This is a genomic window from Aeromonas sp. RU39B (assembly GCF_900156095.1).
In the GTDB taxonomy this organism is placed as follows: Bacteria; Pseudomonadota; Gammaproteobacteria; order Enterobacterales; family Aeromonadaceae; genus Aeromonas.
Genome location: NZ_FTMJ01000005.1, coordinates 171,323 through 223,616, shown reverse-complemented (window position 1 = coordinate 223,616; position 52,294 = coordinate 171,323). Strand labels below are relative to the sequence as shown.

Below are 52,294 nucleotides of genomic sequence, written 5' to 3'. Positions count from 1 at the left end.
CGACGGTGGTCTTGCCCTGAATGATTTCCATGACCAAGGCGGACTTGCGCTTGGCCGTCCAACGTTTGATTTCTTCGTCCATCGTGATGCTCATGCCTGTTATCTCCATTCATTATGACCTGAGCAGGATTTCAGTGGGTCATTACATCGCGTCTATGGGGCATAAGCTAATGTGGCTGCGTGACACAGATGGCTGGCTGTTTTGAGGCAATGACATACGCCAGCGCATGAAAAAGCAAGATGTTGGAGCAAATCATCAGCTCAGTGGTGAATGGCTTTGCGTGGTAGTGCCGAGCCGTAGATCAGAGTGTGTGTAGAGAGTAATGGTGACTGTGAATCTGATGGTGTAACCGGTTAGATCTGAAGTTAGCCGTTTTGCTACCGTTGCACGATAAGCGAGCTTGGGGTCATGGGGTGGAGAGCGAGACTGACAAACCGCGGATGGTCTGCATTTCACGTGAATGCGGGTGTAGAGAGCATGAGCCTTGGCTATCAGGATATGTTATTTAACTAATATCTCTCAGATAGGTAGTACATCACGCTGTTTGGGTACAAAACGCTGTTGATGTAAGGACTGTGCCGCTTAGCCTTGAAAAAGCAGTTCATGTACTGGGTCCATTCAACTTTATTTTAACTATAAGTTAACAACTGACTACATGTACCACATTATGCAAACTTGCATCCATGTCCACGTCTAGTGGCAAAAACGGATGCTCAGTCAGGGAGGTAATAGCAATCGTACAGCAGGTTTCAGGCATGACTGCTGAGCCGGGTTCAATAAAAAGAAAGCATGTGCGGGCATTTTGCGTTATACGACAACTGTGAGGTGTATCACTAGGAATCCATACCGCATGCCCGGGAGGAACAAGCCACAATGCATTCTGTACCTCACAGCTGACTGCGCCATGTAAAGACAGTATCAGCTGACCTTTCCTGTGAGCGTGCGGGTTGATACCTGAATACTCGCCTGAAGATATCACGTGCAAGGCAACGGCTACCTGAGTGAATGTATCCGAGTCAAATTCTTCAGGTGAAGAGATCTCTTTTTTTGTAGTCTGGCATAGTTTATATAACGATGTTGCTTAGTCTGTTTTTATACATGTTGAGTATATAAAGTGTTATTTTCTTATCTCGTCACATTCGTTTTTCCGGGCTGGCATTATGAATAAGTTCGGCGATCCAATCAGCAAATGCACGCACGGCAGGAGAAAGAAAACGCTGATGAGGATAAAGCAATGTAACAGGTACCGATGGCGGCTGCCAATCGGCTAGTACCTCGATCAGTCTCCCTGATTGTAGATGCTCCAGTACAACGTTCTCAGCAAGTTGGATCAGGCCGAAGCCATTGAGGCACATCTTGATATAAAGTCCAGTATCATTAACGGCTGCAGCGCCGCTTACAATAACCGATAGAGTCTCAGTGCCGCGGACAAAGCGCATTTCGTTTGCATGCTTGGCGAGGCCCGAAAAGTAGTGGACCGCCTGGTGCAAAGACAGTTCTTCAGGGGACTGAGGAATACCGTTTTCCCGAAGGTATTCAGGAGAGGCGCAGGTTACCCAGCGAAACCTGCCAAGGGGACGGGCAACAAGGGTGGAGTTATTTAGCTCTCCTGTTCTGATCACGCAGTCCACACCTTCCTGAACAAGGTCAACCTGCCGATCGCTCACACCTATCATCGGGTAGATATCTGGATAACGTTGGTGAAAGTCTTTGAGATTCGGCATGACGATGGAATGTGCTATCCCGCTCGGCATATCAACCCGCAAACGCCCCTGTGGCCGCTTGATAGCCTCCGTCAGGCTGGACTCGGCATGCTCGATCAATGAGAGAATTTCCCTGCATTGAGCAAGATACTGTAGGCCTTCAGGGGTGAGGTTCACCCGCCTCGTTGTTCTGTTCAGCAGGCGCACCTGCAGGTATTTCTCGAGGTTTTTAATCGTACTGCTGACTGTCGAGGAAGGCAGTGAGAGGGTCTCTGCTGCCCGCACGAAGCTTCCGGTCTCAGCAACCCGCATAAAGATCTGCATAGCCTGAATACGATCCACAGCCCTTCTCCCTTGAGATGATACCTCTACCGATAGTTCCCATGATTATTCGAAGATCATGAATTATGAAAACAGTCTAGTCATCTTTTTCAGGGTAATAGAGTGCCGTATCTTTTTGCCATTGGCTAGAAAAGAGGCTCTTGAAATGACCGGATACCTTAGAAATATTGTTAATAATCAAGATGTAAGACCAGATTCAATCTTGATCAAAGGAGCCACGATCCTCAGCATGGATGAGAACGTGGGTAACATTGAACGTGGAGACATCCTGATCAGTGGATCAACCATTACGGCCATAGGCGAGAATCTGGAGGCGAATGGTGCCCGTGTCATCGATGCTACGAACATGATCGCCATGCCGGGGATGGTGGATTCTCATCGCCACTCCTGGGAGGGACAACTGCGCCGCATCAATCCGAATGCCACTTGTCTGGAAGACTACAGCAACGCCACGCACTTCTCTTTCGCCAAGTACTATCGCCCTGCCGATATGTATATCGGCAACCTGCTGACGGCACTGGGCTGCATTGATGCAGGCATCACCACCGTCATTGATAATTCCCATAACAGCCGCACCGCAGCCCATTCGGACGCCGCCGTCGAGGCCCTGCTGGATGCAGGGATCCGTGCCATACACGCCTCCGGCGCACCGGTATCGGGGGAATGGGACAAGGCTCATTGGCCGGGTAACTGGCAACGCCTGCAAGAGAAATATTTCAAGGACAACCCAGAGAGCCTGGTTTCCCTTGCTGTCATGGCCCAGCTGGAGCCTGTATTGTGGGCCGAGGCTCGTAGACTGGGACTGCCGATCGTCACTGAATTCTTTGGTTCTTTTATGGCATCTGAGCTGGAGTCACTGCATCGGCGCGGTCTGCTCGGCCCGGACAATATTTTCAATCACTGCACGTCACTGCCAGATGAGGGATGGAAGATCCTGCGAGAAGCCGGTGTCCGGGTGAATGTCTGCCCGCGCTCCGATGCGCACTATGGCATCGAGGACGGTATGTTTGCCATCCAGGCGGCACAGCGTCATGGCATCAACCCTGGCCTCAGCGTCGACAATGAAACCTCTTACAGCACTGATATGTTTATGGAAATGCGCGTGGCATTTTACCTGCAACGGGTGATGGGCATGCATCAGCAGCATTGCTGCGGCACCGACCACTCGCTGACCACGCTGCCGGCTGCCCAACTCCTCAAATCGGCGACTGTCGATGGTGCTGCCTGTGCAGGGCTGCTGGACAAGGTAGGGAGCCTGACGCCAGGAAAACAGGCGGATCTCATTCTGATCAATGCTGGTGACATCAACCTCTACCCGTCCGGCAATGCCTTTGGCACCGTGGTGCATGCGACAGAGCGCAGCAACATTGATACCGTCATGATCGGTGGACGCATCGTCAAGCAGCATGGCAAGGTGCTGGGCGTAGACAGCACGCGCCTTCGCGCCGCCATTGATGAGTCCCGTGAGCATCTGTTTGCCGCCGCCGGGTATGAGCATGACATTTTTGCTGACGCCTTCCTGCCGCTGGCACAGGCACACTGACAGGTATGCAACCTATGAGCACGCTGTATTACGTCATCGCTTTTGCCGCAGGTCTCGGGATCACGCTGCAGACGACTCTGAATAGTCAGCTGGCACGAGGACTCGGGGGCGATTCGGTCACCGCCGCATTGTTCTCCTTCGCGGCCGGTGCATTCAGCCTTGGGATCTTCTCGCTGCTGCGTGGCGGATTATTCACCTCGCTTGCGGCCATTCCATCACAGCCTCTGTGGAGTCTGGCTGGCGGCCTGATCGGTGCTTGCGCGCTGTTCAGCTATGTCGTGCTCGCACCGAAAATCGGGTTTTCAGCCCTGCTTGGGTTAGCCATCGTCGGACAGTTGCTCTCATCCCAGGTCATCGACCATTTTGGTCTGCTGGGCACCATCCAGCGTCCCGTATCTTTGATAAAGCTGAGTGGAATGCTGGTCATGCTGACCGGGCTCGTCATCATGCTGTTCGGTGATCGGTTAGCTGAGCGCCTTATGCACTAACGAAGCGGCATTCTGATTTTTGACCTTCACGAACGTCTGCCCCTGGGGTAGATGTTCGACAATACCTTATGAAAGTGCCATGGGTTCTTTCACTCCCGGAGGATTAACATGTTTTCAATTGCAGTAGATGCCAGGAACACATTGGGAGAGTGCCCCCTTTGGTGTGATAAAACCCGCAGACTGTTCTGGACGGACATTGAAGGTAGCGAGCTGCTCGCCTTTGAAGGAGATAGTAACGCGGTAACGCGCTGGTCTTTGCCTGAACGCCTCGGCTCATTCGCACTCACCGAAAAGACAGACGTTATGCTGATGGGATTGGCATCTCGGATCGGTTTCTATGACCTGAATACTCGCAGTTTTACTGAATTGGTTTCCTCTCCGGGGGAGAGCGGAACGCGAATAGGTGATGGCCGCTGCGATCGTTCAGGCAATTATGTCTTCGGCACCATGGATGACGGAGACCCGTTACAGAGTATCGGAAAATTCCACAGACTGAATGCTGCGACGCTTTGTACAGATCAGTATGTAGACATTACAACGATAGCGTGCAAAAACGGACAAAGATGATAACTGCATCAAAGTATCTGATCTTCTTGAGTTTGTTGAACATCAGGCTATTGAAGCGTGTAGTAGTCTACTGATAGACGTCATTTAACATAATATATATTATGCGAAATGACGGATGCGGGAGGATATTAGGATGTCAAACCAGCCAAGCTACAAACTGGATGAACTGCTGGCCCAGTGCGACCCCGAGGCGCCACCTGGTGAAATCGACTGGGGTCCGGATGTTGGCCTCGAGCGTTTGGATTTACCGGAGCTGCTGGCCAACGTCGACCCCGACGAAATTGGCTGGGACTGGGATGAAAGCAAACCAGAATCAACACAAGATCGAGGCCATCAAAATGAGAACCCTTGAGCAGATGCTGGCAAACGAGAAGCCAGAGGTTGTTGTCGCCGCTCAGCTGGCCGCAGAGCTCATTCTCACGAGCATCAGGACTCAGTTGCCAGACTCGTCAATTGATGGCTCTGACGCGCCGTCATTGTCCAGAACGGGTGCACGCTCGGTGATAACCGGCGAGCGCTCGACCAGAAAATCCGGATCTACAGGCTCCGTTGCGTCGGAATAATCACCCCAGTTTCCCATCATTCCTACTAGGCTGCCGGCTGTGGCAGAGAGCGCCCGTTCGAATGCCGATAAATACGGTTATCGGCATTATGGGTTAACAATAATCTTGATAATCACTGTATGGCTACGGCTATCTGCATGCTGCATGTGTTGCTTGCTGCCAAGAATCAATAGAACGCTATATCGCGCTGTGCCACAGCGGTGTTGTGTTATTCGATTAAAAAAGCAACAGATATATTCTTAACCCTACTTCGGCATGAATGAATCGAAGCTGCCGGGACGCACTATCTCCCCTGCCCTCTATTTTATGGGTTACGCAACCAAGGCGTAATGGTCACCCCTGCCAGCAAGCCTTCGGGACTGAGCAACCGGGTAACGGTCTGCCCCCAAGGCTCTTCCCTTTTGGCAACCAGTAGCTGATAACCCTTTTGAATCAAAGTATTGGTGGCTATCTCTATGTCTTCCACTTCAAATTCTATCCACCCTTGCGGCGCTGCTATATGCTCTGGCCACTGCTCGGAGCCAAAACAGGAGAATGCCGCCTGAGACAGTGGCCACAGTGCAAAATGTTTTACGCCAGGGAGCGTATCCTGCTCGGTCAACATATAGTCGCTGTTGCCGTCCATCGCTTTTAGCGGCAGGCGCAGCGCATCGACATAGAATGCTTTACTGGTTTGTGTATCTCGCGTGATCGGGCCAAACCCTGCAACAAACAGAACCTGTATATCGGTAAGATCCGGGCGCATATATTGTTCCTGACGCGGTATGACTTTTAGGATTAACCATAACGGTTGGCCTGCCGTTCAGAACAAGCGCAGGCAGGTGTCGATTGCCAACATCCTTGTTGACGACTGCCCTACTCTACTCCTTATCTGAATAATTCCACACCCATTTACCGAAAACTCAATTCGTTATCTCTCACAAATTCAATTAGGTGATATCGCGCAGATGATTGAGCGGTTTTTGTACAGCGCTCTCATGACGCTCTACCTGACTGGTGTGCAGATATTTGGAGGTGGTGTCGATGCTGTCGTGCCCGGCATCAGCCTGCACATGCGAAAGTGGCCGATGATTGAGGTTTATGTCATGGGTAATGCCTGTGTGACGCAGAGAATGGGGCGTCATACTGCGAATTTCAGCTGCATCCAGCACGAAGTTGTCTTGCTCTGCTAATTGAGCTGCCTGGGCAAAGACCTGCATCACCAATTCACGCAATTGACGGATCCCGAGATTGGCATTGATCTCCCCCTGTTCACGGCCGTGCCCTGCGGCTTTATGTCGAATAAACAGCGGTGTTTGTTCATCCGGCTCTGGCAATGGGGTCAGACCGAGATAGCTTCGATAACGACGCAGTGCATCAAGCAAGGCCGCCGACACCGCTACGGTACGCCGTTTGCCACCTTTGCTTGCCGGTATGTGATACCCCCACACTCCGGTTTTACGGTCCCGGCGAAACTGGCTCATCACCGGACTAAATCCAGGGCGCGCCGCCACTTCAGAGATCCGCAAATAGCAGGCATACATCAGGCTGACCAAAAACAGGCTGCGTTCGTGATGGGCTGGGTCATCCTTTGCCAGTTGCACGGCGGCCTGCATCACATAGGACCACTGCAACTCGCTAAAGGCGGGCGACATCTCTTCCTGGCTGCTAGCAGTTGTGGTGCGCGAACGTTGCAATAACAAGGCCGGGTTGCGATCCATGTACTCTTCTTGCACCAGAAATTGGAAAAAAGAGGAGAGGATGGCCAGCTTGGTTTTAAGCGCCGGTTCGCTTAAACGGTACGGCAGCGCCTTGCCGAGCTCTTTTTTGCCAAGAAAGGGCCGCCATACCGGATTGGCCAAACGGCAGCCCCACTCCTTGCTTTCGATAAACTGCGCCACATTGTGATAAGCGATGAGTTCGGCTGGCGGTGCCTGACAAAAGTCCAGATAGTGCATCATGATGCGCCGGGTGAGATCTTTTGGATTGATCTGCTCGCGCTCAAAACACCAGTAAAAGAAGGTGGTCAGTTCGCTGCGATAAGCTTTGTAGTTGTTTTCACTATGACGCTGCTCGAGTAGCCAATCTACAGCCAGCTCATAGACGAATCCTGCATCTTGTACCTGATCCAGACTGATACGAGCAAGATACTGATTTACTTGGGTATTACCTTCTTCTAGATGGTGAAGACTGTCAAACAACGGCATGGCCGGTGGTGTTACGGGATGCATGATTGAGATCTGTAAAAAGAGCAGGAGGCAGGCGCGGCACCCTTGCGTTCACACAACAACAAGAGAAGACGTACCAGACCTGCCAGGGGCGTGCGGGATAGGTTATGCGACTTGTTTGAGAGGCTTGCGCGGTTTCTCTTCGCTGGGCTCGCTGACGCCAGGTTTGGCACCTTTAAGCAAGCCTTGCAGCACGTCACGTTTTTCAGCGATGAAGAAGGCCAGCGCCTCTTGCTGCTCGCCACTTAGCTCAACAGGCGCATCGGCCAGCAATGTTTGCAAGGATTCCACGGTATCGAGCAAGCGGTCATAGGCGTCCGCTTCCTTCTTGCTGGTGAAGGTCATCTTCTCCACTCCTCCCCGAACCACCACATAGTGAATTGCAACGGCCATGGTTGCCTCCTGGTCAGTGTCATTTTATAGGGTGACTGTATGTATATACAGTAAAGTAAAAAACGGCATCCGGCAACGGGTTTCCGGCGATAGAGTGATAACTCAACACAGGTCTTTGAGGGGAAAATAGCTGATAATACAGATGGTTCATTTGTGTCTTTTGCAGCGAGGCCTTCATGAAACTCTCCCTGGAATTGCGATGTTTGCTGTGCCTGGAGTGGATGATCCTGGTGGGTGTCGGCCATCAGGTGTTTGCACTGGGCTGGTTCGGTGCTGTGGTGGTCACCGCGCTGCTGATCGTTACGCTGCGCACCTTGGTGGTGCTGGCCACCTGGGGTTTTGCCGCCTGTTATGCCTCCCCCGCGCCACCGCTCGGGCTCTTGGGATGGTGTCAGATGGTAGCTCGTGAAGTGCAGGCCTATCTGTGGACCTCGATGGTGTATCTGCCTTTTGAGCCTTGGCTAATGCCGCAAGACCGTTTGCGCCCAGCAACGTGTCCCATCTTGCTGGTTCATGGCTATGGTTGCAGTCGCGGCATCTGGAAACCGCTGGTGAGCCGGCTTGAATCTGCCGGTGAGGTAGTGGCGACCGTGTCACTGCTACCGCCCTTTGGCCATATTGATGATATGGTGCCGCAATTAGCGCAGCGCATTGATGACGTGCTTTTGAAGTGCAAAACCCGTCAGGTGATGTTGGTGGCGCACAGTATGGGCGGATTGGTGTGCCGCGATTATCTGGCGATGCACGGTCATGGCAAGGTGGCGGGACTGATCACCTTGGCGACCCCGCATCAGGGAAGCGAGTTGGCAAACCTCGGCATTGGTGACAACGCCCGGGAAATGGAGCCCGGCTCGGGCTGGTTACAGCGTTTTGCCTCTGTGCCACTCGAGGTGCCGGCGGTGTCGGTGCGCACGACACACGATAATTTTGTGATGCCGCAAGATCGGCAAAAGCATGATGCCATGCAAGATCTGCCCCTGCCGGGCGTGGGCCACCTTAGCTTGCTCTATATGCCTGCCCTGCCCGCTTTGCTTAAGCAGTGCATCAATGCGTTGGCGGCGCAAAAAATCAGGGCCTGAATTCAGGCCCTGTCTTGTTTAGAAGTGCATTCCCTTTATGAAGGTGGATACCGCCGCCTGATCGGCACTGCGCTTGGATTTATCCCCCTCCTTACCCTCTGCAAAGGTTCGGAAGCTGGTGTTCATGATCACCTGAGCCACCCGCGGCGCCAACGCATGCACCACCTGACCAAACACCCCAAGCCGGGTAGCCAGACGCACATGGCGATGGATAATGGTATCGCACACCATCTCGGCGGCCTCTTCCGGCGTCATCATCGGCACCTGATCGTAGAGCTTGGTGGGTGCCACCATGGGCGTTTTCACCAGTGGCATGTTGATGATGGAAAAGCTCACCCCCTTGTCGGCAAACTCGGATGCGGCGGTACGCACCCAGGCGTCCAGTGCCGATTTCGAGGCAACATACGCCGAAAAGCGCGGTGCGTTGGTCAGCACCCCAATCGAGGAGATGTTGATGATATGCCCGCGTTTGCGCTCAACCATAGAGGGCAATAACCCCATGATCACCTTGAGCGCGCCGAAATAGTTGAGCTGCATGGTGCGCTCAATGTCGTGAAAACGCTCGAACGAATCTTCGATGGCGCGGCGAATAGAGCGACCGGCGTTGTTGATCAGTATTTCCACCTGACCATGATCAGCCAAAATTTGCGCCGTCGCAGCTTCCGCCTGCTCCAGATTGGAGAGATCCCCCTGGTAGGCGTGCAAGGTCAATCCCGCCTCGGCAAATTCACTCTGGGTCTCGGCAATTTTGACCGGATCGCGCGCGATGGTAATGACCACAGCGCCCGCTTCGGCCAGGCGCTTGGCGGTGGCTTTGCCAATGCCCGAGGTCGCGCCAGTGATCAACACCACCTTACCTTCAACCTGACCACGCAACGTGCGATCCACATGCAGATCCGGGTCAAGATTGCGCTCCCAGTAATCCCACAGCCGCCAGGCGTAGGAGTAAAGCGGCGGAACATCAATGCCACTGCCTTTGAGCACGCGCTGGGTTTCGCGACTATCAAACCGGGTTGGATAGTTGATAAGACGAAACACATCTCGCGGCAATCCAAGGTCTGCCACCAGCGCATCGCGCAGCCGACGAATGGGCGTCAGTGCCATCAGCATGGTCATCAGGTGGCGTGGCACAATGCTTAGGAGCGATGCGTTGATGCGAAACGCCGGCTCAGGCGCGTGGGCAGCGCGCGAGAAGGTCGCCAGCATATCCCCCACCCGCATCGGATGCGGATCGCACAGGTGGAAACATTTGCCGTCCTCACCCGGCTGATGGGCGATGTGCGCCATGGCATTGACCACAAAATCGACCGGCACCACGTTGATGCGCCCCCCTTCTATGCCAAGGGTCGGCATCCAGGGGGGCAGCAGGCGACGGGTTTTCTGGATCAGCTTGAAGAAGTAATACGGCCCATCGACTTTGTCCATCTCACCGGTTTGGGAATCCCCCACCACGATGGCCGGACGATAGATGCGCCACGGTATAGTGCAGTTGCTGCGAACCAGCCCCTCGGCATCATGCTTGCTCTGAAAATAGGGCAGATCAAGATGCTCGGCCTCATCGAACATGTCCTCACGAAACAGTCCGTCAAACAGACCAGCGGCAGCAATAGAGCTGCAGTGGTGGAAACAGCGCGCCTCAATGGCTTCAGCCAGCGCAATGGCCTGACGGGTGCCCTCTACGTTAGCCTGCTGCTGCAGGGCCGCTTTGGCATTCAGATCATAAATGGCCGCAAGGTGGAAGACGTGGTCGATGTGTCCCTTGAGTTGCTGGGGAATATGGGGCGCGACACCGAGCATAGGTTGGGTCAGATCGCCATAAACCGGGATCACCCGTTCGCTGTTGGTTTGCCAATACTCATACAATCCGGCCAGATTGTCCTTGTGAATATCACGCATCAATACATAAATTCTGCTGCCTTCTTGTTGCAGCAGTTTTTTGACAAGGCGACGTCCAATAAACCCACTTCCACCTGTAATGAAATATTCCATAAGGCAACTTCCGCTACTGACATGATGATTATTCGAGATACCCTATATCATGCACCCGATGACATAGAAAGGTGCATTTCAATAACGTGATCCACCGCGTGTATTTTCATACTGAGAGTTCCGTTATTAGGTAGAACCCTCTATTTTTTATCCCTAGACTGAACGGGAAAGAACGGCATAGTGGCTAAGTGGTCCGATGACCTTAATAATGAATGTCACTGTCTGTATTTGAGATGAACCCGGGAGGATAACATGGCTAAAAAATTGAAATCATTGGCAGGCTCGGTCACTGATAATCACCTTGCCAACACCATCAAAGAGTCGACCCAGCAGATTTGGCTGGCCGGTCTTGGTGCCTATGCCAAAGCCCAGGAAGAGGGCGGCAAGATTTTTGAAGCGTTGGTTGAAGAGGGTGAAGCCCTGCAAGCCAAGGCTCGTCAGAGCGCCGATGAGAAAATCGCCGCCATGACCGACAAAACCACCGGCACCTGGGGTCGTCTGGAGCAGGTGTTTGAAGACCGCGTGGCTCGCGCCGTCGCCAGTTTGGGAATCCCGACTCGCAAGGATATCGACAAGCTGAGCAAGCGCATGGCTGAGCTGACCGAGGTCGTTCAACAGCTGATTGATGCCCAGGAAGAAGGCGATGTCAGCGAGCCAGCCAAACCGGCAGCCGCTGCACGCAAACCAGCGCCGAAAAAACCGGCAGCCGTAAAGAAGGCGCCAGTGGCCAAAGCAAAGGATGAGACCAAGGATCTGGTTGTAGAAATGGAGCTGCTCAGCCCGACCGAAAAGGAGAAGGATGAAGCAGCCGTCTCCTGATAAGGCTGGCAGTGTCCGTGATGCAGCAAACCGGCCCTCGCCCATCGCCAGGGCCGGTTTTTATTGAGTGCCACGTTGTCGCACATTTTTTGGCGCAGCTGGAAACCAGGGGGAAGTATCATCATGAGCACGATTGCCCTTGCCCTCGCTGGCGGTGGCCCGCTTGGTGGAATTTATGAAATCGGCGCCTGCGCCGCGCTCTCCGATTCGCTGCGTGGCCGCGAGCTTGAGCAGGCGGACATCTTTGTCGGTGTCAGTGCCGGCGCTGTGGTGGCTTCGGCACTGGCCAACGGCATCAGCCCAGCCAAGCTTGCCCGTATCTTGCTAAGCAATGACACCGGAGAGTTTTTTGACCCGTCCACCTTGCTAAGGCCGGCCTTTGGTGAATACCTTGGCCGCATCGGTAGCATTCCGCACCTGCTGCTCGGCGCTCTGTTTGATTACCTGAAATCACCCTGGAAACGCAGCCTGTTTGAATCGCTGCAGGTGCTTTCCAAAGCTATTCCCACCGGGCTGTTTGACAGCCGTGGCGTGGACCGAATTTTGACTGAGTTTTTCTCGCGCGCCGGTCGCAGCAACGATTTTCGTGAGCTGACCAGCCGCCTGTTTGTGATTGCCACCGAGCTCGATACCGGCCGCGCCATCGCCTTTGGCAGCCGCGGGCATGACGATGTGCCGATTTCCGCGGCGGTGCAGGCCTCAGCCGCGCTGCCGGGACTATTTCCCCCCTCGCGAATCAAGGGCCATCACTACGTGGATGGCGCCCTAATTCGCACCCTGCACGCCTCGGTTGCCCTGCACCATGGAGCCGATCTGGTCATCTGTATCAATCCGCTGGTGCCTTATGATGCGGCGCAGGCCAAGCGCAATGAGTGTGGCTCAACCAATCTGGTCGATTGCGGCCTGCCGGTGGTGTTGGCACAGACGTTCCGCGCCATCATCCATTCCCGGATGCAGGTCGGGATGGATCGCTACAAGCTGCAGTATCCCCATGCCGACGTCGTGCTCTTTGAGCCTTCCCGCGCCGATGGAGAGATGTTCTTTACCAATGTGTTCAGCTATCGCGACCGCAGCCGTTTGTGTGAACACGCCTATCAGCATACCCGCGCCGATCTGCTGCGCCGTGCCGACGAGCTCGCGCCGGTGTTGGCGCGCCATGGCCTGCATCTGGATCTGACGTCGCTGCAAGATACCGAACGCTCGCTGCTCACGCCCTCCAGCTCGGCGGTCGATTCGCTCGATCGCGCCCTTGAGCGACTGCGCGATTCACTGCAGCGACGCTGCTCGCAACCTGTTAACGGTGAGCATGACCAAGACTAGCCGACAGCCCGGACGCACTACCCGGGAGCGCATACTGACCACTGCCCTCGCCCTGTTTAACCAACAGGGTGAGCCCCATGTATCCAGTACCGCCATCGCCGCCGAGCTTGAGATAAGCCCGGGCAATCTCTACTACCACTTCCCCAACAAGGAGGCGATCGTCAACGCGCTGTATGATGCGTTTGCCACCGAGATGGGGACGCTGCTTGATGCCATGGAGCAGACCCGCAGCGGTCCGGAAGAGATCTGGCTGTTCTTGCACCTGATGTTTGAAGCGATCTGGAAGTACCGCTTTCTCTATTACGACATCAGCACCCTGATGAGTGGCTATGCCCATATTGAGCGCCACTTCCCGGTGCTGCTGCGTCGCAAGCAGCACACAGCCTACGTTCTGTGTGACACCCTGACAGCAGCCGGCCTGATGCAGGCCGATGCCAACGAATTGACTGCCCTGGCCCGCAATATTGCCTTGGTCGGTACTTTCTGGATCTCGTTCCAGCGTGCCGTCCATCCGCACGATGAGGCGGATATTGCGCTGGGCGTCGCCCAGGTGATGCAACTGGTCGCGCCGCTGCTGCAGCCTGAAGCAAGGCGCTATCTGCAATCCCTGGCTACCCAATACACCTCTGTCCCCAATCACGCCGTTACGAAGGGAGAATGACACTATGCCCCATCCAACCACGTCCGCTTTTCATCCGTTTCCCTGGAAGGATGTCAGCTATGACTACCCGGCCGATGCGCTCAAGCAGCACTGGGCAAGGCTGCATCAGGGCGATTGCGAGCCCTGGCCGACCGATGACACCGTTCAGGAAGCCTGGCGCGCCTACCACGCCGGCGATTTTCAACGCGCGGTAGAGCTTGGCCTCAGTGCTGGCGACGAGGGGCTCAACGTCACGAACAAGGCGCTGCTGATCCACGCCTCGTATCTGATTGAAGAGCGCCAAGGCAAGCGCGATGCGTTCGAGCAAGCCGCCACTCAGGCCGAACGCCTGCAAAAAAGCCAGCCAAGCAATGCTAACGCCTGGTATTACCATGCGCTGGCGCTGGGACGCTACAGCCAGGTGATTTCGGTCTCCAAGGCACTTTCCCAAGGGTTGGGCGACAAGATCCGCGCCTCGCTGGAAAAGACGCTGGAGCTCTGCCCTGATCACGCCGAAGCCCATATTGCTTTTGGTGCCTGGCATGCGGAGATCCTCGACAAGCTCGGCAGCATGATTGGCGGGCTGACCTATGGCGCCAAGCGCGATGAAGCCGAGCGTCACTTTAACGCTGCGCTCGCATTGCTACCTGACTCTGCCATTGCCCGTATGGAGTACGCCAATGCCATGGTCATGATGCACGGTAAGGGTAAGATGCGCCAAGCTGAGGCGCTGTATGCCGAGGCCGTCCAGTGCAAGCCGGTGGATGCGATGGAGCGGCTCGATGTGGAGGCCGCCCGCGACGAGATTGCCGAAGATTGAGTGTGAGCATAATGACAGAGGGCCGGCAAATGCCGGCCCTTCTATGTTTATCTGCCTATCGGCGCGTTCAGATCTGCAGCTGCAGATAACGCTCCAGCTCATCAGGCGCACGCAACAGATCAACCGGCTCCATCAACACCAACAGCAGCAATTGCTCAAACTCCTGCACAAAGCGGCTGACGATGCGCTCGGGATCGGGCACCCGCTTCTTGTCGGTGATAAGGCCAATTTGCACTTTGCCGGCGTAAGAGAGGATGGAGACGCCGACGCCAATGTCGCCGGCCTGCGGCACCCAAAACAGCGGCTGACGTAGCCGCGCCCCCGCTAGATAGAGCTCTTGCTGCGGCCCAGGCACATTGGTGATCACCATACTCGCCTTGCTAGAGAGGAGATCGACCACCTGTTGCTGCACGGTTTTAGGCGCCAGGCCAATGGCTTCGAGCAAGGTGAGCACGACAGCCGGTTGACAGGAATTTTTCAGAGCCAGCATGCGCTCGCGCACCGTGTAGAGACGCTGCAGGGGATTTTCTACCTCCACCGGTAGATCCAGTGCCACCAGCCCAAAGCGGTTGCCAAGCTTGCCACTGTCATCGGGGCCGCGCATGTTGACCGGCACCAAGGATCGGATATCAATCCCATCGACCTCGTCGCCCTTCTCTTCGAGATAGCCGCGAAACGCGCCAGTAGCGGCGGCCAGCAGCAGATCATTGACCGAGCAGCCGAGCACCTGCCCCACCGCCTTCACATCCGGCAGCGGGATTTGCTCCGACCAGGCTACGCGCTTGGTACTGCCAATCTCCCCTTTAAAGCGGGTGTTACTGTCATCTGGCAGCGTGGCGATATGGCATAGCTCGCTGGCCACATCCGTGCCGGTTTTGAGGTAATCCACCGCCTTGCCCGGGTGCGAGATCACGTCGAGATAACGTGCCCAAAGATTACCAGTGAGCTTAAGACCCATCTTGAGCAACCGGCTACCCGAGTGATCATGAGCGTGTTCTTCTTCCTGCTCTGGGAGTGGGCGCATGGCCACGCCCGGTTTGTCGTCCATCATGGTCAGCATGGCGCGGATCAGGGAAAAGCCATCGCCCATGGCGTGATGAAAACGCATCACCAGTGCCTGTCCGCCCAGCGCCGTATCGACCAGGTGCATCTCCCACAGTGGACGCTGATGGTTAAGCGGTGTCGAGGCAAAATCGGCCACCAGCCGCTCCAACTCGTTCTGACCGGCCTGGCCCGGCAAAATGACGCGTTTGAGGTGTTGGTCGAGGTCAAAATCGGGGTCATCACGCCAGACATAGCCACTACCTTCGGCGCAGGCGCGCTGGCGAAAGCGGGGTTTCAGGGCGATGGTATGCAGTAAATTGCCGCGCAGATGCGCTTCATCGAGTTGCCCATCAAACATCAACACGCCGACAATCTGCATCAGATTATTCGGTCGATCCATGCGCAGCCATGCCGTATCAACACAGGAAATATATTCACACAACGGCATTTGCCTCTCTCCCGCCAGATTAAAACGCGATGGCATTAAAGCCATCTTATAAAATACATTGTCAGGCTATGTTTAAAATTTCATGGAATATAGATGCTGACATCAACGTAGGAATCTATATATCGGCATAATCCATTCCAATGAGAATGGATTGTATTTTGTGGATACTGTTGCCATACCATTAATGAATAAAACCTTAACCTGTCATAAATGACAGGCTATGCCCATGATTTAACCCGCAGCACACGGCAACCATTGGTCAATATATTCGTGGATCTCTTGCTCAAGCACTTGTCTAACCGGTAATAACATCAGACCGAGATGGACGTTGAGAAAAAGAGTCTTATCGTCCAGTTGCAAGACGCCACGAACGCCTGCGCCGCGAAAGGTAAGTTCAGTGTTGCTCTCCCATTCGTAGTCGAGTGCAAAACGCTCATCCATGTCCGCTGCAATCGCTTCGGCAGCCAGGCGCGCCGCCGCCAACCCCAGGTGGTGGCGCCGCTCAATCTCGATAGTGGCCAAGTCGGGATTCAAGGCAGAGGAGAAAAACATGATGGTGATACTCAAATGGTGTCGGCATTGGTTGATAGTATGCACAGCGCGGTAACAAGTGAATAGATGATGCAACATAAGTGAGAGTTGCCTAGCAAAGCTGCGGTGTCGGATGAGATTTTTTGTGATTTCTGCCGCGTACTGACCTTTGTCGCATTAAAATGAAAGGGGACTATCCCCCATCCTTAAGATCCGGCTCTGCTGATGCACCCGATCTGCTGTATAGGACACTCTATGACGACGATGCTGCCACCTTCCCTCCTCGCCGACAGTCCGCCTCAGGCTCGCCTGCACCACTATTTGCAGCAAGTCAGCACGCTGCGTGAGACGCTGCGAGCGCACCCGGATGATGCCAAGGCGCGTGATGCCCTGCGCACTTGGCAAGCCGAGCGGTTGGGGCGCACTCATCAGGATCTGATGCAAAGTAAACGCTATGGCCCTGCCGCCCACTTTTTTTTAACCGATCTTTATGAGCCCGGCGACAGCGGCCGACGCGATGCGGATCTGCTCAAGTTGCTCCCCACCGCCGAGCGATTGTTGCCAGAGTCAGGACTGGAGGTGCTGGCCAAGGCCATCGAGCTTGATGCACTCTCAGAAGCCCTCGATTACCAGATGCTGCAAACCCTCAAGGGGCAGACGATGAGTGCTGAGCGCTACGCCAAGGCCTACCGTGACGTTGGGCAACGCGCGCTGCGTGAGCGACAAATTGAGCTGGTGGGAGAGCTTGGTCATGTGCTGGATCGCCTGTCACGCAAACCCTTCTTGGGTACGACGCTCAAGCTTATCTCCGGACCCGCCCATCTGGCTGGCATGGGCGATCTGTTCTCGTTTGTCGAACGAGGTTATCAGGTATGCCGTCACATGGGACGCGCCGAGGAGTTCCTGTCGCTGATAGATAGCCGCGAGCGCGCCATCATGCAGGCGCTCATGATGGGGGATGCCAGCATACTGGATGGCATGTTGGAACTGCGTTTCGGATAACGGCTGTTCGCCAAGAGACAAGCGGGTCACTTTAGGGTACATTTCTCCCACTGCTTCAAGGTGTTCTGCAACCGGATGAGTGAGCCACACCGCATTATCGCCTGCCCGGCCTGTGATCTGCTGATTGAGCGCAAGACGCTGCCCCTGAGACGACACGCTCACTGTCCGCGTTGTCGCCAGCATTTGTATGGTCGCTATTCATTTCGCCCTTCCCAACTGATGGCGCTGACCATCACCGGTTTTCTGCTGTTGCCCAGTGCCCTGTTTGAACCTTTGCTCTATTTGCGCCTGGGCGGTGTCGATTCTGCGGCCAGTGTACTGTCCGGCATTGGCATCCTCTATGGTGAGCAGGAGCCCTGGGTCGCAACCCTGGTGCTGTGGTGCGCCGTGATTGCCCCTACCGGTCTGTTGCTTGGACTATTTACACTGGCATCGGGGCTGGCTAAACGCTGGCATCTGCTGCCCTGGGTGTTGCGGGCCGTCGAGGTGTGCCGTCACTGGGCCATGCTCGAGGTCTATCTGGTGAGTTTTCTGGTAGCACTGTTCAAACTGGTGGATATTGCCGAAACCCGGCTCGGTGGCGGACTGTTCAGTCTGGGCCTTTTGATGCTGCTCAATCTGATTTTACTGATCCTCTTTGATCCGGCTCCATTTTGGGAGAAGGTCAACGTTCAGGGAGCGGGTAATGCAAAGCGCCCGTGATGCCGGGCTTTGCCGCTGTCATACTTGTGGCTTGCTGGTGCGCTACGAGTCAGGGGCCTGCTGCCCGCGTTGTCACGCCACCTTGCATCCGCGCATTGCCAACTCGCTGGCCTGGACCTGGGGCCTGCTCGCCATGGCGACCTTTATGTTGCTGCCGGCCAACTTGCTGCCTATCACCCTTTTGTATAACAAGGGGAACCTGCAGGCAGACACCATCTTTAGCGGCATTCAGTCGCTTATTCGCAGCCATATGAGTGGCATTGCCTGCATCGTGTTTGTGGCCAGTATCGTGGTGCCCATTCTCAAGATCCTGGGGCTCGGCTGGATTTGCTGGCAGTTGCAACGCCCTCGCCCGCTGCGGCGCAAGCAGCAGCTGGTGATGTATCGCATCATTGATCTTATCGGCCGCTGGTCGATGCTGGATCTGTTTGTCATCTCGTTGATGGTGGCGCTGGTGGATAACGGCACACTGCTCAATGTCAGTGCCGGCCCGGGAGCGACTGCCTTTGCCGGTGTCGTGGTGTTGACCATGCTGTCGGCACGAAAACTCGATACCCGTCTGTTGTGGGATAAGGCCGCCAAACCGGTGGCATCAAGTAAGGAGTGAGTATGATTGGGGCCGAGCCCGTCGTCCGTCGTCGTCGCCTGATATCGCCCGTCTGGCTGCTGCCTGCCCTGGCTCTGCTGCTGGCGATAGGGTTTCTCTACCAGCAATATCAGCAGGCGGGCCAGCTTATCCATATCAACTTCGAGCAAGGTAACGGCATTTTGCCGGGCAAGACCCAACTGCGCTATCAAGGGGTATCGATCGGGATGGTGACCGATCTTAATCTGGCACAAGACGGCCGCCGGGTGGCGGTCACCGTCAAGGTCGAGCGTCAGGCGATGCCCTTGGTGCGCAAAGGTTCCCAATTCTGGCTGGTCAGCCCCAAGGCATCGCTCACTGAAATCTCCGGCCTCGATACCTTGGTGTCGGGGAACTACATCGCCTTGATGCCGGGGCGTGACGGGGCGCCGGCCGTCGATCGCTTTGATGCGCTCGACGGCCCGCCACCCGGCTGGCAGGCACAAGGGCGCATTGTCCACCTGCAGAGCGATACCCTGGGCAGCGTTGGAAATGGCACCAAGGTCTACTACCGCGGTCTTGAAGTGGGCAGCGTTATCAATACCCGTCTTGCCGATGACGACACCCATGTTCGCCTCGATGTGATGATCGATACCCGTTTCGCCCATCTGGTGCGTGACAGCAGCCGCTTCTGGAGTACCGGCGGGGTGCGCGGCTCTCTGGGGGCCGATGGCCTCAAAGTCGAGGTGGGCAATTTGGCCAGCGTGCTCGGCGGCGGCATCACCTTTGATGCTCCGACGGACGCCAAACCGGCAGACGTTGATACACTCTTCTCACTTTATCCGAACATGGCAGCGGCCGAGCGCGGTCATCGCATTAACCTCAATGTGGGTGAGTTGCCGGTGCGCGAAGGGATGTCGATCGTTTTTGATGGCATTGAAATCGGTCGGGTACTGCCCATCACACTGGATAAGTCGGGTCGCCATGTGGCGGCTTTGATAGCCGATGAGCAGCGTTTTCGGATCACCAGCAACAGCGTGCTGGTGATGGAGGGGGTCGATCTCTCCCTCTCCGGTATCCAGCATGCCGAGCGGCTGTTAAGCGGTCCGGTATTGCGACTGGAAAGCCGCGGCGGTGCGCCTGTTGATGAGCTCAAGGTGGTCAGCCATGCGCCGCGTGCCGGGGTGACGGTCACGCTGGCAGCGGCCGATCTCTCTGGTCTTAAGGAAGGGGCGCCGGTGTGGTTTAAAGGGCTAAGCGTCGGTCAGGTGGACGCGCTCAAGCTCTCGGCGCGCGGTGAGGCGTCGGTACAACTGCTGATGTATGAGCCCTATCGCAATCTGCTGCAGGGGGCTCGTTTCTACAAGCGCTCGCCCCTGTCGGTCAAAGCCGATCTCTCCGGTGTTCAGGTTGACACGGCGCCGGCCTCTGGCTGGATTGATGGCGGCATCAGCCTGCTGACCCAGACCGGCTCGCGCATGGATACCCTGTTCCCCAGCGAAGAGCTGGCTCGTCTGGCGCGCCCTGGCAACCAGCCACTGCGCTGGACACTCACGGCCCAACAAGCCGATGGGCTGGCAGTTGGCGCGCCGCTGCTTTATCGCGGTCTGGAGGCCGGTCGTATTACCGAGCTCTCTCCCGCCACTGACGGGGTGAGCATTGCCCTTGAGATCAACGCCCTCTATGCCCCCCTGATTGGCGAACATACCCGCTTCTGGCGCTTGCCGGCAGTGGATGCCCAGCTGGGCGCCGATGGGGTCAAGGTGCGCATGGGCAATCTTGCCAACCTGCTGCGCGGTGGGATTGAGTTTGCCAATGATCCGCAGGCGCTGCGCAGTAACCGCCAGCTGTTTGCCGATCGCAAAGAGGCTACCACCCCAAGTCGTGAATTGCTGCTGACCAGTGACAGCAACCCGGGCCTTGGCGACGGGGCGCCGCTGCGTTATCGCGGCGTCACCATTGGCAAGGTGGTGGCCGTGACGCTAAGTAAAGGGCTTGATCAGGTGCAGATCAAGGCGCAGCTCGATGAGCCTTACGCCGCTTCGTTTCTGCGCCGTGGCGCCGGGTATCAGTTGGTGCTGGCCAAGCTCGGCCTCTCTGGCGTGAATCACCTCGATACCCTGATAAAGGGCCCTTACATTGAGGCAACACCCGGCACGGGTGCCGCTATCCAGCGCTTTGCCCTGCAATCGGGCCCGGCCAATGGACTGGATCTGGTGCTGACCAGCCATGAGCTCAACGGGGTCAGTGTTGGGACTCCCATCCTGTTTCGTAAAGTGGTGGTGGGTGAAGTGGCCGCCGTAGAGCTGGCCGCTGACGGCAGCGAAGTGCAAACCCGTATCACCATCGCCCCGCGTTATGCTCATCTGGTGCGAAGCGGCAGCCGCTTTTGGAATGTTTCCGGTCTTAAAGCCGATGTGGGGCTCACCGGTGGCACCATTGAAGTGGCAACGATCCAAAGCCTGCTCGCCGGTGGTATCGCGTTTAATACCCCAGATAAAGAGCCCGGCGCGCTGGTGCGCAGCGGCCAGCGCTTTGTGCTCAATAGCGAGCCACAAAAGGAGTGGCAAGCCTGGGACCCGACGCTTAAGCCCTGAAAGGCCACGCGCGATGTTGCAGCCCGGTGTGATACCGGGCTGCGTCTTTTTGAGGGGGGGAGTCTGTGCTAAAATCTTGCGCCTTTTCCTTATCATGACAGAGCCCAAGCGTGCATCAGAACAGCTATATCCCCGACGCGTTCCTCGCTCATATTGCCGGCATCTTGCCCTCTCACCTCTCGCTTGACGAGTTTGTCGCCTGCTGCCGTCGGCCCCTGCGCCGCAGTATCCGGGTCAATACCCTCAAGATCACGGTGGCAGCGTTTATCGAGCGGATGCAGGCGCGTGGCTGGCAGCTTGATCCGGTGCCCTGGTGTGACACCGGCTTCTGGCTGACTCGACCAGCTGACGATACTGTGCCGCTTGGCAACACCGCCGAGCACCTGGCCGGGCTGTTCTACATTCAGGAAGCGAGCTCGATGATGCCGGTCACGGCGCTGTTTGCTGCCAACGGCATTGAACAGGCTGAGATGGTGCTCGATGGCGCCGCCGCGCCGGGTTCGAAAACCACTCAGATGGCTGCGTTGATGGGCAATCGCGGCATGCTGATTGCCAACGAATTTTCTGCAAGCCGCATCAAGGGGCTCTTTTCCAATATCCAGCGCTGCGGCGTGACCAACGTGGCGCTGACGCACTTCGATGCGCGCGTTTTTGGCCAGTGGTTGCCCGAGACCTTTGATGCGATCCTGCTTGACGCTCCCTGCTCGGGTGAAGGCACCATTCGTAAAGACGAGGATGCCCTGCGTAACTGGAGCATCGCGAGCATCAACGAGATCGCCGCGACCCAAAAAGCCCTGCTTGAAAGCGCATTTCACGCACTCAAACCGGGCGGCGTGATGGTCTACTCCACCTGCACCCTGAGCCATCAGGAGAATCAGGATGTCTGCGCGTTTTTGCGCGAACGTTTTGGTGATGCCCTAAGTGTTGAACCACTTGGCGATCTCTTCCCGGGCGCCAGCGAATCCTGCACCCCTGAGGGCTATCTGCATATCTGGCCGCAGATCTACGATAGCGAAGGCTTTTTCGTGGCGCGCCTTCGCAAACACACGAGCGTTCCCAACACCATGTTCAAGCCGGGCAAGCTGGGGAAATTTCCGTTTACACCGCTTGCCGCGCGCGATGCTGAGTTACTTCGGCACGATATTACCACCCAGTTTGGGGTGACCATGGCGGGCGAACTCTATGGCCGCGAGGGGGAGATCTGGCTCTTCCCTACCCCGCTTTCGCAGGTGATGGGCAAAATCCGCTTTGACCGGATTGGTATCAAGCTGGCCGAAACATTCAAGAAGGGCTATCGCCTGACCCACGAATGGGCGCTGGCCTTTGGTGACAGGGCCAATCGCCAAGTGGTCGAGCTCGATGTGGCGCTGGCCCGCGAGTTTATGATGGGCCGTGATGTTCGCCCTGACGCCGAGAGCGGCCAAGGGGAAGTGGTGGTTCGGTATCAGGGTTACACCCTGGGGATCGGCAAGTGGGTCGGTAACCGGATCAAAAACAGTCTGCCGCGCGATCTGGTGCGAGATGGGAACCTGTTCGAATCCTGAAATTAGCACTCTGTTTCAGGAAAAGTGCAAAAAGTGGCAATCACAAGCGTGCTGACTATGCTTGCACTATTGGACCAACGCTTCCCCACTCCCGGTTAGCGCACGGCTCTGCAAAGAGCCAATTCCCCTATACCAGGTACATGGACTTCGTACCTGGTTTTTTTTGCCTGCCGCTAGGTCACCTTCGCTCATCACCGCACTCCTGTGCATAAAGCAGATCGATGGCCTGCTCGATCAGCGAGGCTTGTGAATCTTCCAGCCTGGCAGTGAGCTCCGCCAGCCGATCACCATGGCGGCGGCTGATCCAGCACTGCAAACGGGTATGGGTCTCTTGTTTACGCCGCACATGATCGCGCTGTCGCTCGGCGTTATCTTTTACCTCAGCCTTCTCAGCTCCAGCCAAGAGCAGTTCAATATCTAAATACGACACGCGTTATCTCTCACACTTAACAGCGACCGACTCAATCGTTTAGTCATCCTGGCCGACGTGAGTCATTGTTCGGGTAATCTTCGTGATAGTCATACCCAAGTGGCCGTTTTATTTCAATAAGTTAAAATCGTATTTAACATAAAAAATTGCGTTACGAAAAACGGCGAACAACCTTGTAGCGGATGTTTCGCCAGCAGTATCGATCCGCTGCCCGCTCATGTCGGCCGATATTGTAAAGATGGCTTCGCCTGTGCGCCATATTGCGCCCTGCTCCTTGCACCAAAAAGATCGCTCACGATAAAATGACTACATACTCATTTATTTGCTGGGCATGGACTGATGGCAAGACCACGTAGTGAAGATAAACAGATTGCCCTGTTGGAAGCGGCCACCGAGGTGATCGCAGAGCTGGGACTTGGCGCCCCCACCGCGCTCATTGCCAAACGTGCCGGTGTGGCCGAGGGGACCCTGTTTCGCTATTTCGCGACCAAGGATGTGCTGCTCAACGAGGTGTATCTCTATCAATGTCGCAAGGCGCATTCCTGCTCGGGCCAACCCTGGGACCCCGCCCTGCCCCTTGAAACGCGAATGCGTCGATTGTGGAATGACTGGATTGACTGGGGCATTGCCAATCCGGGTGCGTTCAGTGCCATGGCGCAGTTGGAGGTTTCTGACAAACTGACCCCGGAAGCGGAAAGTGAAGCTTGGCAACTGTGCGGTGACTCTCAGCAGGTGTTTGAAACGATCCGCTATGACGGGTTACCGGGCGCGCTGTCGGGTGAGTTTTTCAATGCGGTATCGACAGCGATAGCCCAAGCTACCATCCATTTTGCTATTGAGCATCCACAGCATGCGGATGCCTGCAAACGGACAGCGTTTGATATCACCTGGGGTCAGGTGGGTAAGGAAGCAGAAACAGTGAGGAAATAATCCTCACTTTTTGCAATAAAATGAGTGATTACTCAGGCTATTTTGTGCGACACTCGCGGTGAACCACTCACTACGTCCACCTTGTTATGCTACGCATCACCAAAATAGCTCTTCCATTGATTGCCCTGCTCGGAGTCAGCGCCATGGCCATCTCGCTTTTGTTTGATAAAACGCCGCAAATAGATCCCACGCTCGCCGTGGCCAGCCACTTTCATGACGGGAAATTCCACAACACCACGCCGGTGCGCGGGATGGGTCTGTGGGAGGGGTTGGCATCGATGCCAAAATTTTTCTTCGGTAAGTCCCCGCAAGCTGAGCCTGATCATCCGGTGGATGTTCTCCCGCTGACGGAAGGCGAACTTGCCAATGCACCGGATGCCAGCTTGTGGCGCCTTGGTCACTCCACCGTGCTTATCAAACTGGAAGGCAAATTCTGGCTGACCGATCCGGTATTTGCCGAACGCGCCTCCCCCTTCTCCTTTATCGGGCCAAAGCGCTTTTCCGCGCCAGTGATTGCCCTTGACCAATTGCCGGCTATCGAGGCGGTGATTCTTTCACACGATCATTACGACCACCTGGATAAAAACACAGTGATGGCGATTGCGCACAAGGTGAACCACTTTGTGACTCCGCTTGGTGTAGGTGAGCGCTTGATTGGTTGGGGAATTGATCGCCACAAGGTACAGCAACTGGATTGGTGGCAGGCGTTTGAGATTGGCGATGTTCGCCTGATAGCAACCCCTTCTCGTCACTTTTCCGGCCGCAGCCTCAGCGATCGTGATCGCACCCTGTGGTCATCCTGGGTGATGGTTGCACCCACATACCGGATCTTTTTTGGTGGTGACAGCGGTTATTTCGATGGGTTTAAGCAAATCGGGGATCGCTTCGGGCCCTTTGACGTCACTCTGATTGAGAATGGCGCTTACGATCCGGCGTGGGCCGATATCCATATGCAGCCGGAAGAGACGGTGCAAGCACACCTCGATCTGCGTGGTAAATGGCTGGTTCCGATCCACAATGGTACGTTTGACCTGGCTATGCATGCCTGGACCGAGCCGATGGAGCGCATTGCCACGCTTGCCAAGCAGCGCCATGTCGAGATCAGTACGCCGCGTTTTGGTGAGCGCCTTTCTATCAGCGAGCCGATGCAAGGTATCGCGTGGTGGCATGATCTGCCAGCCAGCGAGACATCACAGCTCAGTCACAACGTGACGTCAAAGATTGTACTCAAGCAGGGATAATCCTCACTATCCAATGGCCCCATCTTGGGGCCTTGTTGAGGGCGGCGTTTAAAGCAGACCGCTCATCGCATGCTCATCAAACCGGTTGGCCATGTCGAAATACTCCTGCAGGGTGCGGATATCCTTGTGGCGGGTCACTTCAATGATCTTGTTTAAGGGTTTGCCGGCAGTGACCGCCGAAGTGATAAAACCGCGGCGCAAACTATGGCCACTGACACTGAGATCAAGCTGCGCTTCTTCAGTGCGGCGTTTAATCATCAGATTGATACCCTGCGGACCCAAGCCATCGGCGCGCAGCTCTCCCCAGCGGCCGATGCGACGAAACAGCGGCCCTTGGCGAAGTCCGCTGGCAGCAAGCCAGGATTGCAGGGCGCGGATCGGGCAATGGACTTGTCCTGGCACCAGGGCTATTTCGCTATCATGCAGTTGATGTTTGCTGGGTTTGATGCGCAGCAAGATACCGCGAGCGGTTGTCTGCAGATCATCCACTGTGAGTCTGGCCGCTTCCGAGCGGCGCAATGCCCCACCAAACATCAGCAGCAACAAGGCGTAGTCCCGTAACCCTACCAGCTCTTGGGTGTTGATGCGCTCGAGCACAGCAGTGAGCGGGGTATGGGTCAGTGCGCCGGTTTTAACCTTGCGGGTATCACCGAGACGGACAATACCGCGCATCATCTCGCGAATATCCGGGTGCTCGGTGGGAAGCGGCGTGATCCCTTTTTGGGTAAAGGCGTAGCGAATTCCGGCCAGGCGCCGCACCAGCGTCGCCGGTTTGCGCGGCGCACCGCTTTGTAACTCCCCTCGGCTTTTTCCCCGATCCAGCCAGACCCACTGCGCCAGCACGCCATCGGCCTGATCGGCGAGAAAATTCATGATATCAAGGTGAGTGGCACGCAGCGGCTCGAGTTGTTGTAGCTGGCACCAGGCGACAAAGATACGGGTGTCAGCCTCGTAGGCGTTAAGGGTGGTTTCGGCTTTGGCACTGCGTAAAAAGCGACGTGCCCGGCTATTGAGCCCCTCATCGAACACGCTCTGAAGCTGGCTGGATCCCGCTCTTCCCTTTTGTGGATATTGCACAGGTAACTGACTGTTTTTATTGGTAGATGAAACGATCCTACCGGATCAACAGGGAAGATCAACTAACCATAATGAATATTATCGCTACTTGATAAGGGGTGTTTTTAAAACGTTTTTATTAGCACCGAGCACAGGCTCACAACTCATCATGATCCAATGAGGCTCGTTAGAGATAACGCATTGAGGATTGTATTTTTCTGCGTGAAAAGCCCCACATCATTACGCAACAGCTTGAGCATTCAGACGGCCAAAAAAGAAAAAGCCGCTGAACTGCAGCGGCTTGGTATAGCGGATTCCCTGTTTGGTTTAACGCTTGGCCAAACTAAAGAGATCAAAGAAATTGCGAGTCGTGATGTCAGCAAGCTCAGAGAGGGAGACATGTTTTAAGTCGGCCACAAACTGGGCAACATCACGAACGAATGCGGGCTCGTTTTCTTTACCACGATGGGGGATCGGCGCGAGATAGGGCGAGTCGGTTTCAACCAGCAAGCGTTCGAGCGGCAAATGCCTGACCACCGCTTGCAGAGCCGATGCATTGCGAAACGTCACAATGCCAGAGATCGAGATATAAAAACCCATCGCCATGGCAGCCTGCGCCATTTCGAGTGATTCGGTAAAGCAGTGCAGCACCCCACCGACCTGCTCAGCCCCCTCTTCGGCCATGATCCGCAGCGTATCGACCTGGGCATCACGGGTATGGATGATAAGCGGTTTGCCCAGCTCGCGCGCAACCCGGATATGCTCCCGAAACGAAGCTTGCTGGGTGCTTTTATTCTCAGGCGAGTAGTAGTAATCAAGCCCGGTTTCACCGATGGCCACCACCCGGTTATTGCTCGCAAGCTCGCGCAGCAACGCGGCATCCACCACCGGCTCCTGATTGAGCGGATGTACACCGCAGGAGGCAAACACATTGGTAAACGGCGCGATGGCGGTCATCATCTCGGGGAACTGCTGCAAGGTCACGCTGACCGAGAGGAAATAGCCGATATCACGGGCGTGCGCCGCCGCCAGCACGCTGGCCATATCAACTTGCTTGTCACCGTAGCTCAGGCGATCAAGGTGGCAGTGGGAATCAACCAACATCATAAATAGACGCTCAAGGTTACAGCCAGCGGGAGAGCCACTGCTGAATATGGATGGAAGGATTGACCAGTTGGCCCGGCTGGCAACGCTCACGCAGCGCCACCAGATCCCGTTGACTGTCTAGCAGTTGTTCGCAGCTGCACAGCTCGGCCAACTCATGGAGTTGGCTGTCAAGATCCGGCATCGCTAACTGGGACACGCCGCAACCGGCCTGGCACTTGAGCACGTCGTTGATAAGCAGTTGCAGCCAGGGAATGGTGTGCTCAAGATCAGTCGCCATCGCCGAGGCCACCTCGGGCAGGCGGGTTGGCTCGCGGCGCAATGACACCACCGCCTCAAGCAGGGTGCGGCGCATGGCATCACTCCCCTCCTCCAGATACGCCTTGACCCGCAGCGGCGCTCCTTGGCAGAGGCGAACCTGACTCGGCGTAGCCATGATCCCCTGGCCTTGCAGCCAGGAGAGCGTCACCTCTTCGGCCGGTTGCAAACAGTGGTGCTTGTTACAGCGGCTGAGAATGGTTGGCAACAGGCGCGAGGCCTGGCTGGTCAATAGCACAATCAGGCTATTACCGGGCGGCTCTTCAAGGGTTTTAAGCAGTGCATTGGCGGCCGCCTCGGTCATTCGCTCGGCCTGCTCAACGATCAGCACCTTGCCAAGGCCGAGCTGAGCACTCTCGTTTAGGCGCCTGCACACCTCGCGCACCGGATCGACACCGATGCTTTTTCCTTCGCGGCCAATCCGGTTGAAATCGGGGTGATGGCTTTTATCGAGCAACTGGCAAGCGTGGCACTGGCCGCAGGCACCGTCTGCCGTGGGATGCTGACACAGATGCAGCGCCGCCAGCGCATCGGCCAGTTGCTCTTTGCCAAGCCCGTCATCACCGAGTAGCAGCCAGGCATGACCGAGGCGCCCAGCGTGTGCCACGTCGAGGAGTGTCTGCCAATCGCGCCTTAGCCAGGGATACATAGGTGCTGTTCCAGTGCCTGCTCGATGGCAGATTTAACCTCATCAGGTGACTGGCTGGCATCAATCACCGCAATGGCGGGATCACCACTGGCCAGTGAGAGATAACGCGCTCGCGTTTTTTCAAAGAACGGGAGTTGCTCCTGCTCAATGCGGTCCAGCTCGCCGCGATGACGGGCGCGGGTCAAACCCAGCGACGGGTCGATATCGAGATAGAGGGTCAGGTCAGGTTTGAACTCACCGAGCACGGCGTGCTTGATGCGGCTGATAAGCTCAGCCGGAATGCCGCGGCCCCCACCCTGATAGGCTTGCGATGAGAGATCATGACGATCACCGACTACCCAGGCGCCGCGCGCCAACGCTGGTTTGATACGGTTGGCAACCAGTTGCACCCGGGCGGCATACATCAGCAGCAACTCCGCTTCGACGGTGAGCGGCTCGCTGTGGTTTTCTTTGACGATGGCGCGCATTCGCTCGGCCAGCGGTGTGCCACCCGGCTCACGGGTACACTCGATGTCGGTGATACCGTGCCCGGCCAGCCACTCGGTGACGTAGCGCACTGCAGAACTCTTACCGGCTCCTTCGAGCCCTTCGATGACGATAAATTTGGACATCAGGGTTTCTTCAAAATGTATTCGCGCACGGCGCGGTTATGCTCCGGAAGCGATTTGGAGAAATAGTGCTCACCGCCACCTTTCGCCACGAAATAGAGATAATCGCTGCTTTCTGGCTGCAAGGCGGCTTCGATAGCGGCCTTACTCGGCATCGCAATCGGAGTGGGTGGCAAACCATCGATCACATAGGTGTTGTACGGATTGTTATCGGTCAGATCGGCTTTACGAATATTGCCGTCATAGCGATCTTTCACTCCGTAGATCACGGTCGGATCGGTTTGCAATTTCATGCCAAGACGCAGCCGGTTGATAAACACCGACGCAATGCGCGGACGCTCTTCGGGTTTGCCGGTCTCTTTTTCGATGATAGACGCCATCACCAGCGCTTCATAAGGCGTCTTGTAGGGCAGATTATCCTGACGCTTGCGCCACTGCTCGTCCAGAAAACGAGTCATGTCCTGATGGGCGCGGCGCAAAATGGCCAGATCGGTACTGTGGGTGGTGTAGGCGTACGTCTCTGGCAAGAACCATCCTTCCAGATGACCCCCTTCCACCCCCAACTCTTTGGCAAGATCGTCTTCGTTCAGATCACCCATGACTCGCTCAAGATAAGGCGCACTTTCCAGTTGCTTGCGCCAATCTTCAAAGCGGGAGCCTTCGACGAAGGTCAGGTGGAACAGATACTCTTTGCCCGAGGCAAACAGTGCTAGCGTCTGTGCCAGTGGCGTTTTCTCTTTGACCTCGTAGGTGCCAGTTTTGATCTGGGCGAGCTCCGGATGACTTCTCAGCCACAAGCGCACGGCCCATCCCGGCAACGGCTCAGCAGCAAGAGACTCGACCAAGCGGGCGGCGGTATCGCCCTTTTCGACAGTAAAGAGACCGGTGGGGCCCTTGGTCAGCGCCCGGTCAATCTCTGCTACCTCGCGGTAGGCATAACCGACACCGACCAGCGTGGCCAACACCACGACAGCGGCTACCTGTTTGAGTCGCCTAGACTTCAATTCGTAAACGCTCCTGTAATTGGCGTATCAGTTCTCGATGCGGGTAGCTGGTTTGCTCGATGCGGCGAACCGGCACCAGCCCCATCAGGGCGTTGGTCAACCAGACCTCTTGTGCCTGCCACAACGATTCAAGTGGTGCCTCCACTACCCGCAGTTCAATACCCATCTGTTTTAGCTCGTCCATGACCCAGTGCCGCATCACGCCGGTGACGCCACTGTGGCTAAGGTCCGGTGTAAACACAATGCGTTCGCGACGCCAAAACAGATTGGCACTGACCCCTTCAACCAGCACGTTACGGGTGTTAAGCACTACCCCTTCGACTGCCTGACGGGTTTCAAGTTCCCGCTTGAGCAGCACTTGCTCGAGCCGGTTCAGGGTTTTCAAGCCCGCCAGCATCGGTTGCTCCCCCAGTCGCTGACGACACACCACAAGATCGATCCCCTCCTCCTGCCACTGCAAGTAATGAACAGGATAAGCGGAGAGCGTCAGCACCCAGCGCGGGCTATCGCAACCGGCCGGCGAATATCCGCGCCCGCCCGAGCCACGGGTGACCATCAGCTTGGCGCAGCCAACATCGATTCCGGTGATGGCCGCATCGACACTGGCTCGTAGTCCATCCCAGTCGGGGGCTACCATGCCAAGACGCTGACAGGCCTGTTGCAAGCGGGCCAGGTGACGAGGCCACAGCACGATGCGGCCATTGACTACCTGCATGGTGGTAAAGTGCCCATCGCCATAGGCCAGCCCGCGATCCATCAGATCGATGACCGTCTGTTGCACGCCGTTGACCAGACTCATGCCACCTCCATCGTGGGTTACATGGGACAAAAAAGCCCGATACCAGGGTATCGGGCTTTTCGCATCACGCCCTGGGGCGATTATACGCGCTTGAAGATCAGCGAGCCATTAGTGCCGCCAAAACCAAAGGAGTTGGACAACGCATACTCAAAGCTGCCCTTCTTGGCAACGTGGGGAACCAGATCCAGGTCGCACTCATCATCCGGGTTGTCCAGGTTGATGGTCGGCGGCGCAATCTGATCACGCAGGGCCAGCACGGTGATGATAGCTTCAATGGCACCAGCCGCACCGAGCAGGTGACCGGTCATCGATTTGGTGGAGCTCACCATCACTGACTTGGCATGCTCGCCCAGCACTTTTTTGACGCCACGCAGCTCAGCTACGTCACCGAGCGGGGTGGAAGTACCGTGCGCGTTAATGTAACCGATGGCGGAGACATCAATACCGGCATCCTTGATAGCGGCCTGCATGGCGCGGGCTGCGCCACTGCCGTCATCCGGCGGAGCGGTCATGTGGTGGGCATCGCCACTCATACCAAAACCGACCAGCTCGGCATAAATCTTGGCACCGCGCGCCTTGGCGTGTTCGTACTCTTCCAGCACCAGTACACCGGCGCCGTCACCCAGCACGAAACCGTCGCGCTCCTTGTCCCACGGACGGCTGGCCTTTTGCGGCTCGTCGTTTCGGGTCGAGAGTGCTTTGGCTGCCGCAAAGCCGCCCATGCCCATCGGGGTGGAGGCTTTTTCGGCGCCGCCAGCGACCATCACGTCCGCATCACCATAGGCGATCATGCGGGCGGCCATGCCAATGGCATGGGTACCGGTGGTGCAGGCAGTGGTCACCGCAATGTTCGGACCCTGGATCCCCTTCATGATGGAGAGATGGCCAGCCACCATGTTGATGATGGTTGAGGGCACAAAGAAGGGGCTGATCTTGCGGGCGCCGCCCTTGGTCAGGCTTTCATGGTTTGTTTCAATCAGACCGAGGCCGCCAATGCCAGAGCCGATGGCCACACCGATACGCTCGGCGTTGCGCTCGTCAATGCTTAGGTTGGCATCATCGATGGCCTGCAGGCCAGCGGCAACCCCGTATTGAATGAACAGATCCATTTTGCGGGCGTCTTTACGATTGATGCCATAGTGTTCGGCATCGAAATCTTTGACCAGACCGGCAAAACGGGTGGGAAAATCGGTGGTATCGAAGTGTTCGATGGGGCCAATGCCACTTTGACCCTGGAGCAGGGCTTGCCAGCTGGCTTCAGCATTGTTGCCTACCGGGGAAAGCATGCCCAGGCCGGTCACCACGACTCTGCGTTTTGACACTGAGGTAGTCTCCGAGAGGAAGGGGTAAAGCGAGATAGAAGAAGCGGCCCTTGGGCCGCTTCTCGCAACGCAGGAACTGGATTAGTCCTGGTTGGCGTTGATGTAGTCGATAGCCGCTTGAACAGTGGTGATCTTCTCGGCTTCTTCATCAGGAATTTCGGTATCGAATTCTTCTTCCAGGGCCATTACCAGCTCAACGGTGTCCAGGGAGTCAGCGCCCAGATCGTCGACGAAGGAAGCGCTGTTTTTGACGTCTTCTTCTTTAACGCCCAGCTGCTCGACGATGATTTTCTTTACGCGTTCTTCGATGTTGCTCATGACCTGAATTTTCCTTTAAAAATACGCAATTGCGTCTGGTTGCAGTAGTTTATTCAATTGCCGTGAGTTTGCAAGCCACTTGCCTCTGGTCAAACCACGAAAATGCACGAACGTGGTCGTATGATCGCAAATTTGAGCAGAACTCACGACAAATTGGTTACACCATGTACATCCCGCCGTTAACATGCAGGGTTTCGCCGGTGATATAGGCAGCATCACTGGACGCCAAGAACACGACAGCGGCAGCGATCTCTTTCGGATCGCCCAAGCGGGCTGCCGGAACCTGGTTCATGATCCCGGCGCGTTGATCCTCGTTGAGGGCGCGGGTCATATCGGTCTCGATAAAGCCGGGAGCCACTGCGTTGACAGTGATCCCGCGAGAGGCCACTTCACGGGCCAGGGATTTGGTGAAGCCCACCAGACCAGCCTTGGCCGCCGCGTAGTTGGTCTGACCGGCGTTGCCCATGGTACCCACCACAGACCCAATGCTGATGATGCGACCATACCGTTTTTTCATCATGGCTCGCAACACTGGCTTGCTCAGGCGATACAGAGATGTGAGGTTGGTCTCGATGATGTCGGACCACTCATCCTCTTTCATGCGCATCAGCAGGTTATCGCGGGTAATGCCAGCGTTGTTGATGAGGATGTCCACGTCCCCAAAACGCTCCTTGATGGTGGCCAGCACCTGTTCAACGGAAGCGACGTCGGTGACGTTGAGTGCCAGACCACAGCCGCGCTCGCCCAGGTAGGCGCTGATCGCATCAGCACCGCTTTCGCTGGTGGCAGTCCCCACCACCTTGGCGCCACGCTCGGCAAAAGTCTCGGCAATGGCACGGCCGATGCCACGGCTAGCGCCGGTGACCAGAACGACCTTGTCAGTAAAACTCATCTCGTTACTCCTGCTTAGTTAACCTTGGCCAGTGCCGCGTCAAACGAGGCTGAGTCGTTGGCATGGATGCCTTCGACACGCTCATCACAGCGCTTGGCAAGACCGGTCAGCACTTTGCCCGGTCCCATTTCAATCTCGAGGGTAATACCGGCATCGGCCATGGCGACCACAGTTTCGCTCCAGCGCACCGGGCTGTAGAGCTGACGTACCAGCGCTTGCTTGATAGCAGCCGGATCGGTTTCACGGGCGACATCAACGTTGTTGATCACGCTGATGACCGGGGGCTTGATCTCAATGTTCTCAAGCGCCGCCGCCAGCTTGTCAGCCGCAGGCTTCATCAGGGAGCAGTGTGACGGCACCGAGACCGGCAGCGGCAGCGCACGCTTGGCGCCAGAGGCCTTCATCAGTACATTGGCACGCTCAACGGCTTCCTTGTGACCGGCGATCACCACCTGGCCCGGCGAGTTGAAGTTGACCGGAGAGACCACTTGGCCTTCGGCAGCCAGCTCACAGTTAGCGGCAATGCTGTCGTTATCCAGACCGATGATGGCGGCCATGGCGCCAGTACCGGCCGGAACGGCTTCCTGCATGGCCAGACCGCGCAGCTCAACGAGCTTAACCGCATCGGTAAAATCGAGGGCGCCGCTGCAGACCAGTGCAGAGTATTCACCCAAGCTGTGACCAGCCATCACGGTCGGCTGCTTGCCGCCTTGGGCTTGCCACAGACGCCACAGGGCAACCGAGGCAGTCAGCAGTGCCGGTTGGGTACGCCAGGTTTTACCCAGCTCTTCGGCCGGACCTTGCGAAACCAGTTCAAACAGATCGTAACCCAGTGCCGCGCTGGCCTCGGCAAAGGTCTCTTTCACAATCGGGTGTTGCTCGGCCAGCTCAGCCAGCATGCCGACCGATTGGGAACCTTGTCCCGGGAAAGCAATCGCAAATTGAGTCATGTCACACTCCTAGCAAAGAGGAAATCGAATACCAAATCAGAAGCGAACCAGAGCAGAGCCCCAGGCAAACCCGCCACCAAAGGCCTCCAGCAGCACCAGATGCCCACGCTGGATGCGGCCATCGCGCACCCCTTCATCAAGGGCAATCGGTACCGATGCCGCGGAGGTGTTGCCGTGCTTATCGAGGGTCAACACCACCTTATCGAGCCCCATGCCAAGCTTCTTGGCGGTCGCGCTGATAATGCGGAAATTAGCCTGGTGCGGCACCAGCCAATCGAGCTCGGAGGGTTCGATGCCCGCGGCCGCCAGGGTTTCGGTCACGATCTCGCTCAGGCGCGTGACCGCAACCTTGAACACATCGTTACCCTTCATATACATGTAGGCTTCCATCTCGGCACCACTCATACCACGGCGCGGTTGCGGCAGCTTGAGCAAGTCGCCATAACGGCCATCGGCATGCAGATGGGTGGCGATCACGCCTTGGGTGTCGGATGCACCCAGTACCACGGCCCCTGCCCCGTCACCAAAGATGATGATGGTGCTGCGATCGTGGGGATCGCACATGCGCGAGAGAACATCAGCGCCAACCACCAGAACATGGCGGGCCGCACCGGATTTGATGAACTGATCGGCAACAGAGAAGGCATAGGTGAAGCCGGCACAGGCGGCGGCCACGTCAAAGGCCGGAATGCCGGTCACCCCCAGCATGGCCTGCAGCTCGCAGGCCGCAGCCGGGAAGGCATTTTCGGCACTGGTGGTAGCCAGCACAATCAGGTCAAGATCGGCGGCGGTCAGTCCTGCGGCGTCCAGCGCGCGCAAGGCGGCCTTGTAACCCAGGCTGGCAACACTTTCACCTTCATCGGCAATGCGTCGCTCGCGAATTCCGGTACGCTCTACAATCCACTCGTCACTGGTTTCCACCATCTGTTCGAGGTCGGCATTGGTCCGTACCGAGGCAGGCAAATAGCTGCCGGTTCCCAGAATTTTGCTGTGCATAGATGTGCTTATTGATCCCTGTCGGAGAGGACAGTTTCCAGACGATCGGCTATCTGGGCCGGAAGTTGTGCCGTAGCTTCTTCCGCCGCCAGCAGGATCGCATGACATAGGGCGCGCTCGGTGGCGCTGCCGTGACTTTTTACCACAATACCGCGCAATCCTAACAGACTTGCGCCGTTGTACTGGTCGGGGTTCAGGTGTGAAAAACGTCGTTTGAGCACAAATGAGGCGATTTGGCCAAGAATAGTGCGTTTATCGCCCCCCATTCCCAACATGGCTGCCATCATTCGGGCGACCCCTTCCGCCGTTTTCAGCGCCACATTACCGACAAAGCCGTCACAGACAATCACGTCGGCCTTACCAGTGAAGAGCTCGTTGCCCTCCACGAAGCCCACAAAATTGAGCGCCGGACACTGCGCGAGCAGCTCGGCACTGTGACGAACCAGATCGTTGCCCTTGATCTCCTCCTCCCCCACGTTGAGCAAGGCCACGCGTGGAGAGGCAATCTTCTCTACCCGCTCGGCCACCACGGACCCCATCACCGCAAATTGCAGCAGGGTGTCGGCATCGCAGCTGACGTTTGCGCCAAGATCAAGCAGGTAGGTTCGTTTGCCATCACGGGTCGGCAACCCTTTGATAAGGGCAGGACGATCGACACCCGGCAGGGATTTGAGAAAGCACTTGGCCATCGCCATCAGCGCACCGGTGTTACCGGCACTGACGCAGGCCATCGCCTCCCCGGACTTGACCAGGTCGAGCACGATACGCATGGAGGAGTCTTTGAGATGGCGCACGGCATGAATGGGCTTGTCCCCCATTCCCACCACCTGACTGGCGTGCAGCAGGCGTACACGCGGATGAGAAAGCAGCCCGTGCTGGCGCAACAGAGGCTCACAACGAGGCAGGTCGCCCACCATCAGCAAAGAGAGCTGCGGCAAAAGCGACAGTGCCTGCACGGAGGCAGGCACTGTAACCGGGGGGCCGTTGTCTCCCCCCATCATGTCTAACGCAACAGTCAGCGCAGACAAAGGCACGCCTTAGGCGATAACCTTTTTACCGCGGTAGAAACCATCGGCAGTCACGTGGTGACGACGATGGATTTCACCACTGGTCTGATCAACAGTCAGTGCAGCAGTGGTCAGAGCATCGTGGGAACGACGCATGCCACGCTTGGCGCGGGATTTACGGTTCTGTTGTACGGCCATTGTAGGCTAACTCCTAATTCACTTACGTTTGAGTTCGTCAAGAACTGCAAAGGGATTCGGGCGCTCATCAGCAGGTTCGATATGACCCCAGGTCATCTCCATGCTTCCCCGTGGGCACTCATGCAGGTCATGCATGGGAACCAGAGGCAGCGAGAGGATGAGTTCATCCTCTAGGATCTGATGCAGGTCTACCTCGCCATTTTCGTCCATTTCAATGGGCTCATAAGCTTCCGGCAGCTCTTCCTCGTCAGTTCTTTCGAACATCGGAGTATAGATGAATTCGGCTTCACATCGATAAGGAAACGACTCTCCGCAACGCTGGCAAACCAGATTGACCTCGGCATGGGCAGTGCCTTTCATAACGATCAGGTTCTGGACATCTTTACCAAAGTGCAGTGATACGTTCACATCACCGAGCAAGCCAGCGGTTGATTCCTCCAGTCTGGGCATCTGCGACTTTTCCACTATCCCGACATAGTCGAGCAGCTTCAAGGCACTACGGACTGGATCAACCTTAATGGGCAACTTCACCTTTTGCATAGGGCGCGAATAATATAGATCCAAGAGGTTTTAGTCAAAGGGAAAACCACATATTGCGATGATTTTTAACGCACAACTCCCTAAAATGACGGAATTGTTCCCCACCGGTTTTGCAGTATGCCAGAAAAATTGATTCTTGCCTCGACTTCCCGTTACCGCGCCGCTCTGCTGGCCAAACTGGGTCTCCCCTTCGAGCAATCCGCTCCCGAGGTTGATGAAACGCCGCTCGTTAATGAGTCAGCTGAGCAGTTAGTGCTGCGTCTTGCCATTGCCAAGGCGCAAGCTGTGGCCGCCACGCGTGATCACGGCTTGGTGATCGGCTCTGATCAGGTGTGCGAATGTGATGGCATCATTTTGGGTAAACCCGGCAACCTGGATGGCGCGCTGGCGCAGCTTAAACGCGCCCAGGGGAAATCTGTGATCTTCTACACCGGCCTTTGCGTGATCAACGCACGCACCCAAGCCCGGCATGCCATGGTTGAACCCTTTACCGTCCATTTTCGCTCGTTAAGCGATGAGGCGCTGCTGCGCTATCTCAACGCAGAGCAGCCGTTTGATTGTGCCGGCAGCTTTAAAAGTGAAGGGATGGGCATCACCCTGTTCAAGGCGCTGGAAGGGCGCGATCCCAATGCGCTGATAGGCTTGCCCCTGATCGCGCTGGTGGCGCTTCTAGAGCGCCACGGCATCGCTCTGCCCTGACCGCGCCAATAACAACGGGGCCAGCTTGGCCCCGTTGCGTTTTCTCTAACTCGCCGTGCGGCGATTACAGCAAAGCTTGTAACTCGGCCAATGAGTCAACCACCGCCCACGGTGCAAACGCCTGCAACTGCTCACGCTGATGCACGCCCCACGTCACGCCGATACGGCGCATACCGCAATTGGCCGCCATTCCCATGTCGTGCACCGAGTCACCGATCATGACTGCCTCATCAAGAGGGCAACCCAGTTCAGCCAGCAGCTCGGTCAACATCAAAGGATCGGGTTTGGAGCGGGTCTCATCGGCACTGCGCGATGCCACAAACAAGCTGCGCAGGCCACTTTCATCGAGCACCCGGTCTAGGCCGCGGCGAGATTTTCCGGTCGCGACGGCTAACTGGATACCGCGCGCATGCCAATCGCGCAGCAGCGCTTGGGCGCCTTCAAACAGCGGGCTCGGCGTCGGGTCGTTAAACCAGTGATAACGGTAGCGTTCGACCAGCGCCGCCACCTCGTCCGACGCACCATCCAGCGCAAACAGCTCGGCCATCCCCCGATCCAGACTCAAGCCAATGATGTGCGAGGCGTCGTCATAGGCGGGTTCAGGCAGGCCGCAATCACGGGCCGCACCGCGCAAACAAGCTACGATGCGGGCGACCGAATCCATCAGAGTGCCGTCCCAATCGAAGATGGCCAAGCGAACCATGGATTACTTCTCCAATTTATCGAGGAAACGCTCGAGCGCTCCATCGAGCGGCGCTTCAACCTTCATTTCCCGATCATCGGCAGGATGGCTGAACGTCAGACGCCAGGCATGCAGGAACAGACGGTTGAGCCCCTTTTCACGCATCTTGTCGTCAAACTGGGCTTCGCCATATTTGTCATCGCAGGCGATGGGATGGCCGGCATGCTGGGTATGGACACGGATCTGGTGGGTACGTCCGGTGATCGGGCTGCACTCCATCAAGGTGGCCTCGGCAAACTGACGCACAATCCGAAAGCGTGTTTCTGACGGCTTGCCTTCGGCGCTGACGCGCACAATACGCTCGCCCGATTGCAGCTCGTTTTTCTTAAGCGGCGCAGTAATCACTTTAACGTGCGACTGCCAGCGACCACGCACCAGTGCCAGATACTGTTTGCGCATGGTTTTGACGCGCAGTTGCTCGTGCAGGCTTCGCAGGGCGCTGCGCTTTTTGGCAACCAGCAATACGCCGGAGGTATCACGGTCGAGCCGGTGCACCAGCTCCATAAAGCGGGCATCAGGGCGCAGAGCGCGCAACCCTTCAATCACGCCAAAGCTGAGCCCGCTGCCGCCATGTACCGCCATGCCGCTGGGCTTGTTGAGCACAATGATGGCGTCGTCTTCAAACAGGATCTGGCTTTCGAGACGTTGAATGCTACCGAGGTTGGCCGACGGCAATTCGTTCTTTTCGGCCACGCGCACTGGCGGCACCCGCACCTCATCGCCAATTTCCAGCTTGTACTCGGGCTTGATGCGCTTTTTGTTCACGCGCACTTCGCCTTTTCGCAGGATCCGATAGATGAGGCTTTTGGGAACGCCCTTGAGCTGAGTCTTGAGAAAATTATCGATGCGCTGCCCTTCGTGCTCAGCCTCGATGGTGAGCAGCTGCACTTGTTGTGTGATCTGTGTCATAGGCCGCGAATTCTAGCACTCTCCTCCCCCCTTGGCTGCCCTGTATTCGTAAAAAGCATGAAAAATGCTGCCTTGCTATAAAAGCGTTTTAAATGGGATAATAAATCCGGTTTTGTCAGACCGCTCAAGCCTTGTTCAACGGGGCATTTCATCTCCCGTTTCGCCCGTCGGGCCAAGGTCACGTACCAGACGACACTGTGCCAGAGAGCGAAGTTGAAGCATGGAGAGCGCGCAGTGCACAAAACCGTTGATTTTGTCTCCACACCGGATTTCTTTCATCCCCTGCCTTTGTTCAGGGCATGACCGATGCGCCCACGTAAGTTGCGCCTCATGCATACTCCAACCGGGAGGTTGTCACGGTATGCTGCAGACTCGAGGCCGGCGCGGACAGGGTCCTGTGGAGGAACACACATGACACAACAACGAGAACTCAATGAAAAGAATGCTGATCAACGCAACTCAGGAAGAAGAGTTGCGCGTAGCGCTGGTTGATGGACAACAGCTCTACGATCTCGATATTGAAAGTCCTGGGCATGAGCAGAAAAAAGCCAACATTTACAAGGGTAAAATCACCCGCGTAGAACCCAGTCTTGAAGCTGCTTTCGTCGATTACGGCGCTGAGCGCCACGGTTTCCTGCCTCTTAAGGAGATCGCCCGCACTTACTTCCCCTCCGGTTACTCCTATCAGGGTCGTCCCAACATCAAAGAAGTGGTCCGTGAAGGCCAGGAAGTGATCGTCCAGATCGACAAAGAAGAACGTGGCACCAAGGGCGCAGCCCTGACCACCTTCATCAGTCTGGCCGGTAGCTATCTGGTTCTCATGCCCAATAACCCGCGCGCAGGTGGAATCTCCCGCCGTATCGAGGGTGATGAGCGTACCGAACTCAAGGAAGCCATGAACGGTCTGACTGTACCAGACGGCATGGGCCTGATTGTTCGCACCGCCGGTGTTGGCAAGTCCCAGGAAGAGCTCGAGTGGGATCTGAATGTTCTGCTCAACCACTGGGAATCTATCCGCAAAGCCTCGGAAAACGTGGCCGCTCCGGTGCTGATCCACCAGGAGAGCAACGTCATTGTTCGTGCCATTCGTGACTACCTGCGTCGCGATGTTGGCGAAATCCTGATCGACAACCCGACCGTGTTTGAACGCGCCAAGGCGCACATCGAACTGGTCCGTCCCGACTTCATCAGCCGCGTCAAGCTCTACAAGGGCGAAGTGCCGCTGTTTAACCACTTCCAGATTGAAAGTCAGATTGAATCGGCCTTCCAGCGCGAAGTGCGCCTCCCCTCCGGCGGCAGCATCGTCATTGACCCGACCGAAGCGCTGACCTCTATCGATATCAACTCGGCCCGCGCTACCAAGGGCGGCGACATCGAAGAGACGGCGCTGCAGACTAACCTGGAAGCGTCCGATGAGATTGCCCGTCAACTGCGTCTGCGTGACTTGGGTGGTCTGATTGTCATCGACTTCATCGACATGACCCCGGTGCGTCACCAACGCGAGGTGGAAAACCGCCTGCGTGAAGCCGTGCATCAGGATCGTGCCCGTATCCAGCTCGGCCGCATCTCCCGCTTCGGTCTGCTTGAGATGTCCCGTCAGCGTCTGCGCCCCTCCCTCAACGAATCGAGCAGCCATATCTGCCCGCGTTGCCAGGGTACCGGTGTGGTGCGTGACAACGAGTCACTGGCACTCTCCATTCTGCGTCTCATCGAAGAAGAGGCCATGAAGGACAACACCGAGCAGGTGCATGCCCAGGTTCCGGTGGACGTGGCCGCCTATCTGCTCAACGAAAAGCGTACCGTGATCGCCAGCCTCGAGCAGCGTAACGATGTGCGCGTCTACATCATCCCGAACCAGCATCTGGAAACCCCGCACTACGAGGTCACTCGCATTCGCAAGAACGAGATCCCCGAAGCGGCCAGCTACGAGCTCAAAACTGAGGTCGTCAAGCAGGCGTACCAGCCGCGTCAGGTTCAGATGGTTGAGCGCGAGCAGCCGCTGCTGCAAGGCTTCAGCCAACCGGCCCAACCGGCTCCGGTAGCCGTTGCAGCTCCGGTGCAAAAGGCCGAGGCTCCTGCCGCTGCCCCGACCAAGGGTTTCCTGAGCCGTCTGTTTGGCGCCCTGTTCGGTAGCGAGCAGAGCAAGGCTGACACGGCGCCGGTTGCCCAAGAGCAAACCCTGGCCGTCGAGCAAAAGGCGCACCAGAAGAGCGAGACGCGCCGTCGTCAACCGCGTGAAGAGCAGCGCCGTGAACGCGGTGACAACGACGGTCGTCGTGACCGCCGCCGCTCCGAAGAGAAGAGTGCTCGTCCGGGTCAGGAAGAGAAACTCGATACGCGCAGCGATGCCCGTGGCGAAGAGTCTCGCAGCAAGCGTCCGCGCAAAGAGCGCGAGCCGCAAGCTGACAGAGAGCCGCGTGGTGAACGTGCACCGCGTAAAGAGCGCGAACCGCGCGCCGAAAAGCCGGTGGTTGCTGCCGAGGTAGTGGCTGAAGAAAAGGCCCCGCGTCAGGAGAAAGAGCAGAAGGTTGCCGAGCGCCGCGAGCGTCGCCAGCTGCGCAAGCAAATCCGTGCCGAGGTGGTCGAGGCTGTTACCAGCGCCGACGAAGCCGAGACCCTGCTTACCCCGGTAAGCCAGGATCTGCCGGTAGACGTTGTCGCACAGCCTGTGGCTGCCGAGCCGGTGACCGATGTGGAAACCACCGATGGTGAGCCGCGTCAGCGTCGCCAGCGCGCCCCGCGCGACGGTCAGCAACGTCGCAAGCGCATCAACGAAGACGCGCGTCGTCAGCGTGAGGAAGAGTCTGCGCCGGTCACCGAAGAGAATACTGATGCCGTTGTAGCAGAAGTGGCTCCGGTGGCAGAAGCCGCAGCCCCCGTCATCGTCGAAACCGCCCCGGTTGTTGAGACGGCAGTGGTTGAAGCGCCGGTTCAACAGGTTGTTGACGTGGTCACCGATGCCGCTCCTGTCGCTGCCGAGATCGCTCCGATTGTGGCCAGTGCACCGGTCGCTGAGGCGCCGGCTGTGGAAGCTGCCACTGTCGTTGACGTTGCGCCTGCCGCCCCGGTTGCCAGCGTGGAGGAATCTGCGCCAGTACTGAACAAGCAAACCAAGGCGCTGGCCATGCAAGTCATGCGCAGCCAAGGTTTGCTGGCTCGTGCTCGCCGTGCCACTGCGCCGATGGCTACGCCGGCTGCCGCTCCTGAGCTGCCAGCTCGCGAGCCTGTTAACTACCCGCCGCTGGTGCGTGACGAAGTCTCTCGCTCTGGCCGTCACGGTGGTCGCAGCTCTGCGCTCAACCAGGCCAGCAGCCCTGCTGCTCTGCCTGAGAAGCAATAAAATCTGATTGTGCAAAGGGCCACGTTATGTGGCCCTTTTCTTTTGTGCGCTGTTTAGCACTGAATGTGCGAGTTATCGCACTGACCACACTCTCTCAGCTATCAGGCATCGCGCACGACGAACGTGGCACCTTGGTGTTGCTCCAGATAGTCGAGCAAACCGCAGCAGGCACACTCAACTAGATCAAGCACAGTGTCAAAGCCTGACTCACCACCATAATAGGGGTCTGGCACCTCCCCTTGCGGCTCACCGGCAAAGGCCATCAGTAAACTCAGCTTATGTTGATAAGATGCTGGGGCGCGGCGGCGCAGCTCGGCCAAATTGGCTTGGTCCGCCACCAGGATCAGATCAAAGCGTTCGAAATCTTCACTACACACTGCGCGAGCGCGCAGCACCGAGAAATCATAACCTCTGGCCTCACCGGCTTTGCGGCTACGTCTATCCGGCGCTTCACCCACGTGGTAGGCATGCGTACCCGCCGAGTCGATATGAATGGCGATGCCACGCTCCTCAGCCATTTTGCGTAGCACTGCCTCCGCCGTGGGTGACCGGCAGATGTTTCCCATGCAGACCATCAAGATACGCGGGATGTGTTGTGTCATGAGAAAAAACTCCAGTGAGATGGCATATGAGAATAAAATAGAGACAATGTTTTGCCGCTGCACCATTGTACCTAACGTGATAGGTCAATATCGAAGATTGACCACGTTCCACCATCGATACGGAGCCATTCTTAACGATGGCGTGGGTTTGGGCGTTGGACGACGGACTTAGCGATGTCCCTCTTCGGTTAGCGACGCTACATTAAGGCGCCCCCCCTCCCTAAACTTCATCCGGACGGACGTTTTTTGGGAATAAAAAAAACCGACGCACTGTGGCGTCGGCTTGTTATTCAAACGAACTTAATCAGGCAAAGATCGCATGCGCCAACAGGAACAGGCCGCCAGAGAGCAGCATGGTCAGCGGCAGCGTCAGCACCCACGCCATCAAAATGGTCTTGATGGTTTGAGTCTGCAGTCCGGAGCGGTTGGCCACCATGGTACCGGCCACGGCCGATGAGAGCACATGGGTGGTCGATACCGGCATCCCGGTAATACTGGCAACGCCGATGGAGAAGGCTGCGGTGATTTGCGCCGCAATCCCTTGGCTGTAGGTCATGCCCTTGGAGCCGATCTTCTCGCCCACAGTATGAACGATACGGCGCCAACCGACCATGGTGCCACAACCCAGTGCAGCTGCGATCGAGACAATAACCCAAGTCGGAGCATATTCAGCGGTTGCTACCAGATCTTTGCGCCAAGTAGCCAGGTCTTTAAGCTCCTGAGCCGGCAACGGCAGCTTAGATACCTTCTTGGCAGTATCATCGATGCACAGCAGCAGACGACGCACTTCACGGCGATCATCACGGCTCAGCTCGCTGTAATCACGCACCTTACCAAGACGGTCGTCCAGAGTGGCGATATTGGAGAGCGCTTCACCGGCAACGCAGTGCTCCATGACGGTTTCAGATGCCTTAGACTCCTTGCTGAAATCCACGACACCACCAACCATGCTCTGATTGCGGTGATAGAGCTCAGCAATACGGTTAGCCGCATCCTGAGTACGATCGAGCTGATAGGAGCTACTGCTCATGTTCAAGGCAAACTGGGACGGCGCCATGCAGATCAGCACCAGCATCAGCAGACCAATGCCCTTCTGACCGTCGTTAGAGCCGTGCACAAAGCTCACACCCATGGCAGACGCGACCAGCGTGAGACGAGCCCAGAACGGCGGATGTTTTTTACCGTCAATCTTGAGGCGCTCTTCCGGCGTTTTGTGCAGCTTGTTGCCAGTCCAGATACGCTTCATGGCAAACAGCGCCAGCGCAGCCAGAATGAACCCGACGGTCGGCGAGACAATCAGCGACAGCATGATGTCAATCGCCTTGCCGATGTTCACCCCTTCGGACAGCGGCTTGTGAACCAGCCAGGCATACGCACCACCGACGCCAAGAATTGAACCTATCAAGGTGTGGGAGCTGGAAGCCGGGATACCGAGGTACCAGGTTCCCAAATTCCAGGCGATGGCCGAGAAGAGCAGGGAGAAAATCATCACCAGCCCCTGACGGGAATCCATACCCAGCAGCAGATCAATGGGAAGAAGATGGACAATGGCGTAGGCAACACCCAGTCCCCCCATCATGACACCAAAAAAGTTGAATAAACCGGATGCCATGACGGCAAGATGGGCGGGCATGGCTTTGGTATAGATCACCGTCGCCACGGCATTAGCGGTATCGTGAAAGCCGTTGATGAATTCATAGGCCAGCACAAATACCACAGACAGAACCAGGCCGATAATCAGCCACAGATTCATCCCTTCAAAGATTGTCAACATTACGAACGTTCACCTCGTTTAGGAAGTGCGCGGATTATGACAGATGGATGACCCATGAATAGGGCTGTAATTAATTTTTTATGAAAAAAAATAAGTGGCAAATGCTGTCGCACCCACCACTCACAAGGCTTGCCACGATTAATTTGTTATGTTTGAAACCCACATTAATCGGCGCGGGACAGTAAGGTTCAGTCTTGACTGATTCGACTGGCTACCGCCCCCTGCTGGCTCTTGTACTTGGCGTTCTCGCGCTTGTTGTAGGGACGCGCCGCTTCGCCGGAGAGCAATTCGAAGTTAAGCGCGCCGATCTTCATCTTCGGACGCAGCGCCAGCGGCAGTTTGCCGCCGTTGTAGAACTCCAGCACGATGCGACCGGACCAACCCGGATCGATCCGGTGCGCTGTCACGTGCACCATCAACCCCAGACGGGCCAGTGACGAGCGGCCATCGAGCCAGCCAACGATATTGGCCGGCAGAGTCACCGATTCCAAGGTCACGGCCAGTGCCAATTCACCCGGGTGCAGAAAGAAGGCTTCCCCATCAGGAATATGAATTTCATCGCTCATCACCCGCTCGATGGCATCGGCCATCTCGGCACTGGTGCCGCCCAAGTCAATATAAGGGGCGGTATGATCGCGAAACACGCGAAATTCATTGCCCAGCAGCACGTCAACACTGACGCCGCTGATACGGTCTACGGCGGGCCGCGGCTCGATCACGATCGCGCCATCGTCGAGATAGCGCTCGATATCGGTATCACACAGACGCATATCGTCTCCATCTATTTGAAAAAGGCCGGGCGAGCCCGGCCTGTCTGATATTTATCAACCGACCAACATGTGTCGGATACGCGCCTTGAGCATGTCAATGGCGATGCGGTTCTTGCCACCACGCGGAACAATCACGTCGGCGTACTGCTTGGAAGGCTCGATAAACTGCAAGAACATCGGACGCACCGTCTTCTGATATTGCTTGAGCACCGACTCCATGGTCCGGCCGCGATCCTGCACATCACGCACCAGGCGGCGGATCAGGCAGATATCAAGCGGAGTATCCATAAAGATGGTGGCATCCATCAGATCGCGCAGACGCGGGTCGGTCAGCAGCAAGATCCCTTCTAAAATGATCACCTTGCGCGGCGCAAAGTTAAGCACGTCGCTGATCCGGGTGTGCTCGGTGTAGGAGTACTGGGGAATCGCGACACCTTCGCCCTTGAGCAGGGTTTGCAGATGCTCAACCAGCAGGCTGTGATCCATGGCACTCGGATGGTCGTAGTTGGTCTTGACCCGCTCTTCCATGGTCAAGTGCGACTGATCCTTGTAGTAGCAATCCTCCGAGATCACCCCGATTTCACCTGCCCCCAGCTCAGCGACCAGCTCTTCGTAAATGGTTTGGGCGATGAGGCTTTTGCCAGATGCAGAAGCACCGGCGATCCCGATGATCACACACGAATGTTGGGTCTCAGACATGACAAATACCTAAAAGAAGAGCGGTTGGAATGAGTTTAAACCGATCCATTATAAGAAAAAGGGTGAGCCATGCCCACCCTCAATACGTGTCATGGCGCACGTTCGGCCATTAATCATCCAACTGACGGGTAAACAGCGGCGTCGCCACCGGCTTGGCACTGAAATAGAGCGAGGCGGCCACACTGCGCGCCAGCTTCTGATACGCCAAGGACAGGTGGTGCTCCGGGGAGCGAAACACGATGGGGCAGCCATCGTCCATGTGCTGGCGAATATCGATGTGCAGCGGCAATTCGCCCAGCAGCCTCAATCCGCACTGCTCGGCCATCTTCTGTCCACCACCAGTGCCAAACAGTGCCTCGTGATGCCCACAGGCACTGCAGACGTGGTAGCTCATGTTCTCCACTACCCCAAGCACCGGTACGTTGACCTTGTTAAACATGGCGACCCCTTTGAGGGCATCGGCCAGCGCCACGTCCTGCGGCGTGGTGACAATCAGGGCTGCGGTAGTCGGCACCTGCTGGGCCATGGTGAGCTGGATGTCGCCGGTACCGGGCGGCATGTCCACCACCAGATAATCCACCTCACCCCAGCGGGTTTCGTGAAGGATCTGCGCCAGCGCCTTGCTGGCCATCGGGCCGCGCCAGATAGTGGCATCGTCTTCACTGACCAGATAACCGATACTGTTTGATGCCAAGCCACACGCTTCGACCGGCTCCATCAGCTTGCCATCGAGGCTGACTGGACGCGCCTTGCGCGTGCCCATCATGATGGGGATCGATGGGCCATAGATGTCGGCATCGAGAATGGCCACCCGCGCCCCTTCACGTTCAAGTGCCAGCGCCAGATTAACGGCGGTGGTCGATTTGCCCACCCCGCCTTTGCCCGATGCCACCACCAGAATATTGCGCACTCCCTGAATGGCCGGCAGATTGGCGGCGCGGGGCATACTGGCTACCTCGGTGTGCCATTGCCAACTGATGCGCTTGACGCCATCTAGCTGACGCAGACGCCCCTCGACCTCTTCTTGCAACATGGCTTGCCAACCGAGACCGGCAAACGGCAGCACGATCTCAATCTTGAGCTCGCCCGCCTCCAGCGTCAGCTGTTTGACAAATCCGGCCGAGACCAGGTCGGTTTGCCAGAATTTCGGTTTAAATTCGGTAAGAATTGTTTTTACTGCATCAATCACTGTCATATCCCCACCAAGTTGTGGTTATGTTTGGCGATGCTGCCACGGGCATCCATTCATGCGCTGCCAGACCCAGTGGGTCAAGTGGCGAAACTAGGCAGTCCATGCCCATTTCGGGTAACATGCTCGGCACTCTAACACTCACTCCAGCATATCAAGAACGCATTATGGCAACTGATCCTCGTAAAATTCTGGTCACCTGCGCCCTCCCCTATGCCAATGGCTCCATCCACCTCGGCCACATGCTCGAACATATTCAGGCCGATATTTGGGTCCGTTACCAGCGTATGCGCGGCCACCAGGTGCATTTCATCTGCGCTGACGATGCCCACGGTACTCCGATCATGCTCAAGGCCCAGCAGATGGGCATTGCACCGGAAGAGATGATTGCCAAGGTCTCCGAGGAGCATCAAGCCGATTTTGGCGGCTTCCACATCAGCTTTGACAACTATCACTCGACCCACAGCCCGGAAAACCGCGAGCTGGCGAGCCTGATTTATACCCGACTGAGCGATGCGGGCAAGATCAAAAGCCGCACCATCTCTCAGCTGTTCGACCCGGAAAAGGCCATGTTCCTGCCGGATCGCTTCGTCAAGGGAACCTGCCCCAAGTGCAAGTCGCCGGATCAGTATGGCGATAATTGCGATAGCTGCGGCGCCACCTACAGCCCGACCGAGCTGATTGATCCCAAGTCAGCCGTTTCTGGTGCCACGCCGGTGATGAAGGAGTCCGAACACTTCTTCTTCGACCTGCCGCAATTTGAAAGCTGGCTCTCAGGCTGGGTGCGCGGCTCTGGCGCCATCCAGGAAGAGATGGCCAACAAGATGCAGGAGTGGTTTGAATCGGGCCTGCAGCAGTGGGACATCACCCGTGACGCGCCTTATTTCGGTTTCGAAATTCCGGGCGCACCGGGCAAGTACTTCTACGTCTGGCTGGATGCGCCGATTGGCTACATGGCCTCGTTCAAGAATCTGTGCGACAAGCGTGGCGACATTGACTTTGACAGCTTCTGGAAGGCTGACTCCGACGCCGAGCTCTATCACTTCATCGGCAAAGACATCGCCTACTTCCACTGCCTGTTCTGGCCAGCCATGCTCGAAGGCAGCCAGTTCCGCAAGCCGACCAAGGTGAACGTGCACGGCTACGTGACCGTCAATGGCGCCAAGATGTCCAAGTCCAAGGGCACCTTTATCAAGGCCTCCACCTATTTGAACCACCTCGATCCGGAGTGCCTGCGTTACTACTACGCCGCCAAGCTCAACAGCCGCATCGATGATCTGGATCTGAACCTCGAAGACTTCGTGCAGCGCGTCAACGCCGATGTGGTCAACAAGCTGGTGAACCTCGCCTCGCGCAACGCCGGCTTTATCGCCAAGCGTTTTGACGGCAAGCTGGCCGATAGCTGTGCCGAGCCTGAGCTCTATGCCGAATTTGTTGCCGCCCGCGACAGCATCGCCGATGCCTTCGAAGCCCGTGAATTTAACCGCGCCATTCGCGAGATCATGGCGCTGGCCGACAAGGCCAACCGCTATGTTGACGACAAGGCGCCGTGGGTGCTTGCCAAGCAAGAAGGCGCTGATGCCGAGCTGCAAGCCGTCTGCTCGGTCGGTATCAACCTGTTCCGCGTGCTGATGGCTTACCTCAAGCCGGTCATGCCGCTCTTGGCCGAACGTGCCGAAGGCTTCCTCTGTGAAACGCTCACCTGGGAGGGAATTACAGCCCCGCTGACCGCCCATCAGGTTGCCCCCTTCAAGGCACTCTTCTCGCGCATCGAGCCGGCCAAGATTGAAGCCATGATTGAGGCCTCCAAGGAAGATTTGGCCAAGGAGCAGACCAAAAAGCCGGCCGGTCCTCTGGCAGACGATCCCATCAGCGAGACCATCAGCTATGAGGATTTTGTCAAGATTGACCTGCGTGTCGCCCTCATCAAAAAAGCCGAAGCCGTGCCGGAAGCCGAGAAGCTACTCAAGCTGCAACTGGATCTGGGTGGTGAAGTGCGTCAGGTGTTTGCCGGCATCAAATCGGCCTACAACCCGGAAGATCTGGAAGGCAAGCTGACCGTGATGGTTGCCAACCTGGCACCGCGCAAGATGCGTTTTGGCCTGTCAGAAGGTATGGTACTGGCCGCAGGTCCGGGGGGTAAGGATCTCTTTATCTTAGAGCCCCACGACGGCGCCCAACCGGGCATGCGTGTGAAATAAAACGCGCGGGATATGAGCAAGAGGGACCCATCGGTCCCTCTTGTTTTTCATACCTCGTGATGTGCCAGCCTCAGACATGCCGGCCAGTGCGAAGCAGTCCCAATGCTAATTGCCGCAGCAGCGGTTTGCGTTCACTCAGCGTGGTCAGCCGCGCCTCAATCTGCTGCTGCAAACTGACAGCGCGGGCACTTTGCTCTTCGTCGCTGAGCGCCTGACCGGGCAAGCGCTTAAGCCACTGCCGCCGGTCTTGCAGCTGACCAAGCAGCTCCTGCCATTCGGTGAGCTCGCTGAGCCAAGAGGGCGAGGCAATGCCAGCGCAAACCAAGAGCTCAATGGCGTAGCGGGCCTCTTTGACCTGTAGTCGCAGTTGATGCCAGTCACGCAACGCCCACGGTTCGGGGCGGTCGAGACACATCAGCAGACGATGACCGAGCGCCATGGCATAAATAACACCTAGCTGTGGCTGGTTGCCCCACGCCTCACGCTGCTCCCACCAGTCACGCAGCGCGGGCTCAAACAGTGGAAGCACGACGCCGGGTGGTGCCTTGGACACCTTGCTACCAAATTTTTGGGCATGAACCTGGGCATCGCGCAGCGCAGATAAACTATTCACAGCTTGGCCAAGTTTGCGCTCCAGACGCGGCACATAGATAAGCGGTCGCCACAATGCCAGCAGTGACTGCAGCCGCCTTGCAGCAATCCGGTAGCTGTGCACCGCCTCGTCATCGGCGCAGCTGTTAACCTGCCGGGCAGCCTCCTGATACTCCTTGAGTCGCGTTTTTTCTATCTCGCTACGCATCATCAGGGCTCAATTGGTATGAAAGCCAGAGGGCGGAAACTCATCACTGGCCATGATCTCGATACGCGACACCTGCGCGGTGCGCGGTCCACGCTCCAGCCAGCTCAGCATGCTTTGCACCTGTTCGCGCGGCCCGGCAATCCACACCTCCACCGAGCCATCGGGCAAGTTGTAGGCGTGGCCGCGCAACTTCAGCCGCAGCGCCTGCTCGCGGGTGAAATAACGAAACCCCACCCCCTGCACCACCCCATAAATGCGAACGACAAACGATTGCTCTCCCATTTTTCAGCCCTTGTCATTAAGATTGGTCAGCCGCAAACGATAATAACGGCAGCACATTTCGCTCATCTTCAAGGAACGTCATTCATTATGAAAGAAGTCAAGACAGGATGGATTGACCGCTATCTCATTCGTCTCACTCTCGGTGAGAAATGTCTGGTCGCTTTAGCCATTCCCCTGCTGGCGATGGTGGTGCTGACCATCAACCAGCTCGGTGCCCGTCACGAGCAGATGCTGGCGCTGGAAACCCAGGCGCTGCAGCAACGGGTTGAGACGGCTGCCTCTCTCCTCTCCCAGCAATCAGGTTTGTTGCTGCCAGCGGATCTGCAGCTACAGCAAGGGGTCGCCCGTGGGGTCGTCGCACAGGGCGAACTGGTGCGGGTTGAAGCCTCTGCCGGTAAAGCCGGTATGGTGGTCGGTACGCTGGATGAGGCGAGCATCCCCGATGGCTGGTCAGCATCACTGATGATCCAGCTTGGGGGGCTTGTGCTGATCACGCTGATGGTCGGTGTGGTACTGACCCGTCATCTCGGCGGCTCGGTGGTGTCGACCAAGCGCACCCTGCAAGCCATTGCCAGTGGCGATCTCACGGTCAGAATGCGTTTCAATGCCGCCCGTGACGAGCTGGTTAGTCTCGCGAGCAGCATTGATCAAAGCACCGAGCGGCAGCACCGTATCGTGCAGCTGGTCGATGCCTCTGCCGATGCACTGGGCCTTGCGGCCGATGAGTTTCGTGAGCACGCCTCGGAGGGTCAGGCGCTGGCCCGCTCCCAGCGTCAGCGCATGGACTCGCTGGCAGCAGCGATGGATCAGATGTCTGCCGCCATTCGCGACGTGGCCCACAATGCTGGCAATACCCTGAGCCAGACACGCGAGTCGAGCGATGAAGCGGCGCGCGGCGCAGCGCGCGTCAGCAAGACCATCGATGCCATTCGTGCACTGGCCGACGAAGTGACTCACGCCTCCGGTGCAGTGGAAGAGCTCACCGCCAATGCCTCACGCATCAACGAGGTGGTCAGCGT

52 protein-coding genes (1 of these 52 only partly in view) are annotated in these 52,294 nt (G+C 56.8%); 20 read left to right on the top strand and 32 right to left on the bottom strand.

The window, feature by feature from the left end; genetic code table 11:
• Positions 1-641: 641 nt before the first annotated feature.
• Positions 642-980, bottom strand: coding sequence for an AraC family ligand binding domain-containing protein (locus BW958_RS20785; protein ID WP_372629470.1), 339 nt, complete (start codon positions 978-980; stop codon positions 642-644).
• Between the two features lie 154 nt (positions 981-1,134).
• Positions 1,135-2,046: a LysR family transcriptional regulator gene (locus tag BW958_RS09900; protein WP_076575562.1), complete on the bottom strand. Its 912-nt coding sequence runs from the start codon at positions 2,044-2,046 to the stop codon at positions 1,135-1,137.
• 58 nt (positions 2,047-2,104) lie between these two features.
• Between BW958_RS09900 and BW958_RS09895 the strand changes: the two genes are divergently transcribed.
• From BW958_RS09895 to BW958_RS20325, 4 genes are all read left to right on the top strand, one after another.
• A complete protein-coding gene (locus tag BW958_RS09895) occupies positions 2,105-3,589 on the top strand; it encodes an amidohydrolase family protein (protein WP_218641755.1) in 1,485 nt (494 codons plus the stop codon).
• A gap of 14 nt (positions 3,590-3,603) precedes the next feature.
• Positions 3,604-4,077 (top strand): DMT family transporter, encoded by a 474-nt coding sequence (locus BW958_RS09890; protein WP_076575560.1) that lies wholly within the window; start codon positions 3,604-3,606, stop codon positions 4,075-4,077.
• A 108-nt stretch (positions 4,078-4,185) separates the two neighbouring features.
• On the top strand, positions 4,186-4,644 hold the full coding sequence (locus tag BW958_RS09885; protein WP_083687303.1) for an SMP-30/gluconolactonase/LRE family protein: 459 nt from the start codon (positions 4,186-4,188) through the stop codon (positions 4,642-4,644).
• Positions 4,645-4,777: 133 nt separating this feature from the next.
• A complete protein-coding gene (locus BW958_RS20325; RefSeq protein ID WP_179078844.1) occupies positions 4,778-4,996 on the top strand; it encodes an AbrB/MazE/SpoVT family DNA-binding domain-containing protein in 219 nt (72 codons plus the stop codon).
• 515 nt (positions 4,997-5,511) lie between these two features.
• On the opposite strand, the gene BW958_RS09875 is transcribed toward BW958_RS20325, so the two are convergent.
• The 3 genes from BW958_RS09875 to BW958_RS09865 all read right to left on the bottom strand — a co-directional run bounded on the left by BW958_RS09875 (position 5,512) and on the right by BW958_RS09865 (position 7,807).
• Positions 5,512-5,952 carry a VOC family protein gene (locus BW958_RS09875; RefSeq protein ID WP_076575559.1) on the bottom strand — a complete coding sequence of 147 codons (441 nt, stop codon included), beginning with the start codon at positions 5,950-5,952 and terminating at the stop codon, positions 5,512-5,514.
• Positions 5,953-6,136: 184 nt separating this feature from the next.
• Positions 6,137-7,393 carry a tyrosine-type recombinase/integrase gene (locus tag BW958_RS09870; protein ID WP_076575577.1) on the bottom strand — a complete coding sequence of 419 codons (1,257 nt, stop codon included), beginning with the start codon at positions 7,391-7,393 and terminating at the stop codon, positions 6,137-6,139.
• A 126-nt stretch (positions 7,394-7,519) separates the two neighbouring features.
• Positions 7,520-7,807 (bottom strand): YebG family protein, encoded by a 288-nt coding sequence (locus BW958_RS09865; protein ID WP_076575558.1) that lies wholly within the window; start codon positions 7,805-7,807, stop codon positions 7,520-7,522.
• Between the two features lie 176 nt (positions 7,808-7,983).
• On the opposite strand from BW958_RS09865, the gene BW958_RS09860 reads away from it, so the two are divergent.
• Positions 7,984-8,886: an esterase/lipase family protein gene (locus tag BW958_RS09860; protein ID WP_083687302.1), complete on the top strand. Its 903-nt coding sequence runs from the start codon at positions 7,984-7,986 to the stop codon at positions 8,884-8,886.
• An 18-nt stretch (positions 8,887-8,904) separates the two neighbouring features.
• On the opposite strand, the gene BW958_RS09855 is transcribed toward BW958_RS09860, so the two are convergent.
• Positions 8,905-10,875 carry an SDR family oxidoreductase gene (locus BW958_RS09855; protein WP_076575557.1) on the bottom strand — a complete coding sequence of 657 codons (1,971 nt, stop codon included), beginning with the start codon at positions 10,873-10,875 and terminating at the stop codon, positions 8,905-8,907.
• A 252-nt stretch (positions 10,876-11,127) separates the two neighbouring features.
• Between BW958_RS09855 and BW958_RS09850 the strand changes: the two genes are divergently transcribed.
• The 4 genes from BW958_RS09850 to BW958_RS09835 all read left to right on the top strand — a co-directional run bounded on the left by BW958_RS09850 (position 11,128) and on the right by BW958_RS09835 (position 14,474).
• Entirely contained in the window at positions 11,128-11,694 is a 567-nt protein-coding gene (locus BW958_RS09850) for a phasin family protein (protein WP_076575556.1), read from the top strand.
• Positions 11,695-11,817: 123 nt separating this feature from the next.
• Entirely contained in the window at positions 11,818-13,014 is a 1,197-nt protein-coding gene (locus BW958_RS09845; protein ID WP_076575555.1) for a patatin-like phospholipase family protein, read from the top strand.
• Entirely contained in the window at positions 13,001-13,675 is a 675-nt protein-coding gene (locus tag BW958_RS09840; RefSeq protein WP_076575554.1) for a TetR/AcrR family transcriptional regulator, read from the top strand. Before BW958_RS09845 ends, BW958_RS09840 begins: the two co-directional genes overlap by 14 nt.
• A 4-nt stretch (positions 13,676-13,679) precedes the next feature.
• Positions 13,680-14,474, top strand: coding sequence for a tetratricopeptide repeat protein (locus BW958_RS09835; RefSeq protein WP_076575553.1), 795 nt, complete (start codon positions 13,680-13,682; stop codon positions 14,472-14,474).
• A gap of 67 nt (positions 14,475-14,541) precedes the next feature.
• Here the strand turns inward: BW958_RS09835 and BW958_RS09830 are convergent, their stop codons facing one another.
• Both BW958_RS09830 and BW958_RS09825 read right to left on the bottom strand, forming a co-directional pair.
• Positions 14,542-15,966 (bottom strand): WS/DGAT/MGAT family O-acyltransferase, encoded by a 1,425-nt coding sequence (locus BW958_RS09830; RefSeq protein ID WP_076575552.1) that lies wholly within the window; start codon positions 15,964-15,966, stop codon positions 14,542-14,544.
• A gap of 231 nt (positions 15,967-16,197) precedes the next feature.
• Complete coding sequence (locus BW958_RS09825; protein ID WP_076575551.1) at positions 16,198-16,518, bottom strand: polyhydroxyalkanoic acid system family protein; 321 nt, start codon at positions 16,516-16,518, stop codon at positions 16,198-16,200.
• A gap of 243 nt (positions 16,519-16,761) precedes the next feature.
• Here BW958_RS09825 and BW958_RS09820 point away from each other — a divergent pair, with 243 nt between their 5' ends.
• The 5 genes from BW958_RS09820 (at position 16,762) to rsmF (ending at position 22,907) form a co-directional block, all read left to right on the top strand.
• A complete protein-coding gene (locus tag BW958_RS09820) occupies positions 16,762-17,499 on the top strand; it encodes a DUF8198 family protein (protein WP_076575575.1) in 738 nt (245 codons plus the stop codon).
• A 75-nt stretch (positions 17,500-17,574) separates the two neighbouring features.
• Entirely contained in the window at positions 17,575-18,201 is a 627-nt protein-coding gene (locus tag BW958_RS09815; RefSeq protein WP_076575550.1) for a paraquat-inducible protein A, read from the top strand.
• Complete coding sequence (locus tag BW958_RS09810) at positions 18,185-18,808, top strand: paraquat-inducible protein A (RefSeq protein WP_076575549.1); 624 nt, start codon at positions 18,185-18,187, stop codon at positions 18,806-18,808. The genes BW958_RS09815 and BW958_RS09810 overlap by 17 nt, the downstream gene beginning before the upstream one ends.
• 2 nt (positions 18,809-18,810) lie before the next feature.
• Complete coding sequence (locus BW958_RS09805; protein WP_076575548.1) at positions 18,811-21,363, top strand: MlaD family protein; 2,553 nt, start codon at positions 18,811-18,813, stop codon at positions 21,361-21,363.
• Between the two features lie 110 nt (positions 21,364-21,473).
• Positions 21,474-22,907, top strand: a complete 1,434-nt coding sequence (gene rsmF / locus BW958_RS09800; RefSeq protein ID WP_076575547.1) for a 16S rRNA (cytosine(1407)-C(5))-methyltransferase RsmF — start codon at positions 21,474-21,476, stop codon at positions 22,905-22,907.
• A gap of 178 nt (positions 22,908-23,085) precedes the next feature.
• Here the strand turns inward: rsmF and BW958_RS09795 are convergent, their stop codons facing one another.
• Positions 23,086-23,310 (bottom strand): RepB family protein, encoded by a 225-nt coding sequence (locus BW958_RS09795; RefSeq protein WP_083687306.1) that lies wholly within the window; start codon positions 23,308-23,310, stop codon positions 23,086-23,088.
• A gap of 366 nt (positions 23,311-23,676) precedes the next feature.
• Between BW958_RS09795 and BW958_RS09790 the strand changes: the two genes are divergently transcribed.
• Positions 23,677-24,267 (top strand): TetR/AcrR family transcriptional regulator, encoded by a 591-nt coding sequence (locus tag BW958_RS09790; RefSeq protein WP_076575546.1) that lies wholly within the window; start codon positions 23,677-23,679, stop codon positions 24,265-24,267.
• A gap of 143 nt (positions 24,268-24,410) precedes the next feature.
• Complete coding sequence (locus tag BW958_RS09785; RefSeq protein WP_076575545.1) at positions 24,411-25,508, top strand: MBL fold metallo-hydrolase; 1,098 nt, start codon at positions 24,411-24,413, stop codon at positions 25,506-25,508.
• A gap of 48 nt (positions 25,509-25,556) precedes the next feature.
• On the opposite strand, the gene BW958_RS09780 is transcribed toward BW958_RS09785, so the two are convergent.
• From BW958_RS09780 to yceD, 14 genes are all read right to left on the bottom strand, one after another.
• A complete protein-coding gene (locus BW958_RS09780; RefSeq protein ID WP_083687300.1) occupies positions 25,557-26,585 on the bottom strand; it encodes a site-specific integrase in 1,029 nt (342 codons plus the stop codon).
• 306 nt (positions 26,586-26,891) lie between these two features.
• Positions 26,892-27,671 carry a TatD family hydrolase gene (locus BW958_RS09775; RefSeq protein ID WP_076575543.1) on the bottom strand — a complete coding sequence of 260 codons (780 nt, stop codon included), beginning with the start codon at positions 27,669-27,671 and terminating at the stop codon, positions 26,892-26,894.
• 16 nt (positions 27,672-27,687) lie between these two features.
• A complete protein-coding gene (holB, locus tag BW958_RS09770) occupies positions 27,688-28,635 on the bottom strand; it encodes a DNA polymerase III subunit delta' (RefSeq protein WP_076575542.1) in 948 nt (315 codons plus the stop codon).
• Positions 28,620-29,246: a dTMP kinase gene (gene tmk / locus BW958_RS09765; protein ID WP_076575541.1), complete on the bottom strand. Its 627-nt coding sequence runs from the start codon at positions 29,244-29,246 to the stop codon at positions 28,620-28,622. Before tmk ends, holB begins: the two co-directional genes overlap by 16 nt.
• Positions 29,246-30,247 (bottom strand): endolytic transglycosylase MltG, encoded by a 1,002-nt coding sequence (mltG, locus tag BW958_RS09760; RefSeq protein WP_083687299.1) that lies wholly within the window; start codon positions 30,245-30,247, stop codon positions 29,246-29,248. Before mltG ends, tmk begins: the two co-directional genes overlap by 1 nt.
• Complete coding sequence (gene pabC, locus BW958_RS09755) at positions 30,237-31,046, bottom strand: aminodeoxychorismate lyase (RefSeq protein ID WP_076575539.1); 810 nt, start codon at positions 31,044-31,046, stop codon at positions 30,237-30,239. Before pabC ends, mltG begins: the two co-directional genes overlap by 11 nt.
• 80 nt (positions 31,047-31,126) lie before the next feature.
• Complete coding sequence (gene fabF / locus BW958_RS09750) at positions 31,127-32,368, bottom strand: beta-ketoacyl-ACP synthase II (RefSeq protein WP_076575538.1); 1,242 nt, start codon at positions 32,366-32,368, stop codon at positions 31,127-31,129.
• Between the two features lie 81 nt (positions 32,369-32,449).
• The gene (gene acpP / locus BW958_RS09745; RefSeq protein ID WP_076575537.1) at positions 32,450-32,686 is read right to left on the bottom strand and encodes an acyl carrier protein; all 237 of its coding nucleotides are present in this window, start codon (positions 32,684-32,686) and stop codon (positions 32,450-32,452) included.
• A 157-nt stretch (positions 32,687-32,843) separates the two neighbouring features.
• On the bottom strand, positions 32,844-33,578 hold the full coding sequence (gene fabG / locus BW958_RS09740; RefSeq protein WP_076575536.1) for a 3-oxoacyl-ACP reductase FabG: 735 nt from the start codon (positions 33,576-33,578) through the stop codon (positions 32,844-32,846).
• A gap of 14 nt (positions 33,579-33,592) precedes the next feature.
• Entirely contained in the window at positions 33,593-34,528 is a 936-nt protein-coding gene (gene fabD / locus BW958_RS09735) for an ACP S-malonyltransferase (RefSeq protein ID WP_076575535.1), read from the bottom strand.
• 36 nt (positions 34,529-34,564) lie between these two features.
• Positions 34,565-35,524 carry a beta-ketoacyl-ACP synthase III gene (locus tag BW958_RS09730; RefSeq protein ID WP_076575534.1) on the bottom strand — a complete coding sequence of 320 codons (960 nt, stop codon included), beginning with the start codon at positions 35,522-35,524 and terminating at the stop codon, positions 34,565-34,567.
• Between the two features lie 8 nt (positions 35,525-35,532).
• Positions 35,533-36,552, bottom strand: coding sequence for a phosphate acyltransferase PlsX (gene plsX, locus BW958_RS09725; RefSeq protein WP_076575533.1), 1,020 nt, complete (start codon positions 36,550-36,552; stop codon positions 35,533-35,535).
• A 9-nt stretch (positions 36,553-36,561) separates the two neighbouring features.
• Positions 36,562-36,729 (bottom strand): 50S ribosomal protein L32, encoded by a 168-nt coding sequence (gene rpmF / locus BW958_RS09720; RefSeq protein WP_076575532.1) that lies wholly within the window; start codon positions 36,727-36,729, stop codon positions 36,562-36,564.
• A gap of 18 nt (positions 36,730-36,747) precedes the next feature.
• The gene (yceD, locus tag BW958_RS09715; protein WP_076575531.1) at positions 36,748-37,269 is read right to left on the bottom strand and encodes a 23S rRNA accumulation protein YceD; all 522 of its coding nucleotides are present in this window, start codon (positions 37,267-37,269) and stop codon (positions 36,748-36,750) included.
• Between the two features lie 117 nt (positions 37,270-37,386).
• Here yceD and BW958_RS09710 point away from each other — a divergent pair, with 117 nt between their 5' ends.
• Positions 37,387-37,968 (top strand): Maf family protein, encoded by a 582-nt coding sequence (locus BW958_RS09710; RefSeq protein WP_076575530.1) that lies wholly within the window; start codon positions 37,387-37,389, stop codon positions 37,966-37,968.
• A gap of 64 nt (positions 37,969-38,032) precedes the next feature.
• On the opposite strand, the gene BW958_RS09705 is transcribed toward BW958_RS09710, so the two are convergent.
• Both BW958_RS09705 and rluC read right to left on the bottom strand, forming a co-directional pair.
• Positions 38,033-38,671, bottom strand: coding sequence for an HAD-IA family hydrolase (locus tag BW958_RS09705; RefSeq protein ID WP_076575529.1), 639 nt, complete (start codon positions 38,669-38,671; stop codon positions 38,033-38,035).
• A gap of 3 nt (positions 38,672-38,674) precedes the next feature.
• Positions 38,675-39,619 (bottom strand): 23S rRNA pseudouridine(955/2504/2580) synthase RluC, encoded by a 945-nt coding sequence (gene rluC, locus BW958_RS09700; protein WP_076575528.1) that lies wholly within the window; start codon positions 39,617-39,619, stop codon positions 38,675-38,677.
• Positions 39,620-40,052: 433 nt separating this feature from the next.
• Here rluC and rne point away from each other — a divergent pair, with 433 nt between their 5' ends.
• Positions 40,053-42,959: a ribonuclease E gene (gene rne / locus BW958_RS09695; RefSeq protein ID WP_076575527.1), complete on the top strand. Its 2,907-nt coding sequence runs from the start codon at positions 40,053-40,055 to the stop codon at positions 42,957-42,959.
• Between the two features lie 101 nt (positions 42,960-43,060).
• On the opposite strand, the gene BW958_RS09690 is transcribed toward rne, so the two are convergent.
• The 5 genes from BW958_RS09690 to apbC all read right to left on the bottom strand — a co-directional run bounded on the left by BW958_RS09690 (position 43,061) and on the right by apbC (position 47,999).
• Positions 43,061-43,561, bottom strand: coding sequence for a low molecular weight protein-tyrosine-phosphatase (locus BW958_RS09690; protein ID WP_083687305.1), 501 nt, complete (start codon positions 43,559-43,561; stop codon positions 43,061-43,063).
• A gap of 304 nt (positions 43,562-43,865) precedes the next feature.
• Entirely contained in the window at positions 43,866-45,335 is a 1,470-nt protein-coding gene (locus BW958_RS09685; protein WP_076575526.1) for an inorganic phosphate transporter, read from the bottom strand.
• Between the two features lie 188 nt (positions 45,336-45,523).
• Positions 45,524-46,105, bottom strand: coding sequence for a dCTP deaminase (gene dcd, locus BW958_RS09680; protein WP_076575525.1), 582 nt, complete (start codon positions 46,103-46,105; stop codon positions 45,524-45,526).
• A 54-nt stretch (positions 46,106-46,159) separates the two neighbouring features.
• A complete protein-coding gene (udk, locus tag BW958_RS09675; RefSeq protein ID WP_076575524.1) occupies positions 46,160-46,804 on the bottom strand; it encodes a uridine kinase in 645 nt (214 codons plus the stop codon).
• Positions 46,805-46,913: 109 nt separating this feature from the next.
• Positions 46,914-47,999 carry an iron-sulfur cluster carrier protein ApbC gene (gene apbC / locus BW958_RS09670; protein ID WP_076575523.1) on the bottom strand — a complete coding sequence of 362 codons (1,086 nt, stop codon included), beginning with the start codon at positions 47,997-47,999 and terminating at the stop codon, positions 46,914-46,916.
• A gap of 161 nt (positions 48,000-48,160) precedes the next feature.
• On the opposite strand from apbC, the gene metG reads away from it, so the two are divergent.
• Positions 48,161-50,194 (top strand): methionine--tRNA ligase, encoded by a 2,034-nt coding sequence (gene metG / locus BW958_RS09665; RefSeq protein WP_076575522.1) that lies wholly within the window; start codon positions 48,161-48,163, stop codon positions 50,192-50,194.
• 70 nt (positions 50,195-50,264) lie between these two features.
• Here metG and BW958_RS09660 read toward each other — a convergent pair whose 3' ends face one another.
• Positions 50,265-50,996, bottom strand: a complete 732-nt coding sequence (locus BW958_RS09660) for a CHAD domain-containing protein (protein WP_076575521.1) — start codon at positions 50,994-50,996, stop codon at positions 50,265-50,267.
• 6 nt (positions 50,997-51,002) lie between these two features.
• Positions 51,003-51,275 (bottom strand): acylphosphatase, encoded by a 273-nt coding sequence (locus BW958_RS09655; protein ID WP_076575520.1) that lies wholly within the window; start codon positions 51,273-51,275, stop codon positions 51,003-51,005.
• A gap of 87 nt (positions 51,276-51,362) precedes the next feature.
• Between BW958_RS09655 and BW958_RS09650 the strand changes: the two genes are divergently transcribed.
• Positions 51,363-52,294: the 5' portion of a methyl-accepting chemotaxis protein gene (locus BW958_RS09650; protein WP_076575519.1), read on the top strand. The gene runs 496 nt beyond the window's last position; the window shows 932 of its 1,428 coding nt (coding positions 1-932); its start codon is at positions 51,363-51,365; its stop codon lies beyond the right edge, outside the window.

Excerpts from the sequence above, each read along its gene's own strand:
- metG (WP_076575522.1), top strand. The coding sequence starts at position 48,161 with ATGGCAACTGATCCTCGTAAAATTCTGGTCACCTGCGCCCTCCCCTAT.
- pabC (WP_076575539.1), bottom strand. The coding sequence starts at position 31,046 with ATGAGTCTGGTCAACGGCGTGCAACAGACGGTCATCGATCTGATGGAT.
- BW958_RS09690 (WP_083687305.1), bottom strand. The coding sequence starts at position 43,561 with ATGACACAACACATCCCGCGTATCTTGATGGTCTGCATGGGAAACATC.
- udk (WP_076575524.1), bottom strand. The coding sequence starts at position 46,804 with ATGTCTGAGACCCAACATTCGTGTGTGATCATCGGGATCGCCGGTGCT.
- rluC (WP_076575528.1), bottom strand. The coding sequence starts at position 39,619 with ATGACACAGATCACACAACAAGTGCAGCTGCTCACCATCGAGGCTGAG.
- BW958_RS09855 (WP_076575557.1), bottom strand. The coding sequence starts at position 10,875 with ATGGAATATTTCATTACAGGTGGAAGTGGGTTTATTGGACGTCGCCTT.
- BW958_RS09875 (WP_076575559.1), bottom strand. The coding sequence starts at position 5,952 with ATGCGCCCGGATCTTACCGATATACAGGTTCTGTTTGTTGCAGGGTTT.
- yceD (WP_076575531.1), bottom strand. The coding sequence starts at position 37,269 with ATGCAAAAGGTGAAGTTGCCCATTAAGGTTGATCCAGTCCGTAGTGCC.
- fabD (WP_076575535.1), bottom strand. The coding sequence starts at position 34,528 with ATGACTCAATTTGCGATTGCTTTCCCGGGACAAGGTTCCCAATCGGTC.
- BW958_RS20325 (WP_179078844.1), top strand. The coding sequence starts at position 4,778 with ATGTCAAACCAGCCAAGCTACAAACTGGATGAACTGCTGGCCCAGTGC.
- BW958_RS09775 (WP_076575543.1), bottom strand. The coding sequence starts at position 27,671 with ATGATGTTGGTTGATTCCCACTGCCACCTTGATCGCCTGAGCTACGGT.
- dcd (WP_076575525.1), bottom strand. The coding sequence starts at position 46,105 with ATGCGTCTGTGTGATACCGATATCGAGCGCTATCTCGACGATGGCGCG.
- BW958_RS09895 (WP_218641755.1), top strand. The coding sequence starts at position 2,105 with ATGAATTATGAAAACAGTCTAGTCATCTTTTTCAGGGTAATAGAGTGC.
- BW958_RS09730 (WP_076575534.1), bottom strand. The coding sequence starts at position 35,524 with ATGCACAGCAAAATTCTGGGAACCGGCAGCTATTTGCCTGCCTCGGTA.
- BW958_RS09825 (WP_076575551.1), bottom strand. The coding sequence starts at position 16,518 with ATGTTTTTCTCCTCTGCCTTGAATCCCGACTTGGCCACTATCGAGATT.
- BW958_RS09660 (WP_076575521.1), bottom strand. The coding sequence starts at position 50,996 with ATGATGCGTAGCGAGATAGAAAAAACGCGACTCAAGGAGTATCAGGAG.
- BW958_RS09860 (WP_083687302.1), top strand. The coding sequence starts at position 7,984 with ATGAAACTCTCCCTGGAATTGCGATGTTTGCTGTGCCTGGAGTGGATG.
- BW958_RS09820 (WP_076575575.1), top strand. The coding sequence starts at position 16,762 with ATGCTGCCACCTTCCCTCCTCGCCGACAGTCCGCCTCAGGCTCGCCTG.
- BW958_RS09710 (WP_076575530.1), top strand. The coding sequence starts at position 37,387 with ATGCCAGAAAAATTGATTCTTGCCTCGACTTCCCGTTACCGCGCCGCT.
- BW958_RS09835 (WP_076575553.1), top strand. The coding sequence starts at position 13,680 with ATGCCCCATCCAACCACGTCCGCTTTTCATCCGTTTCCCTGGAAGGAT.
- fabG (WP_076575536.1), bottom strand. The coding sequence starts at position 33,578 with ATGAGTTTTACTGACAAGGTCGTTCTGGTCACCGGCGCTAGCCGTGGC.
- BW958_RS09655 (WP_076575520.1), bottom strand. The coding sequence starts at position 51,275 with ATGGGAGAGCAATCGTTTGTCGTTCGCATTTATGGGGTGGTGCAGGGG.
- rne (WP_076575527.1), top strand. The coding sequence starts at position 40,053 with ATGAAAAGAATGCTGATCAACGCAACTCAGGAAGAAGAGTTGCGCGTA.
- holB (WP_076575542.1), bottom strand. The coding sequence starts at position 28,635 with ATGTATCCCTGGCTAAGGCGCGATTGGCAGACACTCCTCGACGTGGCA.
- BW958_RS09805 (WP_076575548.1), top strand. The coding sequence starts at position 18,811 with ATGATTGGGGCCGAGCCCGTCGTCCGTCGTCGTCGCCTGATATCGCCC.
- BW958_RS09840 (WP_076575554.1), top strand. The coding sequence starts at position 13,001 with ATGACCAAGACTAGCCGACAGCCCGGACGCACTACCCGGGAGCGCATA.
- BW958_RS09865 (WP_076575558.1), bottom strand. The coding sequence starts at position 7,807 with ATGGCCGTTGCAATTCACTATGTGGTGGTTCGGGGAGGAGTGGAGAAG.
- BW958_RS09705 (WP_076575529.1), bottom strand. The coding sequence starts at position 38,671 with ATGGTTCGCTTGGCCATCTTCGATTGGGACGGCACTCTGATGGATTCG.
- BW958_RS09815 (WP_076575550.1), top strand. The coding sequence starts at position 17,575 with ATGAGTGAGCCACACCGCATTATCGCCTGCCCGGCCTGTGATCTGCTG.
- BW958_RS09845 (WP_076575555.1), top strand. The coding sequence starts at position 11,818 with ATGAGCACGATTGCCCTTGCCCTCGCTGGCGGTGGCCCGCTTGGTGGA.
- BW958_RS09685 (WP_076575526.1), bottom strand. The coding sequence starts at position 45,335 with ATGTTGACAATCTTTGAAGGGATGAATCTGTGGCTGATTATCGGCCTG.
- rpmF (WP_076575532.1), bottom strand. The coding sequence starts at position 36,729 with ATGGCCGTACAACAGAACCGTAAATCCCGCGCCAAGCGTGGCATGCGT.
- BW958_RS09830 (WP_076575552.1), bottom strand. The coding sequence starts at position 15,966 with ATGCCGTTGTGTGAATATATTTCCTGTGTTGATACGGCATGGCTGCGC.
- BW958_RS09870 (WP_076575577.1), bottom strand. The coding sequence starts at position 7,393 with ATGCCGTTGTTTGACAGTCTTCACCATCTAGAAGAAGGTAATACCCAA.
- BW958_RS09850 (WP_076575556.1), top strand. The coding sequence starts at position 11,128 with ATGGCTAAAAAATTGAAATCATTGGCAGGCTCGGTCACTGATAATCAC.
- BW958_RS09790 (WP_076575546.1), top strand. The coding sequence starts at position 23,677 with ATGGCAAGACCACGTAGTGAAGATAAACAGATTGCCCTGTTGGAAGCG.
- tmk (WP_076575541.1), bottom strand. The coding sequence starts at position 29,246 with ATGTCCAAATTTATCGTCATCGAAGGGCTCGAAGGAGCCGGTAAGAGT.
- BW958_RS09810 (WP_076575549.1), top strand. The coding sequence starts at position 18,185 with ATGCAAAGCGCCCGTGATGCCGGGCTTTGCCGCTGTCATACTTGTGGC.
- BW958_RS09890 (WP_076575560.1), top strand. The coding sequence starts at position 3,604 with ATGAGCACGCTGTATTACGTCATCGCTTTTGCCGCAGGTCTCGGGATC.
- BW958_RS09785 (WP_076575545.1), top strand. The coding sequence starts at position 24,411 with ATGGCCATCTCGCTTTTGTTTGATAAAACGCCGCAAATAGATCCCACG.
- acpP (WP_076575537.1), bottom strand. The coding sequence starts at position 32,686 with ATGAGCAACATCGAAGAACGCGTAAAGAAAATCATCGTCGAGCAGCTG.
- apbC (WP_076575523.1), bottom strand. The coding sequence starts at position 47,999 with ATGACAGTGATTGATGCAGTAAAAACAATTCTTACCGAATTTAAACCG.
- BW958_RS09885 (WP_083687303.1), top strand. The coding sequence starts at position 4,186 with ATGTTTTCAATTGCAGTAGATGCCAGGAACACATTGGGAGAGTGCCCC.